This window comes from Paenibacillus sp. MER 180, assembly GCF_023713665.1.
GTDB lineage: Bacteria > Bacillota > Bacilli > Paenibacillales > Paenibacillaceae > Paenibacillus_B > Paenibacillus_B suaedae.
In genome coordinates this window covers 57,672-115,342 of record NZ_JAMAVT010000014.1, presented here as the reverse complement: position 1 = coordinate 115,342, position 57,671 = coordinate 57,672, and the positions used below count along the sequence as shown (strand labels likewise).

General features: G+C 46.3%; 47 protein-coding genes and 6 pseudogenes (2 of these 53 cut by a window edge). 20 read left to right on the top strand and 33 right to left on the bottom strand.

The features are described 5' to 3' along the window. From M3661_RS21585 to M3661_RS21555, 7 genes are all read left to right on the top strand, one after another. Window positions 1–1,397, top strand: the 3' portion of a protein-coding gene (locus M3661_RS21585) for a hypothetical protein (RefSeq protein WP_251488460.1). 1,012 nt of this gene lie to the left of the window's left edge; 1,397 of the gene's 2,409 nt are visible here — the last part of the coding sequence; its start codon lies off the left edge, out of view; it ends in the stop codon at window positions 1,395–1,397. A gap of 5 nt (window positions 1,398–1,402) precedes the next feature. After that, a complete protein-coding gene (locus M3661_RS21580) occupies window positions 1,403–2,275 on the top strand; it encodes an ABC transporter ATP-binding protein (protein WP_251488458.1) in 873 nt (290 codons plus the stop codon). 418 nt (window positions 2,276–2,693) lie between these two features. Then, window positions 2,694–3,956: a threonine synthase gene (locus M3661_RS21575; protein ID WP_251488456.1), complete on the top strand. Its 1,263-nt coding sequence runs from the start codon at window positions 2,694–2,696 to the stop codon at window positions 3,954–3,956. A 1-nt stretch (window position 3,957) separates the two neighbouring features. Next, entirely contained in the window at window positions 3,958–4,623 is a 666-nt protein-coding gene (locus M3661_RS21570) for an amino acid ABC transporter permease (protein ID WP_251488454.1), read from the top strand. Continuing rightward, entirely contained in the window at window positions 4,604–5,260 is a 657-nt protein-coding gene (locus M3661_RS21565; protein WP_021254106.1) for an amino acid ABC transporter permease, read from the top strand. Before M3661_RS21570 ends, M3661_RS21565 begins: the two co-directional genes overlap by 20 nt. A gap of 48 nt (window positions 5,261–5,308) precedes the next feature. Beyond that, the gene (locus M3661_RS21560) at window positions 5,309–6,076 is read left to right on the top strand and encodes an amino acid ABC transporter ATP-binding protein (protein ID WP_285853187.1); all 768 of its coding nucleotides are present in this window, start codon (window positions 5,309–5,311) and stop codon (window positions 6,074–6,076) included. Further along, window positions 6,073–6,993, top strand: coding sequence for a transporter substrate-binding domain-containing protein (locus M3661_RS21555; protein ID WP_251488452.1), 921 nt, complete (start codon window positions 6,073–6,075; stop codon window positions 6,991–6,993). Before M3661_RS21560 ends, M3661_RS21555 begins: the two co-directional genes overlap by 4 nt. Window positions 6,994–7,086: 93 nt before the next feature. On the opposite strand, the gene M3661_RS21550 is transcribed toward M3661_RS21555, so the two are convergent. Then, window positions 7,087–7,833, bottom strand: a complete 747-nt coding sequence (locus tag M3661_RS21550; RefSeq protein ID WP_397376540.1) for a Fic family protein — start codon at window positions 7,831–7,833, stop codon at window positions 7,087–7,089. A gap of 75 nt (window positions 7,834–7,908) precedes the next feature. Beyond that, complete coding sequence (locus M3661_RS21545) at window positions 7,909–8,601, bottom strand: YjjG family noncanonical pyrimidine nucleotidase (RefSeq protein WP_021259664.1); 693 nt, start codon at window positions 8,599–8,601, stop codon at window positions 7,909–7,911. Window positions 8,602–8,964: 363 nt separating this feature from the next. On the opposite strand from M3661_RS21545, the gene M3661_RS21540 reads away from it, so the two are divergent. After that, on the top strand, window positions 8,965–11,550 hold the full coding sequence (locus M3661_RS21540; protein WP_251488449.1) for a TPM domain-containing protein: 2,586 nt from the start codon (window positions 8,965–8,967) through the stop codon (window positions 11,548–11,550). A 333-nt stretch (window positions 11,551–11,883) separates the two neighbouring features. Here the strand turns inward: M3661_RS21540 and M3661_RS21535 are convergent, their stop codons facing one another. The 4 genes from M3661_RS21535 to M3661_RS21520 form a co-directional block, all read right to left on the bottom strand. After that, window positions 11,884–12,333, bottom strand: coding sequence for a DMT family transporter (locus tag M3661_RS21535; protein ID WP_021254100.1), 450 nt, complete (start codon window positions 12,331–12,333; stop codon window positions 11,884–11,886). Between the two features lie 12 nt (window positions 12,334–12,345). Continuing rightward, window positions 12,346–13,047, bottom strand: a complete 702-nt coding sequence (locus M3661_RS21530) for a Crp/Fnr family transcriptional regulator (protein ID WP_251488446.1) — start codon at window positions 13,045–13,047, stop codon at window positions 12,346–12,348. 26 nt (window positions 13,048–13,073) lie between these two features. Then, window positions 13,074–13,499 carry a DMT family transporter gene (locus M3661_RS21525; protein WP_251488551.1) on the bottom strand — a complete coding sequence of 142 codons (426 nt, stop codon included), beginning with the start codon at window positions 13,497–13,499 and terminating at the stop codon, window positions 13,074–13,076. Between the two features lie 166 nt (window positions 13,500–13,665). Then, window positions 13,666–14,322, bottom strand: coding sequence for a DUF2306 domain-containing protein (locus M3661_RS21520; protein ID WP_174807641.1), 657 nt, complete (start codon window positions 14,320–14,322; stop codon window positions 13,666–13,668). A 257-nt stretch (window positions 14,323–14,579) separates the two neighbouring features. Here M3661_RS21520 and M3661_RS21515 point away from each other — a divergent pair, with 257 nt between their 5' ends. Together M3661_RS21515 and M3661_RS21510 are read left to right on the top strand one after the other, a co-directional pair. Then, on the top strand, window positions 14,580–15,293 hold the full coding sequence (locus M3661_RS21515; RefSeq protein ID WP_251488444.1) for a winged helix-turn-helix domain-containing protein: 714 nt from the start codon (window positions 14,580–14,582) through the stop codon (window positions 15,291–15,293). A gap of 31 nt (window positions 15,294–15,324) precedes the next feature. After that, the gene (locus M3661_RS21510) at window positions 15,325–16,158 is read left to right on the top strand and encodes an MBL fold metallo-hydrolase (RefSeq protein ID WP_251488441.1); all 834 of its coding nucleotides are present in this window, start codon (window positions 15,325–15,327) and stop codon (window positions 16,156–16,158) included. Window positions 16,159–16,222: 64 nt separating this feature from the next. On the opposite strand, the gene M3661_RS21505 is transcribed toward M3661_RS21510, so the two are convergent. The 3 genes and pseudogenes from M3661_RS21505 to M3661_RS21495 all read right to left on the bottom strand — a co-directional run bounded on the left by M3661_RS21505 (window position 16,223) and on the right by M3661_RS21495 (window position 17,974). After that, window positions 16,223–16,648 carry a GNAT family N-acetyltransferase gene (locus M3661_RS21505; RefSeq protein WP_065290047.1) on the bottom strand — a complete coding sequence of 142 codons (426 nt, stop codon included), beginning with the start codon at window positions 16,646–16,648 and terminating at the stop codon, window positions 16,223–16,225. A 168-nt stretch (window positions 16,649–16,816) separates the two neighbouring features. After that, window positions 16,817–17,092: pseudogene (locus M3661_RS21500) on the bottom strand (pentapeptide repeat-containing protein); the annotation flags it as partial. 231 nt (window positions 17,093–17,323) lie between these two features. Then, a complete protein-coding gene (locus M3661_RS21495) occupies window positions 17,324–17,974 on the bottom strand; it encodes an MBL fold metallo-hydrolase (RefSeq protein WP_251488438.1) in 651 nt (216 codons plus the stop codon). 358 nt (window positions 17,975–18,332) lie between these two features. Here M3661_RS21495 and M3661_RS21490 point away from each other — a divergent pair, with 358 nt between their 5' ends. Beyond that, window positions 18,333–19,469, top strand: a complete 1,137-nt coding sequence (locus tag M3661_RS21490) for an amidohydrolase family protein (protein ID WP_251488435.1) — start codon at window positions 18,333–18,335, stop codon at window positions 19,467–19,469. A 215-nt stretch (window positions 19,470–19,684) separates the two neighbouring features. Here the strand turns inward: M3661_RS21490 and M3661_RS21485 are convergent. Further along, window positions 19,685–19,975 (bottom strand): annotated as a pseudogene (locus M3661_RS21485) (EamA family transporter); the annotation flags it as partial. A 335-nt stretch (window positions 19,976–20,310) separates the two neighbouring features. Between M3661_RS21485 and M3661_RS21480 the strand changes: the two are divergent. Then, window positions 20,311–21,582: a Kelch repeat-containing protein gene (locus tag M3661_RS21480; RefSeq protein WP_251488432.1), complete on the top strand. Its 1,272-nt coding sequence runs from the start codon at window positions 20,311–20,313 to the stop codon at window positions 21,580–21,582. A gap of 250 nt (window positions 21,583–21,832) precedes the next feature. Here M3661_RS21480 and M3661_RS21475 read toward each other — a convergent pair whose 3' ends face one another. Beyond that, complete coding sequence (locus M3661_RS21475) at window positions 21,833–22,747, bottom strand: DMT family transporter (RefSeq protein WP_251488430.1); 915 nt, start codon at window positions 22,745–22,747, stop codon at window positions 21,833–21,835. A 406-nt stretch (window positions 22,748–23,153) separates the two neighbouring features. On the opposite strand from M3661_RS21475, the gene M3661_RS21470 reads away from it, so the two are divergent. Beyond that, complete coding sequence (locus M3661_RS21470; RefSeq protein ID WP_251488427.1) at window positions 23,154–24,065, top strand: MFS transporter; 912 nt, start codon at window positions 23,154–23,156, stop codon at window positions 24,063–24,065. Between the two features lie 32 nt (window positions 24,066–24,097). After that, complete coding sequence (locus M3661_RS21465; RefSeq protein WP_251488424.1) at window positions 24,098–24,757, top strand: PadR family transcriptional regulator; 660 nt, start codon at window positions 24,098–24,100, stop codon at window positions 24,755–24,757. Window positions 24,758–24,873: 116 nt separating this feature from the next. Here M3661_RS21465 and M3661_RS21460 read toward each other — a convergent pair whose 3' ends face one another. Together M3661_RS21460 and M3661_RS21455 are read right to left on the bottom strand one after the other, a co-directional pair. Beyond that, entirely contained in the window at window positions 24,874–25,320 is a 447-nt protein-coding gene (locus M3661_RS21460) for a hypothetical protein (protein WP_021254086.1), read from the bottom strand. 233 nt (window positions 25,321–25,553) lie between these two features. Beyond that, complete coding sequence (locus M3661_RS21455) at window positions 25,554–25,781, bottom strand: hypothetical protein (RefSeq protein ID WP_021254085.1); 228 nt, start codon at window positions 25,779–25,781, stop codon at window positions 25,554–25,556. Between the two features lie 464 nt (window positions 25,782–26,245). Here M3661_RS21455 and M3661_RS21450 point away from each other — a divergent pair, with 464 nt between their 5' ends. Next, window positions 26,246–26,647, top strand: coding sequence for a RidA family protein (locus M3661_RS21450; RefSeq protein ID WP_251488421.1), 402 nt, complete (start codon window positions 26,246–26,248; stop codon window positions 26,645–26,647). Window positions 26,648–26,812: 165 nt separating this feature from the next. Here the strand turns inward: M3661_RS21450 and M3661_RS21445 are convergent, their stop codons facing one another. From M3661_RS21445 to M3661_RS21405, 10 genes and pseudogenes are all read right to left on the bottom strand, one after another. Beyond that, window positions 26,813–27,436: a response regulator transcription factor gene (locus tag M3661_RS21445; protein ID WP_251488417.1), complete on the bottom strand. Its 624-nt coding sequence runs from the start codon at window positions 27,434–27,436 to the stop codon at window positions 26,813–26,815. Beyond that, on the bottom strand, window positions 27,426–29,372 hold the full coding sequence (locus M3661_RS30545) for a sensor histidine kinase (RefSeq protein ID WP_251488415.1): 1,947 nt from the start codon (window positions 29,370–29,372) through the stop codon (window positions 27,426–27,428). The genes M3661_RS21445 and M3661_RS30545 overlap by 11 nt, the downstream gene beginning before the upstream one ends. 63 nt (window positions 29,373–29,435) lie before the next feature. Then, window positions 29,436–29,690 (bottom strand): annotated as a pseudogene (locus tag M3661_RS30840) (PDZ domain-containing protein); the annotation flags it as partial. Between the two features lie 67 nt (window positions 29,691–29,757). Further along, window positions 29,758–30,558 (bottom strand): CPBP family intramembrane glutamic endopeptidase, encoded by an 801-nt coding sequence (locus M3661_RS21435; protein ID WP_251488412.1) that lies wholly within the window; start codon window positions 30,556–30,558, stop codon window positions 29,758–29,760. Window positions 30,559–30,960: 402 nt separating this feature from the next. Then, a complete protein-coding gene (gene hutI / locus M3661_RS21430) occupies window positions 30,961–32,247 on the bottom strand; it encodes an imidazolonepropionase (protein ID WP_251488409.1) in 1,287 nt (428 codons plus the stop codon). A gap of 163 nt (window positions 32,248–32,410) precedes the next feature. Continuing rightward, window positions 32,411–34,075, bottom strand: a complete 1,665-nt coding sequence (hutU, locus tag M3661_RS21425; RefSeq protein WP_251488406.1) for a urocanate hydratase — start codon at window positions 34,073–34,075, stop codon at window positions 32,411–32,413. Between the two features lie 53 nt (window positions 34,076–34,128). Then, a complete protein-coding gene (hutH, locus tag M3661_RS21420; RefSeq protein ID WP_285853186.1) occupies window positions 34,129–35,697 on the bottom strand; it encodes a histidine ammonia-lyase in 1,569 nt (522 codons plus the stop codon). 220 nt (window positions 35,698–35,917) lie between these two features. Then, the gene (locus M3661_RS21415) at window positions 35,918–36,865 is read right to left on the bottom strand and encodes an alpha/beta hydrolase (protein ID WP_251488400.1); all 948 of its coding nucleotides are present in this window, start codon (window positions 36,863–36,865) and stop codon (window positions 35,918–35,920) included. 84 nt (window positions 36,866–36,949) lie between these two features. Further along, window positions 36,950–37,993, bottom strand: coding sequence for an LLM class flavin-dependent oxidoreductase (locus M3661_RS21410; protein WP_251488396.1), 1,044 nt, complete (start codon window positions 37,991–37,993; stop codon window positions 36,950–36,952). Between the two features lie 171 nt (window positions 37,994–38,164). Next, complete coding sequence (locus M3661_RS21405) at window positions 38,165–39,427, bottom strand: MFS transporter (protein ID WP_251488549.1); 1,263 nt, start codon at window positions 39,425–39,427, stop codon at window positions 38,165–38,167. Between the two features lie 250 nt (window positions 39,428–39,677). On the opposite strand from M3661_RS21405, the gene M3661_RS21400 reads away from it, so the two are divergent. Next, on the top strand, window positions 39,678–40,259 hold the full coding sequence (locus tag M3661_RS21400) for a TetR/AcrR family transcriptional regulator (RefSeq protein WP_251488393.1): 582 nt from the start codon (window positions 39,678–39,680) through the stop codon (window positions 40,257–40,259). 149 nt (window positions 40,260–40,408) lie between these two features. Here M3661_RS21400 and M3661_RS21395 read toward each other — a convergent pair whose 3' ends face one another. The 4 genes from M3661_RS21395 to nadB all read right to left on the bottom strand — a co-directional run bounded on the left by M3661_RS21395 (window position 40,409) and on the right by nadB (window position 44,901). After that, a complete protein-coding gene (locus M3661_RS21395; protein ID WP_021259878.1) occupies window positions 40,409–41,065 on the bottom strand; it encodes a DJ-1/PfpI family protein in 657 nt (218 codons plus the stop codon). A 203-nt stretch (window positions 41,066–41,268) separates the two neighbouring features. Further along, window positions 41,269–42,366: a quinolinate synthase NadA gene (gene nadA / locus M3661_RS21390; RefSeq protein ID WP_251488390.1), complete on the bottom strand. Its 1,098-nt coding sequence runs from the start codon at window positions 42,364–42,366 to the stop codon at window positions 41,269–41,271. Window positions 42,367–42,388: 22 nt separating this feature from the next. Then, on the bottom strand, window positions 42,389–43,222 hold the full coding sequence (gene nadC, locus M3661_RS21385) for a carboxylating nicotinate-nucleotide diphosphorylase (protein WP_065290027.1): 834 nt from the start codon (window positions 43,220–43,222) through the stop codon (window positions 42,389–42,391). Then, entirely contained in the window at window positions 43,204–44,901 is a 1,698-nt protein-coding gene (gene nadB / locus M3661_RS21380) for an L-aspartate oxidase (protein WP_251488387.1), read from the bottom strand. The genes nadC and nadB overlap by 19 nt, the downstream gene beginning before the upstream one ends. Before the next feature lie 235 nt (window positions 44,902–45,136). Here nadB and M3661_RS21375 point away from each other — a divergent pair, with 235 nt between their 5' ends. After that, a complete protein-coding gene (locus M3661_RS21375; RefSeq protein WP_065290025.1) occupies window positions 45,137–46,282 on the top strand; it encodes an IscS subfamily cysteine desulfurase in 1,146 nt (381 codons plus the stop codon). Then, the gene (locus M3661_RS21370; RefSeq protein ID WP_021259883.1) at window positions 46,272–46,814 is read left to right on the top strand and encodes a transcription repressor NadR; all 543 of its coding nucleotides are present in this window, start codon (window positions 46,272–46,274) and stop codon (window positions 46,812–46,814) included. Before M3661_RS21375 ends, M3661_RS21370 begins: the two co-directional genes overlap by 11 nt. A gap of 243 nt (window positions 46,815–47,057) precedes the next feature. Here M3661_RS21370 and M3661_RS21365 read toward each other — a convergent pair whose 3' ends face one another. Continuing rightward, on the bottom strand, window positions 47,058–48,221 hold the full coding sequence (locus M3661_RS21365; protein ID WP_251488383.1) for an Ig-like domain-containing protein: 1,164 nt from the start codon (window positions 48,219–48,221) through the stop codon (window positions 47,058–47,060). Window positions 48,222–48,533: 312 nt separating this feature from the next. Further along, window positions 48,534–49,133 (bottom strand): nitroreductase family protein, encoded by a 600-nt coding sequence (locus tag M3661_RS21360; RefSeq protein WP_251488381.1) that lies wholly within the window; start codon window positions 49,131–49,133, stop codon window positions 48,534–48,536. Between the two features lie 337 nt (window positions 49,134–49,470). Here M3661_RS21360 and M3661_RS21355 point away from each other — a divergent pair, with 337 nt between their 5' ends. Beyond that, window positions 49,471–50,430, top strand: coding sequence for an NADP-dependent oxidoreductase (locus tag M3661_RS21355; RefSeq protein WP_251488378.1), 960 nt, complete (start codon window positions 49,471–49,473; stop codon window positions 50,428–50,430). Window positions 50,431–50,588: 158 nt separating this feature from the next. Here the strand turns inward: M3661_RS21355 and M3661_RS30835 are convergent. Further along, window positions 50,589–51,740: pseudogene (locus tag M3661_RS30835) on the bottom strand (serine hydrolase domain-containing protein); the annotation flags it as partial. Window positions 51,741–51,866: 126 nt separating this feature from the next. Between M3661_RS30835 and M3661_RS21345 the strand changes: the two are divergent. Then, on the top strand, window positions 51,867–56,171 hold the full coding sequence (locus M3661_RS21345; RefSeq protein ID WP_251488375.1) for an S-layer homology domain-containing protein: 4,305 nt from the start codon (window positions 51,867–51,869) through the stop codon (window positions 56,169–56,171). Between the two features lie 223 nt (window positions 56,172–56,394). Here the strand turns inward: M3661_RS21345 and M3661_RS21340 are convergent. From M3661_RS21340 to M3661_RS21330, 3 genes and pseudogenes are all read right to left on the bottom strand, one after another. Next, window positions 56,395–56,785, bottom strand: a pseudogene (locus M3661_RS21340) (alpha/beta hydrolase); the annotation flags it as partial. Window positions 56,786–56,792: 7 nt separating this feature from the next. Continuing rightward, a pseudogene (locus M3661_RS21335) lies at window positions 56,793–56,936 on the bottom strand (DNA-binding response regulator); the annotation flags it as partial. 143 nt (window positions 56,937–57,079) lie between these two features. After that, window positions 57,080–57,671: the end of a helix-turn-helix transcriptional regulator gene (locus tag M3661_RS21330; RefSeq protein ID WP_251488372.1), read on the bottom strand. 1,217 nt of this gene lie beyond the right edge of the window; 592 of the gene's 1,809 nt are visible here — the last part of the coding sequence; its start codon lies beyond the right edge, outside the window — the gene reads right to left on this strand; it ends in the stop codon at window positions 57,080–57,082.

Below are 57,671 nucleotides of genomic sequence, written 5' to 3'. Positions count from 1 at the left end.
TGTTGGCTATGCTTGGCATTAGCTTCATTTGTTATACGCAGATTCATCCTAATTCCTACGTGAACAGCTTGAAGTATCTTAATCCCGTTGCCTTTCTCGATACGTTTAACTTCATTAGCGATTACCGCAATATTTATTGGTTTGGGTATCCTGCTTCCAAAGCAACATTATCTTATATCACGGGCGGATCATTCATTGTTATAGGTACATTAGGTGCTCTCTGGCTGTATACGCTTCAACGCAGCATTGGCATCTATCTTCCATGGAGTAATGTGTGGCAAAACATTCGAATCTGGACATTCCGGATTCGCCGTTCAAACAGCCTATTCCTTCATGAATGCTATAAATTGATGATCACAGGAAGAGGGTGGATCATATTAGGGATTGGACTCTTCCTGACTCTGCAAATGATCCAAACAGAGGCGCGCACATACAATCTGGAGGAAGCTATCTACAATCAGTATCTGATGAAACTGCAGGGGCCGCTGACATCAGACAAAAAAGTGTTTATGGAGACAGAAAGACAACGGTTCAATCAATTGGGCAATGAGCAAGCAGAGTGGGAACAGAGGTATATAAAAGGAGAAATTACACGATCAACGTATCAGGATAAACAATTGGAATGGAAAATATTCCTGGATAAAGAGAAATCGTTCCGCCTTGTAGAAAAGCAATATCAATATTTGTTAGCTATACAAGCGCAAACCGGGCATACCGCCAGCTTTGTTAATAAGCTGACTAGCGATCAACTCTTTGACCGCCCTTCCAGAGATATTGTGCAGGGTATTTTATATCTATCCTTGCTATGTGCATTGGTAAGCCCTATATTCACGCAAGACTATCGCAATAACAGTGTATTTTTGCTGCGAGCAACGCTGCACGGAAGGAGTAGATTATTCACATATAAGCTAGCTATCGCTCTTTGCTTGAGTCTTGTCCTGCTAGCGATGACTTATAGTCCTATGTATATCAATCTCACTCGTCATTATCCTGCAATCGATTGGACGGCATCGATCCAGAGCGTAGAGCAATTTGAGACATTGCCATGGAATCTGTCGATCATCAATTATGTATGTCTTGTGAACGTTCTGCAAGCGCTCGGTTGTATGCTGCTTATTCCTGTTATCCAACTGCTTTCGATCTTTGTTCGCAAGCAGGCGCTTAGCTTAATGCTACTAACGGCGATACTCATCAGTCCGCTTGCGCTCGCATATATCGGATTCAAGCAACTTGCTTCTGTTACATTCAATGGACTGTTCCTATTGACTTCGTTCCTTCGTGATGAGAGCGCCACGATGATGGCAGCCACCTACTTCGGCAGTTTACTTGTCATAAGCGCTGGGGCCGCTGTATTTGGCTGGAGAAAGTATAACGGACAGTTCACGAGAAAGGAGTAAGCAATATGGAACTATCTATACAGCATGTGACCAAGCGTTACCAGCGTGGAAGGAAGACCGCCCTCTGCAATGTTAGCGCGACACTAACACCGGGCATTTATGGCATATTGGGACCGAATGGGGCGGGAAAGTCAACACTGATGAATCTGATCACCGATCAGATTCGTCCGGACGAAGGAGCAATCACCTATAATCAACAGCCTATTCGCAAGCTTGGACGAGCCTATCGAAATGTTCTTGGATATATGCCACAGCAGCAAGGAATATTCGGGGAATTTACAGCAAGACGCTTTCTATGGTACATCGCTGCACTCAAAGGTCTACCCGCCAAGCAAACCAAACAACGGGTGGAGCATTTACTTGACACCGTTAACTTAGCCAGCGAAGCAGACCGACGATTGAGCACGTACTCTGGAGGGATGAAACAGCGCATCCTCATTGCTCAAGCACTGTTGAATGACCCTGAAATCGTCATATTGGATGAGCCAACCGCCGGACTTGATCCAAAGGAACGTATTCGGCTGCGAAACTTTATTTCAACGATCGCCGTAAATAAAATTGTACTTATCGCTACACATGTCGTCTCTGATATTGAGTCTATAGCCAAAGAGATTCTTTTGATGAAGAATGGTCAGCTTATCGCTAAAGATACTCCACAACATATAGTTACAGCGATAGAAGGAAGCGTATATGAAGCCTATATTTCTATCGATCAACTCGATCAGATACAGACAAATTATAAAGTAAGCAACATTATGACGACGCCAGAAGGCTTACAAGTACGCTTCATAAGCGAGAATGGCGTGTTGCCCATGAATATTGAAACGAGGCTTGTTCAGCCAAATCTGGAAGACTTGTATTTGAGTCAATTTGAATAGTTTGGGTGGAAGTTAAGCAAAAGGGAATATGTCGATTAAATACAATAGTTTCATAAGAAGCAGGGGAAGGGATCTAATTTTTATTTTGACCTATTGGCTCCCCTGCTTTTTTGGTAGCATAAAATCTGTATCCTTGTTCGACATGTATATCGCGTATTGCTATGAATCCAACGATAACGGACAACTATCAGAAAAGTATCAGAAGGAGACAGTAAGAGCCATCCCCCTTTATTGCCTAAACGTAATCGGGATGTTTAATTCGTAAATCAGAGTTGACAAATTGGATTAATCGTATTTATGATTGAGGTAATCATTTATTACTTATTTTTGGATGTTAGTCAAAGTTACATCATTCCGCTGACCGTACCGACGGAGGCTCCTACTACCATCACTGCATGCGCAGAAAGGGGAGCGTACCGTGTCATTCAGTTATATCTCTCATTTGCATTGCCCGAAATGCAGAACAAGTTATTCCCCGCACAAGCAGGCGCATCTATGTGCTTGCGGTTCCCCATTACTTGTAGCCTATCGGTTGGATGAACTGAAGGAAACCGTCCAACGCTCCGAACTGGCTGCAAGAGAACCAAGCCTGTGGCGCTATCATGAGCTGCTCCCTATCGAGCTGGAACAGAATGTGATTTCTTTAGGAGAAGGTCTTACTCCTCTCCTCCCCCTGCCCAAGCTTGGACACCGAATTGGTATTCCCCAGTTGTATATGAAGGATGATGGGCTTCTGCCGACCGGCTCTTTCAAGGCCCGTGGCGCAGCTGTTGGTGTATCCAAGGCCAAGGAGCTCGGCGTTCAGGAATTAGCATTGCCCACCAATGGCAATGCAGGAGCGGCCTGGGCACTCTATGCAGCTCGCGCGGGCATACGCTCCACAGTCGTCATGCCTGTGGACGCCCCTGCCATTACCCGTAGTGAATGCGCGATTGCAGGAGCTCGGCTCCATCTGGTCAATGGCTTAATTAGTGACGCTGGCAAAATTGTCTCCCAAGCGATTAGCGACGATGACAGCCTATATGATGCCTCTACACTAAAAGAGCCTTACCGGATCGAGGGCAAGAAGACGATTGGCTTCGAAATAGCCGAGCAATTAGGCTGGAAGCTGCCCGATGTCATCCTGTATCCAACAGGAGGCGGTGTCGGCCTCATCGGCATTTATAAGGCATTGACGGAATTGCTTGCACTAGGCTGGGTTCAAGGCAAACTCCCTCGGTTCGTCGCCGTCCAATCTGCGGGATGTGCCCCCATCGTCGAGGCATGGAAGAACAAGCACACCGAGTCGATACCTTGGCCAAATGCTTCTACCCTTGCGTTCGGCATCAATGTACCGAAGGCACTAGGAGACTTTCTAATATTAGATGCCATCTATCGAACCGAGGGCTGTGCAATTGCGGTGGATGATCGCGCTCTGCTGGGCGAGCAGCGCCTTATTGCTGAGCTTGAAGGAGCCTTCATCTGCCCAGAGGGCGCATCTACATTCGTCGCTGCACGCCGATTGCGGGATAGCGGCTGGATCCAGAACAGCGACACCGTCGTTGCGATCAATACCGGGCTCGGCTTGAAATACCCGCATGTCGTCCAGACCAGCATCCCTGTCTTGGAACCTGATGATTCCTTGAACCGAAGAGGCACTATCTCCAGCAGGCAGTCCACCTCACGGGAGGAAACCGGCTAACATGACACTCGATACCTCCTTCATGCTGGAGCATGTGCTCGACTTCGTACACGCAGCCCTTGTCACGATCGGAATTGCTGGTGCGGCCATCGCTGCTTCTCTGCTCGTTGCCGTGTTCAACTCGATTCTCTTGTATTTCCGAGTACCGATATTAACTGCCATTGTACGTGCCTACATCGAGGTAGCTCGCAATACACCCTTGTTGATTCAATTGTTCTTCCTGTACTTTGCACTGCCGAGTATCGGAATTCGCATGTCCAGCTACACCACAGCCTTACTGTCGATGACGTTTCTCGGCGGCGGTTATTTGACTGAAGTGTTCCGCGCTGGAATCGAAGCCGTCCCCAAGTCTCAGTTGGAGTCAGGATTGGCACTTGGGCTGTCTCGCTGGCAGTTGTTTCGCGATATCGTCCTACCTCAAGCGCTGCGAATTGCTACGCCGTCCTTATTTGCTAACTTTATTTTTCTACTGAAAGAGACGACGGTTGTGTCTGCAGTAGCCGTGCCGGAAATTTTGTACACGGCTACGAACTACATTGCACTATACTACAAAACCTATGAAATGCTGCTCATGATGACGGCCCTGTACTTGCTGTTGTTCCTGCCATTATCCTTTGTGCTTTCTTGGCTGGAAAGGAGGTTCCAGCATGGCCAGTTCGGGACTTGATTTGCTTGTCGTATCGCTTCCCCAGCTTGCCAAGGGGTTGTATCAGACAGGGCTTATCGCCATCTGGAGCATCGCCCTAAGCACGATTGGCGGCCTTCTATTCGGTGCCCTGCGCACCTCTTCTAGTCCGTGGCTGCGGTTGATTACCCGTACTTATCTAGAATTGTTCCGCTCTATCCCGATTTTGGTATGGCTGTTCTTTTTCTTCTTCGGTCTTCCAATCTTCTTCGGTCTGAATGTTCCAAGCTCTGTATGTGCAGTACTGGTGTTGTCACTTTGGGGGATCACTGAAGTTGGCGAGGTTGCACGAGGTGCCCTTATCTCATTGCCGCAAGGTCAACGAGAAGCTGGCATGGCGATTGGACTCAGTACCCTGCAATTGTACGCATACATTCTGCTTCCACTAGCGCTGCGACGCATGATCCCGCCTACGATTAATGTGTACACACGTATCATCAAGACGACATCACTGACTGTTCTTATCGGCGTCACCGATGTGATCAAGACGGGGCAGCAAATTATAGAGCGCACAGGAGAAGCCGTCCTTATTTACGGTGCATTATTCATGCTCTATTTCATACTGTGCTATCCGTTATCTGCCTTATCAAGAAGGCTGGAGCACAAGCTGCTATCCTAATATCCAATGCTAATATCCCACGGATTGATTAGAAAGGAGGAAGCATTCATGCCCGACGCATTGCTTGAGCTATCCAATGTCGGCAAGTCGTTCGGCAAGCATTGGGTGTTGAGGGACATCAACCTGCAAATTGTTCAAGGAGAAGTGACCGTTATACTCGGGCCAAGCGGCTGCGGCAAGAGCACGCTGCTTCGGTGTCTAAATGGACTCGAGACAACGCAGAGCGGCAGCATTCGGTTCCACGGTCAAGAATTGACCAATCCAGCAACGCGCTGGCAGCACATTCGCCAACAGATTGGAATGGTGTTTCAAAGCTATCACCTATTCCCCCATCTGACGGTACTCGATAATATCCTCCTCGGACCAATTAAGGCCCAGCGGCGTCCCCGTGCAGAAGTAATCGCCCAAGCCGAGAAGCTGCTGGAGCGCGTCGGATTGCTAGACAAGAAGGACGCCTATCCTCGTCAGTTGTCGGGCGGCCAGCAGCAGCGAATCGCGATCGTGCGGGCACTATGCATGAATCCCGAGGTCATCCTCTTCGACGAGGTGACGGCTGCACTTGATCCCGAGATGGTGCGCGAGGTGCTGGAAGTCATGCTTGCCTTGGCGGAACAAGGCATGACGATGGTTATCGTGACCCATGAGATGGGGTTCGCCCGTGCTGTAGCCGACCGGATTGTGTTTATGGATGAAGGTCGAATATGCGAGACAGGAGCGCCGGATGCTTTCTTTGCAGATCCCAGAACCGAACGAGCCCGGCGCTTTTTGGATAAATTTCTGGACATGGAAACATGGAAAAGGAGAGAAATTGGATGAAGAACAAATTGGGGTTCACATTATTAATGGTACTGCTCACGGTCGGGTTGTTGTCCGCATGCGGCTCAAGCAGCAGCGGAAGCGATACAGGCAGTGGAGCGAAGAAACAACCAACCACGGCAACGCAACAAGAGAGCGGAAAATCACCGAGTGCAGATACCGGTGCACTGAGCAAAATTAAAGAACGCGGCAAAATTCTCGTAGGTGTGTTCTCCGATAAGCCCCCATTCGGGTTCACGAATGAGAAGGGAGAGTTGGTTGGCTTCGATAATGACTTAGCGAGACGCTTCGCGAAGGATCTGCTTGGGGACGAGAGCAAAATTGAGTTCGTCATCGTGGAGCCAGCAGGTCGTATCCCGTATTTGCAAAGCGACAAGGTAGATCTGATTGTAGCCAACATGACCGTGACCGATGAGCGCAAGGAAATTGTTGATTTTACAAATCCAAATTTGAAGGTGACTACACAGGTACTCGTAAACGATAAGAGCGGCATTAAGACGTTGGATGACTTGAAAGGAAAGAAGGTTATCGTAACGAAGGGAACAACAGCTGATATTTTCTTCACCAAAAACTATCCCGACGTTGAACTGGTCAAATTCGAGAAAAACACCGAATCCCTCCAAGCGTTGAAGGACGGACGCGGCGACGGATACGCACAGGATAATTTCATTCTACTTGCTTGGGCGCGGAAAAATCCTGGCTTCACCCTTATTCCAGAAAAGCTGGAGAAGGAGGCGCCGATTGCGCCAGCTGTCAAGAAAGGCAATACCGAGCTGCGCGATTGGGTGAATCAAGAGCTGGAGGCGCTGGGAAAAGAGAAATTTCTGCTGCAGCTGTACGATAAATACGTGAAAGAAGAACTCGGCCCAGATGTCTCTCCAGACGATATTATCGTGGAAGGCGGACACTGGAAGTAACACAAGCGCCGTACAATACAATAGCATCCGAACATAGAACGAGGCTGTCTTGCGGTCATGATTAACATGACCGCAAGACAGCCTCGTTTTTTATTATTCCACAGCGAATAAATATGCCTGGAGACTATCTGCAACACACTCCATAATCAATTGAATAAGAGGCTCCAATTGACCTTGGACGCTTGCTTCCTCCAACGTCTCATAATATCGCATTCTGACAGCATCCGCCGCCTTCACAATGGCAGGAGGATATCCGTGCTTCATCAGAATTAGATTCATAAGGAGTCTTGCAGTTCGACCGTTTCCATCTGAGAAAGGATGAATAAATACAAATCTAAAATGGAATTCCGCAGCCAGCATCACTGGATGCATCAATCCTTGTTGATTCTCGTACCATTTCATGAGCTCTTCCATCTTCTCAGGAACAACCGTATAATGGGGCGGAACATGCTGTGAACCTGATATGCGGACATTGACCATTCGATATCGTCCTGCGTCGTCCGCAATATTTTTAAGAACAAGATGATGAATTGATTTCACCACATACCCAGTTAGCTCCTGATCCTGACGAATGAGCTCTTGAATGTAGGCAATCGCTTCAGCGTGGTTAATAACTTCAAAGTGCTCCCGAAGCTTTTTCCCACCGATCGTTAACCCCTGTTCGAGCACAAGCTTCGTTTCAAGCAGCGTCAGTGTATTTCCTTCAATCGCATTCGAGTTATACGTCCATTCAACACGGTATACTTCCTCTAAATTCCGAACGGCTTCGGCAGGTAGTGGTCGCAGCGAATCCAATCTATTCTTTAACTCATCTATCAAAGTAAGATCCACACCTATCACCTACCTTTTCCCTCTTTATTACTAGTATTATAACAAGTCTATTGCGTTTCTAGACATTCATTTATTCCAATACCCTCACTTCAATCCTAATAACTGATACAGCTCCTGAAGCGAACGAATTTCATAGGTTGGAACAATATCCGTTTCATTCGCTTTCCCTTCGGGATTGAACCAACAGGTATCCAGACCTGCCAGCTGGCCGCCCTTCATATCTGAGCTTAACGAATCCCCAATAATCAATGCCAGCTGCGGGTCAATATTAGGAATGCGCGCGAACACAAAATCAAAGAATTCCTTCATCGGCTTCTGGTACCCTGTATCCTCCGATACGAAAATACTCGTAAACATCGGATGCAGACCAGAATCACGCAGCCTTCGATCCTGTGTCTTAGACACGCCATTCGTCACAATATGCAGATCATACGCGCCGTGCAGTTTCGTAATTACTTCCATAGCCCCGTCAATGAGCTGATGTCCCTGTTCCAAATAGCCTCGATATTTTTGCTCCAACAGAACACCGTCCACTTCATGCCCATATTCCTTCAAAAGTAGAGAGAATCGAGTGTTCACCACCTCGTCGCGATTGATCTTTCCCTCTTCATACGCCCTCCACAATCCCTGATTCATCTGTTTATAATGGGCTTCCATTTCTTCTGTCAGCTCGATCTGCTGTCCTTCGAACAACAAACGCAGCGCCAGCTTCTCCGCTGCCTTGAAATCAAGCAATGTATCATCAACGTCAAATAATAATGTTCGATATATGCGCATCTTATCTCCACCTATCTATGTTATAGCCTGCTCTACAGGCTGTACTTTCTATTTTATTTTCATATCCATCAACTCTGCAAGCTGCTCTACATCTGCACGACTTGTGTGAAATTCCCTCTATTTTCACGTGCGTGCATCTGTTGTACTGGATATAGGCTACACTCCTAAATGCTCTCATCCAGCCCTGCTGGCTGCACTTTTCCTAGCTGCTCGTCCTTCGTACTTCTACAACTCACCATGACAATCCCTGTAAGAAAAGTTCTTTTCCCGCTTCCGACTGCACCTTATACTGGTATCAAACGTAATACGTAATAGGAAATAGGCACCAATAACATAACACACGACTGGAAACGGAGGATCACCGTGAAGAATGCAATACGATGGCTGTCCGCCATCATGATGATTGTCATGTTGCTTCATCCGGGAATTGTTCAGGCAGACGCTATTCCGAGCAAATCGGGCATAGTGCGCGATATAGCCAAGATGATTCCTAAAGAATCGATTCCCTATATCGAGCGAGCTGCCAAGGGGAAGCCCTATACGTTCTATCTCCTGACTATCAATCGTTTGGATGGCCAGGATGCAGCAGAATATGCAACCGAAGTATATCACAAATGGAAGTTGACAGCGGATGACATCCTCATCCTATTGTCTAAGGAAGATCGGCGCGTAGAGATGAACTTCAACAATCCGGCTTTGCAAGAGAAGATCGACGCACTGCCCAATGATGACTCGTCTCGCTCTAAGCTCAGCGCATTCGTTGACAAACATTTTATTCCGAAGGCGAAAGAGGGCAATTTCGCTAGGGCCACTATAACGCTTATGGAAGCGACCAAACAATTGAAGCCTGTGCCGATTGTACCAACGCCGGAGAAGCCTGCTAAGGATCTCCCATCCGGCAACAAACAATCGAAGCCCGCATCGGAGAACGAAAGTCAGCCCGTAACTGTGCCGAAGGAACCGGAAGGTCCAAGTGCGCTCGTCCTTTTCTGGAATAGCATTCCGTGGCCTAGGGTCGGTATCGCAGCAGGCTTAGCTGCATTGTGCATCATGCTAGTTGCATGGATGTGGCAGCTTCAGCGGTTGCGCAAAATTCGTACCCAAATTCCTGCCGTTATGGCCACTGTCAGTCAAGCGCTCGAGCGTGTGCACCACTACACTGAGCTGTATCAAGGCGCGACGCAGCAGCAAGCTGCGGCTATCGAGCAGCAATTAACGGCATCCATCATTGCGCTGGAGTCCAGCTTGAAGGAAATGAAGCAGATCAGCTTCGCCCACACGCTGCTGCCGAAATTCAAAAGCCAGCTCGATGCGGCAGACAACGTGCGGCAAACGCGAGAAAAAAAAGCAGCAGAGCTAACGAAGCAAATTGAACAAATCGAGGTCACGGAGCGCCAGCTCGTAGACAGCATTCGTGAAGCGCGAGCGCGTCTTCAGCAGCTCGAATACGAATATCGCCAAGAAATCAGTACACGCGGTTGGACGCTTGAAGCAATCGACCAACGCTACCATACGCTCGTCAGCCGTGTGCAAACCGTGGATGATATGGATACCTTCGATCCGATGGGCGCCAATGCCATCATGGACACCTCCAAGGTAGAGATCGAGCAATTGGCGCAGGATATTGCGTCCATCGCTCATTACGCCAATCTGTACCAGCAATTTCCGAATGAGGTAGCCAGCAGTCGCGCCCGCTTCGAAAGCATCGTACAAGAACATAGACTCAAGCTAATCCGCATCGATCCTTACGGTTGTCTGGAGCAAGCTAGAGACACGAATGAACGGATGCTGGAACAACTGCGAAGCGGCAAGATTTCGGAAGCTGTGCAATTGGCAGAACGCAGAGGCCAGCACCTGACGGATGCTGTACATATGACACAGCGGCTGGCAGATTTGAAGCTGAAAAATGCGGAGGACATCCAAGCCATCGCGAATAGATATTCCAACCTGCCAGAAGAAGAGCGGCACATGAATGGGCTGCACCAGCGAATTAGCCATACCTACCGTTCCAACTACTGGGATCATGCTTGGGAACTGTATCATAACGGGCTTTCCGTCATTGCCAACATGCGTTCCAGACTGGACAATGTGCGTTCCCTCTCTTCGGAAGAAGTGCAGGAATACGAGATGGCTCGTCAGGAACTTGATGGCATACTGCAAGCTTGGCAGGATCAAGATCGCAATCAAAGGCAATATGAAGAACTTGTCATGAAATTGGATCAGGCGCTCGAACTAATCAACAGACAGATGAAGAGCGGTGAACAAGCTTACACCCGCGCCCAAGATGTTATTAAGCGCAATCGTCTCGTGCAAGCATGGCGATATGCGGAAGAATCTTTGATGAAGCTGGACTCCGGACTGAAGCAGTTGCTCGCCCAGCCTCCTTATGACATTGACTTACAATCAGAGCTAAGCTCGCAATATGCACGCGAAGCGGAAGCCTACTTGCAAGATGTCGAGCGAACTGCCATTGTGAAGCGCGATGCAGAACGCACGATGAACGACATGGAAGCACGGTATCGTTCCACGTATCATCGTACAAACCGAAAAGTAAGATTATCTCACTTTGACTCCCAATATTCGCAGATCATGTCCTCTGCGAATGACTATATGTACCGCGGCGAATACGAACGCGCCAGTCAGGAAGCTGCTGCGGTGGCAGGCATTATTAGCGCTATGAATGCCGCCTATGATGCTGTGATAGCAGAGGAACGGCGCCGAGAAGAAGCCCGCCGGGCGGAGGAGCGAAGACGCCAAGAGGCTCGCCGAGCAGAGGAACGCAGACGCGAAGAGGAAAGACGCCGAGAGCAAACCAGTAGATCGACCAGCTATAATTCCAACTCGAATAGCAACAACTCGGGCGGATCCAGCTCGAACAACTCCAATAGCTCGGGCGGGTCTAGCTGGGGAGGCGACAATAAGAATTCTTCCGGCGGATCGAATTGGTAGTAGCGAAAGTGAAGGGGTATCCTACCTTCAATCTTCAACCTTCAATCTACAATAACCTTTCACGCACAAAAGGGCCTCACCATCCACGGCAAAGTGGATGGTGAGGCCCTCCTTCCTTTTCAACAAAAATCCAGAACGAACTAGCACTAAGCCAGCCCCTTCATCACCCCAGAGAAACCATCAACCCGCTACTTCAACACAACAAGCGGTTCAGTGACCGTTGCCATCACATTTCCGTCTATCTTCTTATAGAAATCATTCCACTGAAATCCATCTTCTACATCCAGCATCGTATCCAGCGCGTATCTAAAAAAAACGAAGTAGATAGGGAATCTACAGCGGTTCTACTCTTTTCCCCGTCTTAAATACAATAACGCCGCCAATAATGATCAAAACCCCGATTGCTTGTTTTCCCGTAAAAGGAACCTGATCGAGGCCAAGCAACCCCAAAGAGTCGAACAACAGCGCAAAACTAATCTGGGACGCCATCACAATCGAGATGGCAAACGTCGGGCCAAGCCGCTTCACTCCCTGTACCACACTAAGCACGACACCGACCCCGATGATGCCGCTGAACCAGTACCATGTCTTCATATTAGGCAAATCAAATAGCTGCTTTCCTTCCACTAAGAGGCCAATGGTGAGTGACGCTAGGAATCCCATGCCCAGCACGATTGCTGTAGTCGTCCACGTTCCCACGCCTTCATTTACTTTACTGTTGAACACATTCTGCACACCAACAAGCGAGCCAGCGATGAGCGCCAATACTAAGCCTGCAATCATAAGCGTCCCCTCTCACCTTTCATATATATTATGGCCTGCCAGAGTACGCAATCGCTCCCGATCCTTCACGGAAATAAACCCTCGACTGCGCTCGACCAAGCCTTCTTCACAGAACTTATGAATAACTCGATTCAAATGTCTGTAGCTGGTGCCAATAAAGTTGGCTACATCCCGCAAACTCACCGCATTAAGCTGTCCATTAAATCGCGGATCCGATTCATCATACGATATCGACAAGAGATAACTCGCCAAGCGCGCCTCCACCGGATACATCAAATTAAAGCTCAAGGAATCTGATTTCATGCAAAACTTCGTCGTAATCATGTTGAGCATAAATTGAAGCAGAGGCGGATCATGCTTCCCATATTGATGAAGCCATCGATAGTGGACGCCGATCAAATGCACAGGCGATACAGCCTCAACTGAATTCATAAAGTCGATCCCCTGCACATATTCAATATCACCAATCGCCTCTAGCGCCGTTTTAAACGATACAATCAGCGCCTTGCCTTCTGCCGAGGTGTTATATACTTTGACCTTCCCTTTCACAAGAACGTAAAAGTACTCCGCAGGATCGCCCTGCGAACAGATAAGTTCGCCTTGCTCATAGCTGTAAAGCGCCAAATGCGGCATTATGTCCTCATTAAATATCGATGTAATCTGATGAATCTCCAAATAATGAGCGAGTTGTTCACGATCCTTAATCTCTTTCATAGCGCACCTTCACCTCTGCCGCAAAATTACATCTTCAATATAATCACTCCGGCGATCATCATCCCAATGCCGATGAACTGCGCCAGCTTCATCTTCTGCTTCGCTACACCGAACCATCCTCTACTGTCGATGATGAAGGTTACACTTAGCTGGGCAATTAACACCATTGCAATCGTCAGAGTCACTCCAATCTGATGAATGGCTGTGATATTGCTCGATATGATAATTGCTGCCAAGGCACCTCCAGCCAGATATATCGGCTTCACTTGCTTGACTCTTCTCCATTGTCCATCACGGACGAGCAGCAGAAGGATAAAGGCCAGTACTAATCCCGTGAACTGGGTAATCGTTGCTGCTTGCCATGTGCCAATATGTTGACTGATATGGGAGTTCGCCACGCCTTGCAGCGTTATGAACGCTCCGCCTAACAATGCAAATAGGATTCCCGCCATCATTCCCGCTCCTCTAGACATGAATTCAATTTCACTATTATTTAAAATCAGACCCATGGCTTGGGGGAAGGACATATGTCCCAAGTGTATCAAAAAAGCAAAAAACAGCGTAGAGGCGGTATATTGTATCAGCATCCGCGTTCACACTGTTTAGGTAAACAAACCGCTATTGTATGTATGACTTTCTACTACCTACTGATGGACGGCGCGCGACCAAACTCTCTGCAACCAACAGATTTGGCACCCAGCATAGCCAAGCGATCACTGCAAATGTGTCATTGGGATCTGAAAGCCCGAAGAGTATCGCTGCCAGCGGCATATACAGGCGCAGAGTAATTGCCGCACATGTAAGCGCATAGTTGCGAATCATCCAGCGACCATGTCCGGCTAAGTCGCGAGCGACAACAATGCGGACTATCCCTTGATACAGAGTATACATCCATAAAGTAGACAGTACTCCGAAGCCTGTTGCGGCGAGCCAACCGCCATCCGCGTACCAGGATAAATAGAGCCCTGTAATCCCCCCAATCGCAATCAGGCACGCATACACATAGCCGATTGCGCGGTGTAGATTAGGCTTTTGTACTCGTAATCGCTTGATGAATTGAAGCCATCCGATAGTAATAGCAAGTCCTGAAGATATGGCGTGCGCCCACAATACTGGATACCACAACGTCGGCAATTCCCCTTTGCCTTTTACAAGCGGAGCTTCTTGGATATGAGATGGTATAGCATACATCGCTAAAGCATAAATTCCGACCATGATTGCCAGAAATGCCATTATCCCAAAGGCCCATGAGCGAGCCGCACTCTGCACTTTCATCCATCATCCTCCATTCCTCTATACTGGAAGGAGTGTATCATGCACCCTTAGCTACTTCACTCCGTCTGCAGAAGTATTTTGCTTTAGAGCTGATCCTAGTTACGCACCATGTGTCTCAATTCCTCTATTTCTCTATTCCTAAATCATAGTTTCTCACATCCAAAATAGAATGATTGTCCAATTGTGTAATTCGTGTTAATATAAACACACTGAACAGTAAATTATATTTTACCGGTAAATTCTAGTGAGGTGTTTCGATGACTGTGACTAGCGTCTATAAAATTCAGACTCATGAGCAGCTAAAAGCAATTGCCGATCCGCTCCGGACGAAGATGCTTATGAACCTTGTCAAGCAAGAGTATACCGGGCAGCAGCTTGCCGAAATGCTGGGTATTACGCGGAATAATATTTACTTTCATTTGAAGGAACTAGAGAAGCATCAAGTGATCCATGTTGTACGCAAAGAAGAAAAAAACGGCATCGTTCAGAAGTATTATCGAGCCGTTGCAAGCCGCTTCATCCCCGAAGATCATCTTCTTCCGAGCATGGATCTGATCGAGACGTCACGACAAGTGTTCATGGAGACCGTCGAGGTCACTCGGACTAAAGTTGAACGCGCACCAGCGGAATCGTTCGCCTTGGACAGCAGCAATCTGGATCAGCGCAAAAACATTGCCGCCACCTATCAGCTGCAGGCATCCGAGAAGAATTTCCACAACTTCGTTGAGGAGTTCAAACTGCTGCTGGATAAGCATTTTACGAAGCATGAGAAGTATGACGAGCATGAGAAGAGTGTGAAGCAAGAGAAAAATCAGAATAATGGGATAAATGAAGGAAATAAGGATCAAAATTGCAAGCAGGATGAGCGTAAACAACATGCTAAGCAAACAGAAGAAACGCAAGAACAGAAAAGCTACTATTTGTCCTTAATCGCCTTTCAAGATGACAGCGAAGATATTGCCATTCAATGATTACATTCTTCACTTCCTGGAGGGATACCGCATGCAATCTAACACAGCTAATCGTGAGCAGCACGCAACAAAATATCCTATTGTTATAGACGATCCCTGGTTCACCGTCTCGAAGCTTGACGACTCCACGTTTGCAATTAGCGAATACGGCCATTGGGAGAGAGTTCATTCTTATCTGCTCATCGGCAGTGAACGAGCCGCTCTCATCGACACAGGCCTTGGTATCGATGATATTACGCGAATGACTAGACAACTAACTAGTCTGCCCATCACGGTGCTTACCACCCATGTTCACTGGGATCATATTGGCAGCCATGGCAAGTTCGAGCGGATTTACGTCCACGAACTGGAAGAAGATTGGCTCATTAATGGCATTAAGGGATTGCCGATTGAGCAGATTCGCAAAGATGTGTCGCGTGATATTACGAGACCCTTACCGCCTACCTTCGATCCTGTTGCCTATACTCCCTATCAAGGCAAGCCAACTGGTCTGCTGCAAGATGGAGATACCATCGATTTAGGGAATCGTAAACTCTTCGTTTATCATACGCCCGGCCATTCCCCCGGACATATCGCCGTGCACGATACAAGCAGAGGCTACTTATTTACTGGCGATCTGCTGTACGATGAAACACCGATCTATGCATTCTATCCTACGACGAGTCCAGAAGACCTTGTGGCCTCCTGGCAGAAAATTTCGGGGATTGAGGGTATTGTACAAGTATTCGGCTCCCATAATCGGCTTGGGCTGGAGCCCGAATTATTAGGTGCGTTGAAAGAAGCGGCTGCAGAGCTGCTTGAGAAGGATCTTGTCCGCTTCGGAACTGGCGTTCACCAATTCCGTGGCTTTTCAGTTCAGTTCTAAGGCGCTGGTAGACCTTCTTATGCAAAAAACGCTTGGGCATCTGCCCAAGCGTTAGCGTTTTTATTTACCTCGCCTCTATTTCCTTCTGCTTCCCAGCTTGCATGCGATAATTTCGGAATATCATTCCGTTCGCCTTCATCATGCCGAAATGTTCATAATAGGGAACCAGGTCATCGTCGCAGCATAAATCAATCATATAGATGTCATCCAACGCTTTCATCATTTGACTGACTAATTCTTTGCCGATCCCCTTGCCTTTATATGCTGGCAGCACTTCAAGCAGTGGAATATAGGCAGACAGTACACCGTCACTTATCGCCGTGATAAATCCTACGACCTGACCCGTTTGTTCATCCATCGCCAGAACCACTTTGCTGCTGTTCTTCAATAACCGCAGGTGAGTTTCCGGGCTTGGCGGATTCGGCCAATCTACAAAAAAGCCTTCCAGCATTTCATCTGTAATCCCGTCGACTGAGTGCTTGTATATCATATTCGATCATCTCCTCATGTAATTGTTCTGAGGTAGATCGACAATATCAATAGTAAAGTAACAAACCAATACCCTCCGTATCATCAAAAGAAGCACTATACACCATAATACGGAAGATTCATATATTCCACAACCATAATTTTCTTTCTCCAGCCTGCCTTCTGCTGGCTATGCTGTCCAATGGGCCGGTCGAGACAGCCTTCCCGGCAGTTGAGTATGCGAATCTCCCTTCGCTGCGTTAATCTGTACCTGAGTCAGAAAAATACTGTCTCTCAAATCCGCGCCGCGAATATCTGCATCGCGCAAGTCCGCTCCGATGAGGTCGACTGCGCGCAAATTCGCATGCTGCAAGTCAGCCGCGATCAGATAGGCTCCTCTTAAATCAGCCCCTCTGAGATCAGCTGCTTTTAATTTCGCACCCATGAGATCGGCTCCGCGGTAATTCTTCCGTCTCTCCTTCGAATTTGCAAGCAATTCTCGCAATCCGCCCGCAGGTCGGCCCAATGTATATTCTTACGTACATGAGAGTGATCTCGGTTTTCCTCTAGCAAGTAGAGCACCTCCGATGTGCTAATAATCTGAGACGATTATAACGGATGTGCTTGGTACTTTCTAGCAAAATGATAATTGTGTCATTTCTACATTACCGTCAATTTCGTTCATACTCCACTGCCCTCAATATTGCATGATGGCTACGCCCGCGGCTTGAGACAAACTGTCTTGTGTAATATCCAGCTCTTTATAGCTTCTAACCTGCTGACCGGATGCTGCGAGAAATTTATCTACCTTATCAAAAATCAGAAATCCTAGCGGACGGAGCGCCTTCGTACGGTAATGCATCGGAATGGTTATCGTTGCCCGCAATTGATGCATCAGTTGAGCCGCTTCATCTCCGTTAATGGTCATTCTTCCGCCTACCGGAGCCATAAGAATGTCTACCTTGCCGATTGCTTGGCTTTGCTCTTCAGACAATAGATGACCCAGATCCCCACAATGACAGATAGTCAGGCCATCGACTTGGATGCGGAAAACAATATTATCACCCTTTTTCGCACCGTTCACTTTATCATGAAAGGTCTTAAAGCCGCTGATCAGCACCTCACCGTCACCATAGTTGTATTCCTTCGGCTCATTCACAAGCAAGTAATCGCCAACCGCTACCTGAATCTGATTATGATCGCGATGTTCATGCGTAACCAGAACAATATCCGCTTCTACCTCAGGCATTCGATAACGAAGCAGACGTCCGTATGGATCAATCAAAATCCTTGTTCCTGCCTGCGAAGTCAATAAAAAAGCCGATTGCCCGAACCATTTGATTCGCATAAACATACCACCTTTCATTTATAAAAACCGCTTCCGTCCATAATGATCTGTTATATTCTTAAGATATTTCCCTACCCTGTTAAAGTCAACTGGACCCTCTCATATGCGATCCCTTCCATTGCGTGATAGCCCAATATCAATATACATGCGCGTCTCCCCTTCGGCACAAACCGATTGAACATCTTCCTTTCCTGCTAAGTGTGATAAGCTGAACACTAAAGACAAAGTACAAAGTGTTATCCTAGAGTCAAGTGAGTCGCCATCCAGATAGCAAGCAATAAAAAAGTAACTTTCTCATAGGCACTGTTCTACAAAAGAGAGCTATTAGATAAGGGATCAACGTACAGGGAGGATCAGCATGACCAAGCAAACCAAAATTCGCATGGCATTACTTTTTGCAATACTCGTTCTGATCTTAGCAGCTTTATTCATGTATGGGTCTACACAGCAGGAAAAACCAGCCACCATTTCAAGTGCCCCTCAAGACGATATAAAAGAGGCAGCTTCTGTACCACCGACCAAGACATTAGAAGATTGGGCGCAACAATATAAAGATATAAAACTAATAGACGCTCACAATCATAGCGCATCAAATCGGGCATACGATTGGAAGCTAGATATGATGTGGGATAAATACGGCGTGGATCGTATCGTACTATTTGGAAACGTATCCGAACCAAGTGCTGTCGGAACAGATAAAATCACATGGAAGGCCTATCAGCAGCATCCTGAACGGTTCATCCCTTTCGCCTCAGGCATTCATTTATTAGAGCCATCTGGGTTGAAGGCGGCAAAAGATTATCTAGAGCAGGGCTTTTTCGGATTAGGAGAGCTTGCGATCGCATCTACATACTCGGAAGCACTCGCACATTCCATATGGAAGACAGAGCATCCAATGGATGGAATTTTGCCTGCCCTCTATGCATTATGTGCCGAGTACAAGGCTCCTATATTAATGCATATTGATCCTCCCGAAGGCATCCCTATGCTGAAACTGGAGGAAGCGGCCAAGAAATACCCAGATACTATATTTATCTTTGGGCATGCAAATGCCTACAATTCTCCCGAAAATATACGCTCACTGCTAAGCGAACACCCGAATGTCTACGCGGATTTTTTTGCGGGCTTTACGGCATTTAACCCGTCCAGTGCCTATAAGCTGGAGGATTTCGTTCCTATCATCAAGGAGTTTCCGGATCGCTTTTTGCTAAGCACGGATTCAGGTTACGGCCTCACGAGCGAAGAAAACGCAATTCAAGCCATGTACATGCTGCTTAACGCATTAGATGATCCGGTGCTGGCAAAAAAGATCGCTTCAGGCAATATCGAACGCCTCATCAGTGAACAGCCGGCTACACATACTCAGCTTGCCGCAATTCGGCAACTGGAAAACAAGACAGGCAAGAAATACGACATTACGAATCTATCCAAAGAAGATGCCAGCAAGCTATTGCTCCAAGCAGGTCAACCGTTACCAGGCACTGAAGATGAGTAGACGCTTTTGAGCATTCCTTTGCTCCCGTACCCCCGTGACGGCAGGTAAGGGAGCATCCATTATTCTCAGATAAATCAAACTTTAGCCATGCATCATAGTCTGATATAGTACCACTATAAAAAACTGCATCCCTTTGTTAGACATTATCTAACATGGGAGATGCAGTTTTTTTGTCCCTACAGCATTTACAATTGATAATTCACACTCCATTCTATCTATGCCCCAATTTCCTTACGATTTGTCTGCTGCTCGGTTACCTGCCGTTGCTGCAATAAGAACACAGCAAGTCCAATCAAAATGAGTGCAATGCCAATGCCTTGCTGTACCGTGATAACCTCATCCAAAATGAAATAAGCAAGGATGCACGTTCCGACCGTCTCCCCGAGTATACTCATGGAAATGACCGACGTACTGAGCCATTTCAACAGCCAATTGAATAACGTCTGACCTAAAATCGTTGCGATGAAGGCTAGTCCAGTAAAGGATCACCACGTTTGAGCGGAATAAAGATCCCCATTACTTGCTTCTTTAACAGTAAACGTGATTCTCTTCTAGATGGCTAATTGGGCAACGGAGATCTCAACGAAATTGAGTCGGCATCAAGACTGCGATGTTTGAAGCAAGTAACTCCACTGTCACCATATTATGTATATTTTTACAACAAGGTAGATGAACTCCACTCGAAGCACAGCCAATGGAATTAATCACCTTATATGTAATGTTTCCACTTTTCTAGTATATACTTAGCATTTTTTTGCATTTTTTCATATGTACATATATATAGACAATCATATTCCAACTTTATATAATCGTTAACAGACTGAATTTAAAGGAGAAGATTATGAAGAAACCTGTCTTATCGGCTTTATTGTCGCTACTTTTACTATTATGTTTCATTCCAAGCGCATACGCCTCCACTGGCGTGGAAAAATGGGAACAAAAAAATGATTTTCCAGTGTCGAGAAGCTATCCCCATGTAGCGTTAGCCAATAACACCATTTATGTAATCGGGGGTTCTCCCTCCGGATACTCCAGTTTTGCCAACAATGTATATGCCTATGATCCAACTAATGACTCATGGATCGAAAAAGCCCCCATGCCTACAGCAAGAGTCGGAGCGGCAATAGCTGTCGTGAACGATATCATTTACGTAATGGGAGGAAAGGATCGAAGCGGATACTCTAATGTAGTTGAAGCATATGACCCAAAAACGGACAAATGGTCCAGCAAAACAAGATTGCCCGAAACAAGAAGTTACACTTCAGGAATTGCAATTAATAATAAAGTTTATGTTATAGGGGGATATAACCCTAGTGGTTCAAACTCCAACACCGTGTATGAATACAATCCGGAAACCAACAGTTGGGCTGCGAAGGCGAAAATGCCTTCTTCTAGATCCGGTATTGGCCTCACTACATTAAACGGAAAAATTTATGCAATCGGTGGGGAAAATTCAGCTAATTCAAATTCCCAAAGTATAGTTGAAATCTACGATCCTCAAACAGATACCTGGGAAAATGGAGTACCTTATCCGGAAACCGCCATATATATTGGGACGACAGAGCTTAACGGAAAGATTTATGGGGTTGGAGGCGGCAAACCTGATGGTAGAACAAAAATAAACTCTGTCTATGAATTTGACCCGGTAAAAAATGAATGGACAAAAAAATTAGACATGCCGACTACAAGAAGAGCAGGTGTAGTATCCTTTAATAATGCGATTTTTGCAATAGCCGGCGAAACCACTACTTCCATTAATAAAGTTGAAGTTTATTATCCTGGAACTAGTGAAGAACCAACAGAACCAACAGAACCTACTGAACCTACTGAACCTACTGAACCTACTGAGCCGACTAATCCAGAACAACCTAAAGGTAATCGTGCCATCCTTACAGTTACAATGACGACTGGACTAGAAAAAGAATTCGATCTTTCTATGGGAGAAGTCAACTCCTTTATCTCCTGGTATGAGAACAAAAACGCCGGCGTAGGCACAACATCTTATGCCATCAATAAACATAACAATAATAAAGGCCCTTTTACCAGCCGTAAGGATTATGTAATCTACGATAAGATTTTATCGTTTGAAGTAAATGAATATACTGTGAAGTAAAAAATAAGGAGCTGCTTAACCGCAGCTCCTTATTAATATGCTCTTAGTTAAGAAATCCCTCGTTGACCGCCTCGCCTTAATATGTACTACGAGTAAAGCTGTTTTTAGCTTCAAACGGAAGTCCGATTCCAATAAGAAGTGTCATCTCGTTTGCAAACAATGTCTGACTTGTTTTTTATTTTGTGTTCACCTGACAGAGTTGTGAACACTCTACAGCAGTTTTTAATTCATATTTGTAATGCCAATCTATCTATGTCCCAATTTCCTTACGATTTATCTGCTGCTCGGTCACCTGTCGTTGCTGCAGTAAGAACATGGCAAGTCCAATCAAAATGAGTGCAATACCAATGCCTTGCTGTACCGTAATAACCTCATCCAAAATGAAATAAGCAAGGATGCACGTCCCGACCGTCTCCCCGAGTATACTCATAGAAATGACTGACGTACTGAGCCATTTCAACAGCCAATTGAATAACGTCTGACCTAAAATCGTGGCGATGAAGGCGAGTCCGATAAAGGACCACCATGTGTTAGCAGAATAATCGAAGAAGGATGTTTGCTGACTGAAGGAAAAGAGACTTAACAAGAGCGCACTACTTGCATAGCCGATAATGGAATAAGGAACGAGCGACAACTGTTTGCGAACATGCTGGCCAACAAAGAAGTAAGCCGTAATGACTCCTGCCGCAATAAAGGCTAGAATATCGCCGAACAGCGCCTGCCCGCTAATCTGGAAGTCCTGCCACCCGATGACGAAGCTTCCTGCAATCGCTACGATACAACCGAGTATGGCCCCCATACGGAAGCGTTCTTTAAACAAAAAGTAGCCTCCCGCCATGGAAAAGAGCGGCTGCAAGGTCACGATCACCGTTGAGCTTGCGACTGACGTGTAATTCAATGACTCAAACCAGAGCACATAGTGCGTGGCTAGAAATAAGCCCGACAGCAGTCCATACCCCCATTGCTTCTTCGACAATGAACGTATTTCTCGCATGCGCTCTTTGTCCGCGAGAAGAAACGGCAGCAGCATAACCGCTGCAAAAAACATCCGATAAAACGCCGTAATGCCAGCCGGCGCATCTGCTAACTTCACGAAGATAGCTGAAGTCGATAATGCCAAAACCCCGAGAAATAAAGTCGCATAAGACATAAGCGGTGATTTCAATACTGCTCCCCCTAAACAATGTGTTAATCAACTATACAGCGTTCGTTACCATGTACACATGTAAGTATAATTAGAAAGGCACACAAAAAATAGTAGGGAATGCAAGCCTATTGAAGACCGCAATTATTTGCTGGAAGAGTCCTGAGCGTTTTTGCGGACTCCATACTCTTTTTCTCGCTACTCAAATGGATTGAAATCAAGTCGAGCGGAACAGAATCCTTTACGTTTTTCTATGTGGCATACTATCTCCCTATTGTGCTGCTAGCCCTACCTGCCGGAGCCTGGATATCCGGAAAAACGCTGCAGCATGTGATGGTATGGTCAAATGTCGTCCGCATGAGCGGTATGATCCTGTTCTTTTTACTCTCAAACATGATCCCGATGCCGTGGGTATATGCGCTCCTAATTGCAGAAAGCATTGTCGGTTTATTTTTCATGCCAGCCAGTCAGTCTCTCCTCCCTCAAATCGTTAGCGAAAAAGAACGTCCATCAGCGAATAGCTGGCTTCAGAGGCTATACGGTCGTCAAAATAACAGGTCAGATCTTTACCGCCTTTATGCTCAAAAACGGATCCTCGCCTGCTTCGTTGCTGCTGTTTTCAGCCTTTCTTCTCCTATGTTCGCTGATGTGCATTATGCGTATGAAGCCAAAGGTGAAACAGGAAATGCCGGAACGCCGTGGCCAATGGACTTTGATGAAAGAAGGTGTCCTTTATATTGCTCGTCACCGCCAGCTCGGCACGTTGTTTGTTTTTTTGACGATTGCCATGTTCATTGCTTCCTCAGTGGATTTGATTCTGCTCTCCTTTTTAAGGGATGTGCTAAGTTCAGGCGTTGAAAATCTAAGCTTTATCGGAACAGCTTCCCTTTCCGGCATGATTGTGGGTACGGCTCTCGTTCCAAAATGGTATAAAAAGATAGAGAGAAAATGGCTGATTGTCCCTCCACTTTTCACCCTTTGTATCAGCATCGGCAGCTTATATGCAATCCAAAATTGGCTGGTGATATTGCCCCTCTTTTTCGTGCAGGGAATTGCACTGGGATGCTTTAACATTACATTTGTGACCTACGTTCAGGATATTGTGGAGAAGGATAACTACACTCGCGTTTTCAGCATGTACCATATGATTTCAACCAGTGCGGCTCTGCCAGGTATATTGCTGACCGGAGTGTTGCTTTCGATATGGGGAGTAACAACGACGGTTCTCGTGATCAGCGGAATGTTGCTTGTACTCGGAATTGCCGGAATTTTGGCTATACCATCTCTTGGTAAAGGGAACTCCGCAGAGCAAACGAATATTGAAACAGTGGCGGTTTAATATATGAAAATGTCAGAAAGGAAGTAGAAACGATGTCGTTGAAGTTTGGAATTTTGGGCTTTCTTAGTAAATGGGAAGCGACTGGTTATGATCTCAAAAAGGAATTTGATGATTTTATGAGCATCTTTTGGCATTCACATTTATCACAAATCTATCCGGAACTTGGACGTTTAGAACAGGAGGATTACATTACAAGCCGCATGCAGCCGCAGACGGGCAAACCCGACAAAAAGATCTACGCCATCACGGAAAAAGGCAAGCAGGAGCTGATCTCCTGGCTGCTTTCGCCTCCGGAAACGCCGAAGCTTAAGGACTCCTTTCTGATGCAAGTCTTCTTTATGGACAACATTCCCGCAGAGGAGGTTATTTTCCAGCTAAAGGCCTATCAAAAGGAGCGGGAACAGCGGTTAGCCAAGATGAAACGCATTCTTCATGAGCGCTGGGAAAGCATCCGAGAGCGTAATGTCATGAATTCACGGATTTTAATGAGCTCAGCGGTCATAAGAAGAGGTTTGGAACAAGAAATCCATTATATAAGCTGGTGTAAAGACACGATCGAACTAGTGGAGTCCTGTTCCGCACTTTGGTCGCAGGATATCGAAAAATCAGATTTGCCTGTTGAAGCGTATATTCGATTTTCGGACGTCGAACCTTTATTCAAGAAGTATTATGGCAATTTAACGAAAGATTAACACATAGATAATCATTTTCCGTTATCTGGTTAATCAATGGGCGTGACCTAAAAGAAAAATCCCGATGAATAAATCATTCATCGGGAAAACGAGTCGACATTTTGATGTTGTTGCTATCAGTTTCTTTTATAAACTTCTAAAATATAATCATAAAATCTGCTGGAATTGTTCTCTACTCGAATAAAATATTCCTGATCCTTTATCAACTTTTCAGAAAATTTCAATTCGTTGCGCGAGTCCACTTCTCCGCTCGTGATTTTCTTTCTATTGGCATCATACAGGGTCACTTCGGCTCCCTCAACAGGAAGCTCAATGTTAGCAGCGCCAAAGTCAAATGTATAGAATGTAGTCTCAGGAGCCTTAAACTTAAAATAGTCGTAATCGTCATCGCGGGATGCTTTACCATTGATCATGGTATGTGTTTTTAGAGGAAACTCATTAGCACGCTTAAACGTATCGTTATTTTCAATCTCATTAAAAAAATCAATTGCTGCAAACGCTGGCGTGGATAGGCCAGCTACCATAGTAAGCCCCAAAATACCTGCTATGATCTGTTTTTTCATCAATTAATGACCTCCTAAAATAGTTTGAAGCGCAAGGAATCTGAGGTGTCGTTCTATCTATCATTTTACGATTCAAATATGCTGCCCACTAGGGTAGCGATATGACATGATTCAATGAATAAATTTACTTTTTTATGAAATGAGTAGACTCAAACAAAACAAAGAATATGTAAGCCCGAAGCTCGTCATGAGACGAAATCGACCGGCAAATGCCGAGCTCCGGATCCATCAAGTTATATCAATGCAATAGCGAGTAATGTGAATAAGCTTAAGGTTATGATATCGTTATTAACGAAAGGAAAAAAGCCTGACGTTCTTACAGCTCCATAATTCGCTTCGGGACGCAAATAGACATTTTGATAATCTACCTTAACAACCGTCCCTCGGTATTCTTGGCGGTCCATTGTCAGGATACGAACTTTTTTGTTCATACAGTACAAGCAATTCTGATAGGCTTCCAATTTTGTTCCCCTCCTCCCTATTCACCATATGACACAAATCCAGTTGGGACACGGCGAATATACATCGTAGCGAGGGGATTTTGTCTGCCTAGCAGCATCTACTTACCACTTTCATCCATGAATAAAGTCATTGTCCCTTCATTTTCTTCTTAAAGCCCATCACCGCGATAGCAAAAATGAAGACTGATGACGTATTGCGGCGCTATTCGAAAGTATGTCATCCAACCAAGTGAACATTCCCTAGTATTGAAGCAGATTCGATGCTATAATTTAGGTGTTTTACATTAAATGATTAACTTTTAAATGGGAAGGAGTGAGTACCTGATGAAAAAGAGAGCTTTGAAGAACCTATCCTCCGGTATCGGGTATTCTACTGCTGTTTTCTTCTAGAATTTAATGTGACGGGATAAGTCTGTCCATTTTGAAGGAAATAACCGAAACCATTTAAAAGGAGATATTACTTAATGACACAAACCAATCCTATCGTTTCCAGATATAATCCTAAATCAATTGCCAAGCCGGTTGGACACTACAGCCATGTAACCAAAATTAGCAGAGATGCGGAGCTGTATGTTTTTTCTGGTCAAATTGGAATCGATCCAAACAATCACATTCCCACTGACTTCAACGAACAAGTAACGAACACGATGAGCAACATTGTTGCCCTCCTTGCTTCTCAGAAGCTAACGCCTGATCATGTCGTGAAAGTGAATATTTGGGCGACGGAAGAAATTGACTGGGATCATTTCGATGCGGAGTGGAATCACTTATTCGGCGCTCCCTCTCCTTCCATGACGATTGCCTATGTTGCTGGATTAGGTCTTCCTGAATTGAAAATTGAATTGGATGTATGGGCCGCAGGCTAATAGACGGCTCACATCATGTTGATATGAAAGTCCCCCTCATTGAGGGGGACTTTCTTTTGATAAGGCTGGATAGTTCTCGTAGAGATTTTGCCTTCTATATAATTACCCTCGCGCTCATGGGGATTACAGGGGATTCCAAATGGATCACGAGCCTTATCCGCCATTCTACTTGGTTTGATTTATTAGCAAACCGGATTCGTAGCCCTTTACAACAGCACCAATGCGCGTCTTAACTCCAAGCTTATCAATAATAGATGCAATGTGATATTCAACGGTTCGCTTGCTCATCGCAAGAATAACAGCGATCTCTTGATTGCTCTTTTCTTGGGCAATCAGTTTAAGCACTTCCCGCTCCATAGCGGACAATTGATCTTGCTTTAGACCGCTTAGAACTTTCTCCGGTATTAGGATATGGCCTAATACACTTTGCCTAATCGCATTAATGATTTCCTGGTAAGTCGCCTGTTTGGATAAATAAGCATGGACACCAATATCGTACGCTTTTTGGTAGAACTCCTCATAGGTGTAGCCGGACAACATAATAATTTTCATAGCTAGTCCGAATTTTTCTTTGCATAGCTTTGCCACTTCGAAACCATCCATATGCGGCATTGAAATATCCATAACGAATACATCTGGCTTTACATGATCCAGCTCTTGAACACCCTCGCGTGGATCCGTGAAAGTTCCGATTACATGAATATCATTCTCTTCGTTTATTCGGTTTTTCAATCCTTCCATGACTAAAGGATGGTCATCCAGCAGCATCACTTTAATTTTATCCAACATGGCAATGATCCTCCATTACTGGCACACAAATATGAACATCTACGCCTGTACCTATTGAAGAATGAATATTCATTACACCGCCCAAATAAGTGACCTGATGATGAATGGATACAAGACCAAAGTGACGTTGATCAGAGTTATGTCGGCCCAGTTCCGCGACGTCAAATCCTGCTCCATTATCCTGCACCCTACATTGAAGTACACGCCCAGTATTCCAAATCGCTAGGACTACCTTTGAAGCATTGGCATGTTTGACTGCGTTCGTAAGCAATTCCCGGATGATTCTAAAAATATTGGTTTTCACTAACGGTTGCAGCACCAGATCGGGCGAAAGCTTGTATTGAAATTCGATTTCAAGCTCCGCTCTCTCCTTCGTTGAACGAATCAGCCATTGCACAGCGTCCTTTAAATCGGTTTTATCAACAATATGCGGATGAAGGCGGTCACATAACAGGCGAATCTCACTCTGTGAGTCATAGATACAATGAAGCCAGAGCTTCACTTTCTGTTTATTGATCACTTTGGAATCATACAGCTCTTCTAAATCACGGGAAAGAAAAATGAGGTTTTGCAAGATTTGATCATGTAAAAAGTAAGAGGTCTGTATTCGCTCGGATTCCTGTGCCTCCAATATTACATAATTCATCTTGTTGTTAGGATTGGCTGCCTCTTTGGTATCATCATCTTGAACTTTTGCCGATAAATAGTTTTTTTGCATGTTGGAGAGTAATTGGGCATTCCTTAACAGCCGAAACACTTCCATATGTATTTTTTCTAAAAACTGAAGTTCCTCTGCCGAGAAAAACGTATCATTGCTCTTATGCCCAAGGCATAAATAATCCTTCTCCCCTACACGTAACACTTCACTAAAATGATATTTTTGCCTTAAATCCAGCTCGCTACAATCCTCCATGATTAACTGTTCTTCCAGCTCTTCGAATACACCTACGCAATAGGCATGTTGTTGAACGCCGTCTCTCCATATGACACAGATGCCTTCTACGTCGATTACTTCTTGGATCATCTCCACCAGCATCATCATTAAATCACGGTTATTCTTCTTCTCCGTAAGTTGAATCGAGAGTTTAAGTTTTTCTTTCTCTAGCCATAGCTTTCTACCGTTCACTTTGTCGTTAGCCCATTTCAAAGCCCACTGATAACTTCCTGTATAGGCGAATAAGAAAAAAATATAAATCATAGGTGACCACTTAAATGAAATCGAGCATAAATAAACAAAGAACAGTCCGGCAACAAACAACGTATGGATAGATAGCCGGGAAATATAAAGTTGCATATCAACCATTCTCTGTTTAATCAAAATGTACATAATCGTGGAGGAGAAAGGAATAAGCCCAATCATCGCATATTCTGGTGCTAACATGTACCGTAATCCCACTACATTCGGGATCGCATATAAAAATAAAAAGGGGAGAAAGCTGAGAGAAATTCCAGTGACAAGGATCAACAAATAGTTCTTTCTTATTCGATCAAAACGACTCCAATGAAGTCTCCCCAAAACTAATATAATCCCAATAACAATCATAAATTGAATAAGTGTAATATCCCTGATCCAATCGGGAATTCTGCCAATCGTGATGGTGAATGAGGCATAGAGGGCAAAAACAACGAGCACAGCTTTAGCGCAGGTAAATAAACTTTGCACCACAAGTCTTACCTTTGTAAAAATCAATTGAAGGAACATGTCGAGCATCATGTAAGGAATCCAGATCGAGCATGCGGCCAAGATTACATTCGCTATGATCAATTCAGTCGCATAAATCGTCAAAATGATGAACGCCAACACAATATTCATTTTGAAAAAATCGCGTATCAGATGTGATTCAGGCTTCCTGAAGTAAGTAAAGCTTCCGATTCCGACGAGTATCAATTCAACTCCAATCGCAAAGATCTGTTTAAAAAAATCCCGCTGATCCACCTTGCCTTGTATTTCTGTGCCGTGATGGAGGAACGTATACGTCTTCACTTGTTTCATATCGATAATCTTGCTGTGTGGCCAATCGGTCAATCTCTTTCCATCCAAGGCTATGAGCTCGTCGCCTGGTTCGATTCCTATTTCTTCTGCTTTCCCGCCAGGATCAATCCCTGTCACGAACCATTTTTCATTCTTATTCTCCAATTTAACGCCTATATATGGGTATTCAAAAGACTGCCAATGAATATAGAATGCAGCGAATAAAAAAAGAAACAAAGATAGAAATACGAAATACTGATGTTTGCCCCTTACATTTTTCATTACATTCACCTTGGTTGACATTTAATATTAGTAATATTAGTCGTGTAGCATAGATTCTTTACTCATTTTACACTCCAACTAGTTTAAAAGTAATGATACCCCAAATCGTATTCACAAAAAGATGAAGCAAAATGGCACCATAAATATTTTTCCGGAGTTTGACTAATATCTCTTCGGGAATAAATATGGATAGAGGAATGAACGCCCAGTTCTGCGGCGCTTGCCACATATGATAAATTTGAAATAACACTGCAATAATTAACCAATCAAACTTAAGCGAGCCCACTTTTCTGAGCAAGTAACCACGAAAATAGATTTCTTCTCCCACAAAATTCCCGAACACCCCAATCACCAACAAGTACCACGGAAAATCATAATATCCTTGCTGCCAAATATGCCACTCTCCCATGTGGAAATACGGGAGGCTATTTAAATATTCATGCAAAGGCGGAAAAATGAACCTCATATAGGGAAGGGAGATCAATGTAAATAGAATCACAATTACTGGAAACACAATAATAAGCCCTTTTATATCCAGTCTTGTAAAGCCTAAATATCGAAGGGATTCTTTAAAGGAGAGCTTATCAGCATATCGTAACATTGCAAATGGAAAAAATACATGCCAGACCGATGCCATAATAGCCAAGATGAAAAACTGCGTGTTGTGACTAGATAAACCCGTCAATTCCATAAACGGTTCACGGAAAAAATAGATAAGAATATAAGTCAGTACCCCTGGAATGAGAGCAAGCATTAAATAGAATGTAATTTGCTTCTTCCCTTTTGCTTCATATTTTCGCAGAAAATCAACATAGTCTGGATCCTGTAAATTAAAGAAATTTTTCAGCCTCTGATAAAATACCGTCATCTGTATTCACTCCAATCTATTGAACTTCAATGCTTTTTAAAAATATCATGAAGCCATAGATTGGCGAATCTGTATGTAGCGCATGATTTGCATGCAACGACGCAATTATTTTTGCGTGATCTCGCAAAAATGGGGCTCGTTTCTTCTATTCCATTCAACTTCATGTCAGGCAGCGAAATGGAAATAAAAAAGACACTGCCCCGCTTTTGCGTCAGGCAGCATCCATCTTGTTGACGATTTTTAGATGATTTGTAGATATGGAAGGTCGGCAATTACAGTATTACGGTCGCTTCACCCTACCGCGTCCCGAATAGGCTGCCTTCATTTCCGGTTAATCACGGAAGGCAGCTTCTTCCGCTACACGCAGATGAGGAATGCAAGTATTCATCGCACACCTCCTCCTTACACTACTTGCGTCTTCAGGGTACGATTCCACACGACCTGCGTTCCGTTCTTGATTACACCGAATGTATGATTAATGCCGAAATGATATGGCAAGTAAGCTAGGTTAGGCGCATCAAAAATGGTCAAGTCCGCCCGCTTGCCGACTTCGATAGAGCCGATGTCTGCTGCGCGTCCGATCGCAGCAGCTGCATTCAACGTGCATGCTGTCAAAATCTCTTCAGGCTGCATTTTCAGATTCAAGGATGCCAGCATGATGATGAGCTGGATCGATTCCGTTGGACAAGATCCAGGATTGTAATCGGTGGAGAGTGCGACAGGCAGCCGGAACTTGTCGATCATATCGCGGGCGCGGGCATGCTGGGACAGACCAAGGTTGAAGGTCGTTCCCGGAAGCAAGACCGGAATCACGTTACCTGCGGCCAGACTGGACAATCCTTGATCAGTCGTCATCACCAAATGCTCGGCTGAGACCGCTCCTACCTCTTGGGCCAACTCAGAACCGCCTAAGGCTACAATTTCATCCGCATGAATTTTCGGAATGAGCCCATGGTGTCTGCCCTCCATCAAGATAACGCGGGATTGCTCCACGTCAAATACGCCTTCTTCGCAGAAGATGTCGCAAAATTCCGCTAATCCTTCTGCTGCAACGGCCGGGAGCATTTCCTCAATGATTACGGCCACGAATTCCTCTGTCCGTCCTTTATACTCTTCGGGTACAGCGTGTGCACCCATAAAGGTAGAGGCGATGTCCACCGGATGCGTATCATGAAGTCGACGCGATACTCGCAACTGCTTCAGCTCTGTCTCCAGATTCAGGCCATAGCCGCTCTTCGCCTCTATCGTCGTCACCCCTTGGAGCAGCATTTCATTTAGGCTTCGATAAGCCTTGTCGTATAGCTCTTGCTCGCTCCATTGCCGAGTTGATTTGACCGTGCTTAGAATTCCGCCGCCCTTCGCCAGGATGTCTAGATACGGCACGCCCAAACGCTTCATTGATAGCTCGTGCTCACGGGAACCGCCATGAACGAGATGCGTATGCGGATCGACTAATCCGGGAGTCACGATGCGGCCTCCGGCGTCAAGCGTCTCGCGAATAGCTGCTCCTGCCAAGGCAGCCATCACTTCATCCTTATGTCCTACCAATACGATCTTTCCTTTATTTATGGCAACAGCTGCATCCTTAATTTCCCGAATCTGTCCCATCTCATCCCCATATCTGGGCCCGTTACCTTCGGGGGTGTATAAGCATCCTATGCCTATTAGAAGCAAATCAATCTGTTCCAAATAAAAGCAACCTCCCTCGCTGTGTATTAAGATAAGGAAATATTCCGTTGGTACTTCGCCGTACTATCGGCAATTTCCCGTGCTGTCAGGACTGCTGGCGCATTGCAATGTTGATTCCGTGCTCTCAGGACTGTTGACGCATTGGAATACAGATTCCGTGCTCTCAGGACTGCTGCCGCATTGGAATACAGATTCCATGCTGCTCCGCGGTCGCAACCGCTTCATCATATCCTGCGTCTACGTGGCGGATGACTCCCATCCCCGGATCGGTCGTCAAGACGCTGCGCAGACGTTCCGCAGCTTCATCCGTGCCGTCGGCAACGACAACCATACCGGCATGCAAGGAATATCCCATGCCAACGCCGCCGCCATGATGGACAGATACCCAAGATGCTCCTGCCGATGTATTAATAAGTGCATTCAAGATTGCCCAGTCTCCTACAGCGTCGGAGCCATCCTTCATTGCCTCCGTCTCGCGGTTCGGGGAAGCAACGGAGCCGCAGTCGAGATGATCGCGGCCAATAACAATCGGAGCGCTTAGCTCGCCTGACTTCACCATCTCATTAATCGCTAAGCCGAACTTGGCGCGATCTCCATATCCGAGCCAGCAAATACGGGCCGGTAGACCTTGGAAGGACACCCTCTCTTGGGCCATCGTAATCCAGCGGCGCAAATGATCATTATCCGGGAACAGCTTCAATACGAGTTCATCTGTCTTGCGAATATCTTCTGGATCGCCCGATAAGGCAGCCCAGCGGAATGGCCCTTTGCCCTCGCAGAAGAGCGGACGAATATAAGCCGGAACAAAGCCTGGAAATGCGAACGCATCTTGTACACCTTGATCGAATGCCACTTGGCGAATGTTGTTGCCGTAATCGAACACAACAGATCCGAGCTTCTGCAAGTCCAACATCGCCTGCACGTGAACCGCCATACTGGCCTTCGCCAGCTCGATATAATGCTTCGGATCACGGACGCGAAGAGCAGCCGCATCCTCTAAGCTGTAACCAGCTGGGATGTAACCGTTGAGCGGATCATGAGCAGAAGTCTGATCGGTTACGAAGTCGGGCTTGATGCCGCGGCACACAAATTCAGGGAACAGCTCGGCCGCGTTGCCGAGCAGTCCGATCGATAACGCCCTCTGCTCATTGATTGCTTGCTGTGCGAGTTCCAATGCTTCATCTAGGGTCTCGGCCAATACATCACAGTAACGCGTTTCAATTCGGCGTTCAATCCGAGAACGATCTGCCTCGACTGCAATCACAACGCCATCGTTCATCGTCACAGCAAGAGGCTGGGCACCACCCATGCCGCCAAGACCGGCCGTTAATGTAAGCGTGCCGCGAAGCGACCCTCCTGCATGCTGACGAGCAGCTTCAGCGAACGTTTCATATGTGCCTTGGAGAATGCCTTGCGTCCCAATATAAATCCAGCTTCCCGCAGTCATCTGGCCATACATCATCAGCCCTTTGCGTTCGAGCTCACGGAAGTGATCCCAGTTCGCCCAATTCGGTACGAGCACAGAGTTCGACAAGAGCACGCGGGGTGCCCGCTCGTGTGTGCGGAATACACCGACCGGCTTGCCGGATTGAATAAGCAGCGTCTCGTCGCTCTCCAGCCGCTGCAGTTCACGGACAATGGCCTCGTAGGAAGGCCAGTTGCGTGCCGCCTTGCCAATCCCGCCATAGACCACCAAGTCTTCCGGTCGTTCCGCCACTTCTGGATCCAAATTGTTCATCAGCATGCGCATGGCTGCTTCCTGAACCCACCCCTTGCATGTCAATTCATTACCGCGCGGTGCACGAATGCTTCTCTTTACCTGATTCATCTTGTTACGCCTCCTTTTCATATGAAACCTGATGTTCTCTTCTTGTAGTCGACTTAATATAATCGGCCTGCTACTTCCTCTACGGCATGAAGGAACTCCCCTCTGCTAAGCGCAGATGCAACGGCTTCAATCTCCTTGCTTAAAGAGCGATCCGTCGTTACCGGCGGTACAAGCTTGCGCACCAAGTCGAAGAGCGCACGCGTCGAAGGAGCCAGCTTCTCTGCGCCTCGGAACTCGGCGGCTTCTGCCGCACAGATCAGTTCAATGGCCAGCACCTTGGACACATTGTCTACCACTTGTGCCGCATGGCGAGCAGCCGTCGTGCCCATCGATACATGATCCTCCTGATTGGCGGAGGAAGGGATCGAGTCGACGCTCGCCGGATGAGCCAGTACTTTGTTCTCCGAGACGAGCGATGCGCTCACGTACTGCGGAATCATCATGCCAGACGCCATACCAGGCTGATGGCTAAGGAAAGCGGGCAGCCCGCCTGACAATGCCGGATTGACTAGCCGCTCCGTGCGCCGCTCCGCTATGTTGGCTAGCTCGCTCATCCCTATTTTCAAGAAATCCATCGCAAACGCCATCGGCTGTCCATGGAAATTCCCGCCTGAGATGACTGTGCCCTGTTCCAAAAACAAGAGTGGATTATCGGTTGCTGCGTTCATCTCCACATTCAACTTATCCTCCACATAAGCAAGCACCTGTCGCGATGCGCCATGAACCTGAGGCAAGCAGCGCAGGGAATAGGCATCCTGCACACGAATGTCGCCTTGCTTCGTTGTCAACTGACTGCCGCTCAGCAGTGTTCTCAGATTGGCAGCGACGCCAATCTGCTCTGGATACGGCCGGACGCGCTGAAGCTCATCCGCGAACGCATCCGTAATCCCAAGCAAGCACTCCACCGTCAGAGCCGCGATCGCATCCGCCGTCTTGGCAAGCCGCAGTGCATGCACATAAGTCAGTGCACCGATTGCTGTCATAATCTGTGTGCCATTGATGAGCGACAGTCCTTCCTTGGCCTGCAGCTGCACGGGCTTCAGACCTGCCGATGCCAATGCATCATGACCGGACATGCGCGTCCCATGATAGACAGCTTCCCCTTCACCCATAAGAACCAGCGCCAAGTGCGACAATGGGGCCAAATCTCCGCTCGCGCCAAGTGATCCCTGCTCAGGGATCACCGGATGAACGCCCCGGTTGAGGCAATCGATGAGCAATTGAAGCGTTTCCAGACGAATGCCGGAGAAGCCCTTCGCGAGGGCGTTCGCCCGCAGCAGCATGATCGTGCGCACCGCTGCCTCTGGCAAGGAAGAACCAACGGCACAGGCATGGCTCCGAATTAAGTTGGCTTGTAATTCTGCCGAATCCTCCGGCGAAATCATGACATCGCTGAACTTGCCGAACCCAGTCGTCACCCCGTATACCACTTTATTCGCATCCACGAATTCCTCGACCATTTCACGGCATCGCGTGACGCGCTGCACGGCGTCGGACGCGAGGACCACTGGAGCGTAACCATAGGCAATCGCAGTCAGTTGACCTAGTGTCAATTGTCCTCCGTCCAGCGTGATTGGCCCCGTATGCTCTTTCTGTTGCAAATGTTTAACTGCCACAACCATCCCTCTCCTTTCTTGCTTTACCAAAAGAAAGAGGCTGTGCGGAAGTCGTTAGCTTCCACACAGCCTCTTGTTCAAAAGGGCCGACCTATGAAATTGCTCATCCCAGTAACAATGATGAACGCGCATCACTCTGCATCGCCCTTTCATTTGAATTAGATAGGCAAATATATCCATTTCATTTACTATTACATGTGTATTCATTTCTGTCAAGTATGGTGCATCAGCAGACTGAAGGATTAAGCGCCTTGGCCATCGCATCCACATAGCCCTGGCTTGCGCGTCGGCTCACTTCCGCGTCGGGGACGAACACTTCGAAGCCATGATAGCTTCCAGGATACAGATGGAACTCAACATCTACACCCGCTTCCGCAAGTCGAGTCACATAATCAATCGTCTCATCTCGGAACAGATCGAGCTGGCCAATACACGTATAGGTCGGCGGCAGCCCCGCCAAACTTTCTGCGCTCGACGGCACCGCATATGGGGATACTTCGCGAGTGTCGCTAGCATCTTCCAAATACATGTTCCAGGCTGCTACGTTATTCGTCCGGTTCCAGGTTGCGTTGTCGGCCATAACTTCATAGCTTGATGCCGACTTATTTCGGTTGTCGAGCATCGGATACAGCGGCATTTGGAAGATAAGGGCCGGACCGCCTTTGTCGCGAGCCATTAAGGCAAGCGCTGCGGTTAGACCGCCGCCTCCACTCGCACCAGCTATCGCGACTCGATCTACATCAATGCCTAACGATTCGGCTTTATTCGTCATCCATATCAGGCCGGCATAACAATCATCGATTGCAGCTGGGTAGGGATGCTCGGGAGCAAGTCGGTAATCGACCGATACAACGATGCAATTCGCTGCCTGCACGAAGCGTTCGCACAAGGTATCGTCCATATCCGGATGTCCCATTACATAGCCTCCTCCATGAATCCACAGCATGGCTGGAAGCTTGGCGCCCGTTCGCGAGGCAGGTTCGTATACTTTGGCCAACATCTCGCCTGCTGCCCCCGGAATCATCTGGCTTGTCGTATGTACATGCTCTGACTTCTCAATCGGAGGATTCGACAACAAGCTTCTGCTCCACGCTAATTTCTCCTCTAGTTGAAAACCTGGAAATTGTGCTAATGCCGCTCTTAATTCCGGCAATACCCGACTTTCAAAATTCATGTAAGCTCCTCCCATACTGAGATGTAGTTTCGAAGCACTTGTTCTATTATCTATAACAACTTTGCATTACGCTTGAATTCCCGCTTAAGCTTCCCACTTGCTAATTTCTTCCCGAACTCGTGGCGCAACCTCCGTCCCTAACAGCTCAATCGCTCTCATTACTTGGTCATGCGGCATCGTACTTAAGGGCACATACATCATAAAGCGTGTAATGCCTATGTGCTTGCGAAGGTGTATGATCTTGTGAGCAACCGTGTCCGGATCGCCAACATATAGCGCTCCTTCAAAGCTGCGGGCGGCGTCGAAGCTGGAACGGTCATAATACGCCCAGCCCCGCTCCTTGCCGAGTTTATTCATGCCTGCCTGGGTAGACGGGAAATACATATCAGCTGCTGATACCGTATCCTCTGCAACAAATCCTATCGAATGTGAACCGACCTGCAGCCTTGATTCATCATGACCAGCATGCGCGGCCGCTTTCTTATACAGCTGCACAAGCGGTGCAAAGTTCATCGGACTTCCACCAATGATCGCCAGCATCAGCGGCAGCCCTAGCAGACCTGCACGGATAGCGGACTCCTGATTCCCCCCGCTCCCAATCCATACCGGCAATGGATCTTGAACCGAACGCGGATACACGCCCTGATTGCGAATCGCTGGCCGATGACGCCCTGACCAGGTAACCCTCTCAGACTCTCTTATGTGGAGAAGCAATTCCAAATGTTCTTCAAATAACTCATCATAATCGTTCAAATCATAGCCAAACAGGGGAAAAGATTCGACAAAGGAACCCCGGCCCGCCATAATTTCAGCACGTCCATTTGAAATCCCATCAAGCGCAGCAAAATCCTGATATACGCGCACTGGATCTGCTGAAGAAAGTACCGTCACCGCACTCGTCAGCCGAATGCCCGACGTTCGTGATGCAGCCGCTGCCAACACGATTGCAGGTGAAGATGCCGCATAGTCCTCGCGATGATGCTCCCCTATGCCGAACACATCAAGTCCCACCTGATCAGCAAGTACAATTTCCTCTACGACTTCGCGCAGTCGCTGTGCGTGACTGATCACTTCACCAGTCTGAATATCCGGCTTTGTTTCTACAAACGAAGTAATACCAATCTCCACGGACAATCTCTCCTTATCGTATCGTTCACAGCATATCGAGTAGGCTTGAGAACATTTATTTAACGTCGTATACATCTTTATTTCGAGTGATTATTCAATTCTGTTGAGTGAGGTGATAAGCAATCCGATTCATGATGCTGAATCTGTAGATCATAGGACGCCAGCTTACCTTCATGCAGCAGCACCAACGCGTCTGGTTATTGTCCAAAAAAGGAGAGCTGCTGCACTGACAGAGGCTCCGAGCAAGCATACGCCTCCCCAGCCATAATGTGCATAGACATGGGTTGAAGCAATTGAGCCGCTTGCGCTGCCGATCGAATAGAACACCATGTATCCGGCAGTTAGTCGACTTCGCGCCTCTGCGCGCAAAGGAAGAATCATCGTCTGATTCGTGACGTGTACGGCTTGCACCGCCAAGTCCAGTAGAACTATGCCAATCATTAATGCGAATAAGGACTGCTCCGTATAGCGGATGAACAACCATGAGAGCAGCAGTAGAACCAGAGAAAAGCCCGTCGTTCTCTGTCCATAGCCTCGATCAGCCAGCTTCCCCGCTCGTGCTGCCGCTAAAGCTCCGGCAACACCCGCTAGTCCAAACGCCCCGATAGCACTGTGTGAAAGCGATAGCGGCGGCGCACTAAGCGGCAGTACGAGTGAAGTCCACAAAATGCTGAAATCAGCAAAAATCAGCAGCGCCAGGACAGAGCGGATACGCAGCATCCGTTCTTGTACAAACAACGTAATCACGGATCCGAGCAGCTGAGGATAGGACAGTGATTTGACTTCACGCTCCATATGGGACAGCACTCTAGCAAACATACAAACGATAAATAGCAGCAGCGCGGCGGAGACTAGATATACGGCACGCCAACCTGCAAGATCCGTTACAATACCAGCAATGGATCGGGCAAGCAGAATGCCTATGACAATTCCGCTTGTGACAATGCCAACGACGCGTCCTCGTTCAGCGGGAGCAGCCATCGTTGCCGCAAGCGCCACAAGCGTCTGCGTCACTACGGCAAGCAGTCCCACCAATGCCATGCCAACAAATAGAACGGTACTGGTAGGAGCAGTTCCCACAATAACGAGAGCAATCATGGACAATAGCATCTGTCCAATAATTAACCGGCGTTGGTTCAACATATCCCCAAGCGGTACCAGCAGAAGCAATCCCAGCCCATAAAAGATCTGAGTGATCGTAATAACGATGCCGATAATCGAATGCTCAATACCAAACTCAACCGACAGCTGATCGAGCAGTGGCTGGGCGAAGTAGATATTGGCGACAGACATGCCGCAAGCAGCCGCAAACAACAGAATCACATAACGAGACATCGTCGTGCGCTGATCAGAATCAAGCGTAAGCTGTGATTCCTGTGCGGAATTCCCCTTGGAATGGGCATGAATCGCTGCCTTTTCTAGAACCTCCTCCATGTTGGACACACTTTACCTCCATTCGCTTAACTTAGTGATTATCATACTGTACCGATCGGTATGTTATAATTCCCAGTTAATATAGCTCACGCCAACTCCTATTGTCAACAAGTATATTTGACTTCATTAGCGTTTATTGAAATGTCCATCCTCTCTCAATTAGGGTAGTCCGATCTATATTTGACAAAAAGAACAGCAAATCATAAAATAATAACATACTGGTCAGTACGTAAAAAGAGAGGTATGTATTGTGGCAAGAACTCGCGAATTTAACGAAGATAAAGTATTAGATGCAGCCATGCAGCTATTTTGGGAGAAGGGATATGAGGCTACCTCGTTGAGCGATTTAACCTCCCGAATGGGTATTCAGCGCCCTAGCATATACGCTGCCTTTGGAGACAAAAAGGAATTGTTCGAAACTGCGCTGCGCAAATACATGATGTCCCGGGCTTCTGAGACACGTGACAAGCTTCAAAGCCACTCTTCTGTCAAAGAAGCATTTGCTGCGTTTTTTGCAGATGTGGTTGCTGAGGAATATGCAGGTGATTGCAGTCGGGGGTGTTTTTGCATTAATACCATGGTCGAACTTGCGCCTCATGATGAGAAATTCGAAATTCTAACAAGAGAACATCAAATGTACTTGTCTGTCATTTTTCAAGAAACGATAGAACGCGGGATTCAATCAGGCGAGCTCGATGCTCATATAGAAGCGAAGGCTTTGTCCCAAGCGCTCATCATCTCGCTAATTGGACTGACTGTTATGTTGAAGTCTCGTCCTCAGCAATCATTTATTGATAATGCGATCAGAGCGACGCTTGCGTTGCTGAAGTAATGTAATGTAGGTCGTCTAGGAAATGAAAAAGCAGCAGTCTAGCATCCGAATAAAGTCCTAGACTGCTGCTTTCTATTTTCAGCTGCTGATATATCTCTCTGTTCTAATCCTCGCCTGTCTGTATCCAGACCTGATAGACGTATTACGATTTATAAATTCGGCTCCTGCTGTGAGAACTGTTGAAGCATTCCTCTTATCTGTTCTACCAATGGGGCCGGCGCTTTATGGGGCGAACCTGCATCAAACGGAGGCTGAGGATCATATTCCAAGATCAACTGCACTCCTTTGCTCATCTCTTCACCCATTTCCCAGGCTACCAATTGGAGTGCCATGTCGATACCGGAAGAGATGCCTGCCGCTGTGACGATTTTGCCATGGCGAACCACTCTCTCATCTGTTGGAATGGCTCCAAGCGAACGAAGAAGTTCGAAGGATCCCCAATGACTTGTCGCCTTGGCACCATTCAACAAGCCAGCAGCACTCAAAATCAAGGAACCGTTGCACACCGATGTCGTCCAAGTCGTGGTCTCATGCAATTGGCGTATCCAATTCAACGTCGCTTCATCATTCATCGGAGCTTTATAGTTTGGCGGGCTGCAGCCAGGCACGACAAGAATATCAGCTGAAGTAATCTCCGAAAAGCTGTAATCGGCATGCATATAGCCCATTTTCGAATCTAATTTAATCAACCCTTTTTCTTTGGCGACAAACTTCACTTTGCATTTCATTGTAGCCGCAAATACTTCATAGGGCCCAATTGCGTCTAAGGCTGTGATTCCATCGTATAGCATGATTGCGATTTCCATCCAAGACCTCTCCCTTACGCATGGTGTTTGATTCGTATTCACACACAGTATACCATACCCCCCTATAGTATATTGGTGTCGATACTGTGAAACCATTGCTGGGTATAATGGAAAATAGCGTGTACATTCTCTATGCACCTGCGGCTCTCAATCAGCAATATATAGTTATCTCCAAAAATGCGCTCGCCTCTAATAGCTCTTACCTAAATCTGCAGCATTCGATCCAGCGCCTTAACAGCATCGACCTTGATCGATTCCGGCACCGTAATAATGCCTACCGGCTTGCCTTGGTCAATCTGCTCCAATGACCAGAGCAAATGAGGCAGGTCGATCCGATTCATCGTTAAGCATGGGCACATATTCGGATTGAGCGATTCAATCTGCTTATCCGGGTGAGTATGGATGATGCGGTTCACGAGATTCATTTCCGTTCCGACGGCCCATTTCGTTCCGGGTTCCGCGGCATTGATCGTATCAATGATATACTTCGTGGATCCTGCATAATCCGATAACGCAACGACTTCACGCGAGCATTCAGGATGAACGATAATCTGAATCTCTGGATCTCGCTCCCGAACACTGCGAATATTGTCTACCGTGAACTTCTCATGTACTGAACAATGCCCCTTCCATAAGATAACCTGAATGGCTTGCACATCCTCACGATCTGTCACCAGTTCGCCCAGCTCCGGATCCCACAACGCCATGTCGTGCAGCGAAATGCCCAGATCATAAGCCGTATTCCGCCCTAGATGCTGATCCGGCAGGAAGAGGATTCGTTCCTTCTGCTTGAACGCCCATGCCAATACTTCCTTCGCGTTAGATGAAGTTACTGTCGCGCCTCCATGTCGGCCAACGAAGGCTTTAATCTCAGCCGATGAATTGACATAGGTTAACGGAATAATGGTGTCTCCATACACTGCCTGCAGACGTTCCCACGCCACCTCGGTCTGCTGCATATTGGCCATATCCGCCATCGAACAGCCAGCACGCATATCTGGGAGCACAACGACTTGACTCGGAGATGACAGCATGTCAGCCGTCTCTGCCATGAAGTGAACACCACAAAAGACAATAAACTCTGCATCTGTAATTCGCTGAGCAAGCTGCAGCGAGTCCCCTGTAATGTCGGCAAACTGAATGACCTCATCCTTCTGATAATGGTGGCCGGGAATCAACAATCTCGAGCCGAATCGCTGCTTGATATCACGCACCCGCTGCTCCATCTCTTCCACACTCAGCCGCTTATAGTGCTCAGGCATCATGCCATGTTCGCCTCTCATCACTTCCAATATGGACATCGTCTCTCTCCTCCTCTGTTCCTTAACGAAGTTCTACATCCATGCTAATGTCTAAACTGTGTACCGAATGAGTCAAAAATCCGAGCGATATATAATTCACACCTGTTCCCCGATACTGGTGAAGAGTATTAAACGTAATGCCGCCTGATGCCTCAGTTATGATGCTTCCTGGTGTTAATGACGCGAAGTGCTTCACTTCTTCCGGTGAGCGGTTATCGAACATAATGACATCTGCCTGCGCGGCAATAGCCTCCAACAGCTGTGCCTCCGATTCAATCTCTACCTCAATCCGAATCATGTGGCCGGCATAAGATCGCGCTCGTCTAACCGCCTCTGTGATCGAGCCGCAAGCCGCAATATGATTGTCCTTGATCATAATGCCGTCATATAGACCGAAGCGATGATTATAGCCGCCGCCTACACGCACCGCATACTTGTCGAGCATGCGCAGACCCGGCATCGTCTTGCGCGTATCACAAATTCGGGTATGCTCGTCATCGAGCAGCCGAATCGCTTGTCGCGTCTGAGTCGCAATCGCAGACATGCGCTGCAGCAAGTTCAGGACAACGCGCTCTCCAGTCAGCATTGCTCCCGCAGGTCCCTGTAAGACTGCTATTGGTTCTCCCTTAGATAGAGAGTCCCCATCTCGCTTCTGTAAGGAAATCTGAATCCCCTCTGACATCAGCCGAAAGCCCTCTGTAATGACATCCGTCCCTGCAAGCAATCCAGCAGCCTTACTTTTAATAACCGCTTCGCACTGTTCGCCGTCAAATAGAAATGACGATGTCTGATCCCCGCTTCCGATATCCTCCGCATAGAAGGATTCCAGCAGCCGTCTTAACTGAAAACGTTCCATGATGGCACAATCCTTTCGTTACGCACAATTTGAATTCCTGTCAGGGAATGGACAATTTGTCTACTTCCCCAATTATGATAATCACGATTCGGACAATCGCTCCGGTAATGAGCCCCGCGGCTCTCCTCCCGCAGCAAAGCAGACTCGGTAACAAGCTGTGCCAGCTGCCACAAGTTCGCAAGCTCCAGCTGTTCCCTTGTGATTTTTTGCACTTTCAAGGCCTGTGTCGGCATCTCCATTAACCACTGCTTCATGCCCTGCAATTGTTCCCGATTCCGTTCAATTGCTGCTGCCGCCGTCATTCTACGCTGAAGCTCAGCAAGCGACGTCTGCGGAACCTGTATCGAAATGGAGTGCTGCACATTACCATCAACTATTTCAGCCTCGACTTCTTTAGCCCTGCCTACTTCGCCAGTAATTGCTGCTTCACCCGTGAATGCTTCAGTCGCTCTGGCTCCTCTGACAACGTTTGCTTCAGACTTGTCGGCCCATGATCCCAGTTTCCCGAGTTCACTCGCACGAATTCGCATTGCCGCCCTGCGCCCTGTAACTAGTGCTTCCAGCAATGAATTGCTCGCTAGGCGATTAGCTCCATGGAGTCCGTTGCAGCCGGCTTCCCCAATCGCAAATAATCCGTGAATACTGCTCTCTGCCCATTCATTAACTTGAATGCCCCCCATGAGGAAGTGCATGCCCGGGGCTACTGGAATCCGTCCCTTCTCCAGATCTACACCAGCTTCTTCACAAAGTCGTGTAATACTCGGGAAGCGACTTCGAAACTCTAGACATGCTTGAATATCTATATACACCGCATGCCCTTGCTGCATCTCTTCATGAATTACACGAGCTACGACATCACGTGGAGCCAAATCCTTAAGTTCATGTCTGCCTTCCATAATCCGGCGGCCATGCTCGTCAATTAACACACCGCCTTCCCCGCGCACCGCTTCGGACACTAGTCCATAGCTGCGGTCATCCTTCACAAGCAGCGTCGGATGGAACTGCATGAATTCTAGATCCGTTAGATGCGCTCCTGCACGATAGGCCAGCATCAGCCCATCGCCGGTTGCAATCTGATGATTGCTGTGATGGCGATACAGGCTGCCACATCCACCTGTGGCTAACACGACATGATCAGCATGAAGCATCTCGATCTGCCCTTCCTTGCTTCGGAGAACAACACCATTACAGTGTCCTTTCTCCACAAGAAGATCTATTACAGTAACAAATTCACGTATATGAACATGTCTTGGGATCTGTTGCAGCAAATACTCCACCAGCATCCTGCCAGATGCATCGCCACCAGCATGAAAGATCCGATTCGCACGATGAGCACCTTCACGTCCCAGCATTAGCCTGCCATCGCGATCACGGTCAAAAGGAAACTGAGCCTCTACAAGCTCAAGCATAATTTCCTTGCCCTCCCGAATGACCATCTGCACCATGTTCAGGTCGTTATGCCCCGCTCCGGCTTCAAGTGTATCTGCGATATGACTAAGCATCGTATCATCGGGCAAGTAAGAGGTAGCAATCCCCCCTTGTGCCAGAATTGAGTTGCTGTCTGACACCTTTCCCTTGGTTAATACAGTTGCGTGTATATGTGGAGGCAGCGAGGATAATAACGACAATGCCGCGACTCCAGAACCCACAACAATAACGGAGTGTTCTCCCTTTTCCATATCTCTTCACTTCTTTATTTCGAAAATAAGTGCATGAACTTTACAGACGAACAATCATATAATATATATGTGTCTTTACACCTGTATTGACAGTAAATCTGATACAACATTACAATAAGCTCAGTCACTTTGCAAGCAAGGATTTTGATAAAGGCAACTCATTCCTGGATAGACATAGGAAAAGTGACTGCATGATGAGTAACAAATAACAAGAATATAAAGGGGACTTTCACCGTTGATATATTTGGATTACGCCGCTGCTGCACCTATGGATGAACGGGCGCTGCACCTACTAACCGAATTGAGCCGCGAAGCATACGGCAATAGTCACAGCCTTCATGACACAGGCGGCCGTGCAGCAAATGTGCTGGAATACTGCCGAGAGAAGCTTGCAAGTATGATAGGTGGAGTTAAGGAAGGCATGTATTTTACGAGCGGAGGATCAGAGTCAAATCTATTGACGATTCAATCCATTCTGAACGGGTTGCCAGAGGGGAGAAAGCATCTTGTCACAACGGTAATGGAGCACGCCTCCATCCGTAATGCCATTCCCTATCTGGAACGGCTAGGATACCGGGTGACGCTCATTGAGCCAAATACGAGAGGTATCATTACGAAGGAAATTCTTAAACAAGCACTTGAACCGGACACAGGCTTAGTATCCATTCAGCATGCCAATTCCGAGACAGGAATTGTGCAGCCGTTGGCAGAGCTGTCGCCTCTACTCAGAGCACGAGGCATTTTCCTGCATAGTGATATGGTTCAGACATTTGGCAAGCTCCCGATTGATATCCGCCAGCTGGGAGTGGATGCCTGCTCGTTGTCCAGCCACAAAGTGTATGGCCCCAAAGGGGTGGGAGCCGCCTTCCTTCACCCACGCGTCCCTTGGCAGCCTGTCCTTCCAGGAACCAATCATGAACGCGGATTTCGTGCGGGCACAGTCAATGTTCCCGGTATTGGCGCCTTCGTGACCGCAGCCGAACATTGCGTAGAGAATCAAGCCGAGCTGTTCTCACACTTCCGGCAGCTTCATACTTATTTGTTCACCCAAGCTGGGCGGCTTGGAATTCCACTTACCCCTGCTGTTAGCGAACAAAACGCCGAAGTTGCTCCACATATTGCCGGGTGCCTCTTTGACGGGATGGAGGGCCAATATGTTATGCTAGAATGTAATCGCAACGGAATCTGCATTTCGACCGGAACGGCCTGTGCAGCAGGCCATCAGGAGCATTCCCCCTCTCTTGCCGCTATTGGACTTTGCAAGGAGGAAGCGCTTCGGTTTATCCGCATTTCCTTCGGCAGATCCACAACTACTGAGCATCTGGACAGCCTATTAACATTGCTGGCGTCCTTGAAAGGAGCAAATCCAATTGGCGACTAACATCAAGCTGACAGGCGAAGAGCGCCGAACGAAGCTGCTGGATTGGCTGAAGTCCTCCTCCCCACTCACGGGAACCGAGTTGGCCCAACGAGCCAATGTATCACGCCAAGTAATCGTGCAAGATATGACCTTGCTAAAGGCGCGCAATGAACCCATTCTCGCGACTAGCCAAGGATACGTATACATGGATCAAAGCACAAAAGAAAACGCCTCGTTGTTCGAGCGAGTAATTGCTGTTCAGCACGCACCCGAGCAAAGTGAGGAAGAACTGCTGCTTATCGTCGATTATGGCGTAGGCGTCAAGGATGTTATCGTGGAACACCCCATATACGGGCAAATCTCGGCACAAATCCGCGTCAATACCCGCAAAGAGGTATATGATTTCATGAACAATATCCGCAGCAGCGGAGCAGCCTTCATCTCAGAGCTTACGAACGGAATTCATCTCCATACCTTGACCTCCCCAAGCGAAGAGCGATTGGATGAAGTATGCGAAGCACTCAAAAAGGTCGGGTTCCTTATTACGGACTAAGCACGGGCACATTCTTACGGATAGAGGTCTAATTGACGTCTACATAGTTCCTGTGAAATGAAGAGATTCTCGATAATGGCAAATGAAAAGCGGCAGTATCAGGAATGACGAATCCTGAGCTGCCGCTTTCCGATATATACATCTTCATGACGCTAACATCACGAGCAACACGAACATCATGCTTTACTTCTACAGGTCATCAACCTGTGAAGGCCTTGTATAGAACTAGAACTCAAGATCATCCTACTCTACTGTGATACGCAGAGATACTTGTTTGCCGCCATATGAAAAGGTAAGGACAGCCTTCCCTTTACTTACTGCAGTGATCATCCCTTGATTGGCGGTCGCCTTGCCATTCGACTTCGACTTGGCAAGTGACGTGACATCGGAAGTGTTACCACTGCTGTATACGGCCTGTACTCGATAGCTCGTCGATTGATGAGGCGCAAGCTTCGCCGTCGATGCCACAACGGTCAGCTTTTTCAACTTTGGTGTGACTTGAACCGGGATTTCAAACGTACGATCACCGTACACGCCCACAATTCTCGTCGTTCCCTCCGTAAGTCCTTTTACGCCGGAAACGGTTACTTTGGCAATTTGATCATTGCCGGACTTCCATGCTATCTTGCCAGCAAGAGACACCTTTTTGCCGCTCGATAAAGTGCCGATTACTTTAATGGGCTTCGCAGCTCCCGCTTCCACCACGAGAGATGTAGGCTGAACATCAATACTCACCAAGTTTTCCTGTAGTACAACGGGAAGAGTTACACCTTTCCCTCCATAATACAGTTTTACACTGACGCTTCCCTTTGGCTGCCCCACCGCCGTAACGACACCGCTGCCAACATCGATGCCCTGACCTGACGCTTTCGCCGTCACCAGTGAAGTTACATCTCTTGTGCTCCCGCCCGCATAGACCGCTTGAACGGAAAAAGCCGCAGACTTCCCGGGAGACAGTACCACCTTCGTAGGAGTTACAATTAGTTTTTTAATCGTAGCAGTGACGTGTACGAAAATATCGAACCTTTGTTGACCATATACGCCTGTAACGGTCGTACTTCCTTCCGCCACGCCCTTGATCGTTGCGCCGCTCATTTTCACAACTTGCTCGTTGCCTGACTGCCATTGCACCTTCGATCCAAGCGATACTTTTTTGCCATTAGATTCATATCCGTATACTTTAATCGACTTGGAGGAACCCGCACCTAATGTGACAGAATTAGATGGACTCACGTCATATTTCACAAACTCCTTAACGGAACCTGGCTGATTGCCGTATGTCACCGATACCGCGTCGCTCTGGGCATATAAACTTGTTGGGCATGATAAGGCCAGGATAAGCATCGAACAAACGATGAGCCACCCAATGCCGATGCGGCCTTTTCTAACTTCAATTACTGACTTCATAATTTCTCCTCTCTCGACAATTAGGTTCTCTGTGTATAGTTAACGATTAGACTATGGTGGAATCAAAAAAGTTCACCTGTCCAATTATTTACTATATTATTTATTAACGGCTTATCGTGAGAAAAAGTGAACATCTCGCACGCGGTATAAGGTTTCCTTCTCAATCCTCCAGCTAGGTTATGTAAGAAACTACTGCAAAGAAAATCAATCTTGATGAAGATTACTCATTGGCACAAAAAAAGAATCCATTTTGAATAATGACAAATCAAAATGGATTCTTTGTATTGAATGTTCCGTTTACATAGTACTTAATTATTTATGAAACTTTACACGCTCTTCTAACGGTTTGAATTGCTTTTCACCTGGTGCAGCTGTTGGATTACCAAATGGCATTTGCGCAATAAGTTTCCAATTAGCAGGGATATTCCATTCTTTTTTCACTTCATCATCAATCAGTGGATTGTAATGCTGCAAAGATGCTCCCAATCCTTCTGCTTCCAATCCTGTCCATACCACTAATTGGTGCATACCTGATGCTTGGTTTGACCAAATTGGGAAGTTGTCAGCATATGCAGTAAATTGTTCTTGAAGTGATTTCACTACAGCCTCATCTTCAAAGAATAATACAGTACCATAACCTGCTTTGAAGGAATCCATTTTTTGTTGTGTTCCAGAAAAGTCTCCATCACCAACTACTTTTCTCAATGTTTCCGTTGTAATGTCCCATAATTTATTATGTGCCTCACCAGACAATACAACCAAACGCGAAGATTGTGAATTGAACGCTGACGGAGTGTGTTTCACAGCAAATTCGACGATTTCTTTGATTCTTTCATCTGATACTTTGACCTCTTTATTGATTCCGTAGTAAGTACGTCTTTCTTTAAGTGCAGTATAGAAATCTTTTGCCATCGTTTTCTTCCTCCTAAATTCGATTATCCTTTAAATCGATATATGTTGTGGAAACATGTGTAAATAAATTAATTGCATCATTTTCAATACTTTTTCATCCATCCTCAATTAATGTATCCTGCGTGTTTCGCATTTATACAAATATGAACAACAGCTATTTGGGATGGCACCACTTTATCTTGGACTAGAGTATCTCTAATTCGAGATAATTATATAAAATAAAATGAATATAGTCAACAAGAAAGAAAAATGACTTTTGAATTTGAATTATCTATACTAAATGAAATAACAAGTAAATAACCTACCGCACTTCCAATATAGAAGGAGAGATTTTGATATGAAAGGGATTGGCATTGAAACATACGGAGATGAAACGACGCTTATGTTGGTTCACGTTCCGACAGAACCAGTAGGCCCAAACGACCTGCTCATTACGATAAAAGCTAGTGGGGTGAACCCTGTAGACTGGAAAGTACGGGAAGGATACTTGAAAGAAAGCTTTCCGTATCAACTTCCTCTGATCTTGGGGTGGGATGCGGCAGGTAAAGTGGCGGCTGTCGGAACGGATGTAACCAAATTTCAAGTAGGAGACAATGTGTTCTTCAGTCCAGAAATGGAGAAGCAAGGCACGTACGCCGATGAGATTGTTGTTCCTGCAAATCTTGTTGCTCCAATGCCTCGTTATATGACGTATGTTGAGGCAGCATCCCTTCCACTCGTGGGCCTTACCGTATGGCAGGCTCTCGTAGAAGTGGGAAATGTTCAGGCAGGGGATCGCGTGCTTATTTTAGCTGGAAGTGGTGGAATTGGATCCTTTGCCATTCAATTGGCGAAAGCGCTGGGAGCTCATGTGACCACGACAACAAGCGCTAAAAACATCGATTTTGTAAAAGAGTTAGGCGCAGATCAAGTGATTGCATACGATCAGGAAAGCATCCGAGATTCAGGACTAGAGTTTGATTTCATGCTCGATACGCTCGGTGGTTCTTCATTCGAAGAGGCATTATATTGCATGAAGTTGAACGCAACGGTGGCTACCATATTCGGTGGGCCAGATGAAGTTCGACCTGATTCCATAAATAAAATAGAAGCAGAGCGTCAATTAAACATTAAGTACGTGTTCACGCGTCCCGATGGCGAAAACATGAATCATATTCGCAAACTGGTTGAATCACAAAAAATTAGACCAATCGTAGGGGAAGTCTACCCGATGACGGTTGATGGAGTAAGAAGAGCACATCTGTCTAATCAAACAGGACGAACACGAGGTAAGATCGTTCTAAGCAGAGAGGATTGAACATCTTTTTTACTAGATGTAAGTTGTATCCGTATTTGTTCTATAAAAGATGTAATAAATGAATAAATGGCCCATAAAAAAGTAAAAAAGTGCTGTCTCCAAGGTCGATAATGATCTTAGAGACAGCACTTTGAACTTTTATCTTTGGACAAGCCTCCCTACTCCTTTTTCAATGAAATCTCAAATATAGAGCCGACCTCTCCAGCAAATACAACCCTTCCGTTATCCGGCAGCACAACTTGATTGTTACCGCTGACCACGGTGTGATTGATACATATCCCCGCCTAAGTTCCAGCGAATCTCGGCCAGCCATCGTTGGAATTTGCAGTTTGTTGACTGCTTTGTTTGCATCAATGATTGTAATATTCAACACATAACCAGAAACATCCTTCACGCTATTCAATTGTAGAATCGGCTTTGCATTAAAATAAGTCATCGACGAATATTTCTCACTTAACACGTAATATTTTTTATTTTCATGCTCTTTCCATGCAGCTGCAGTATCGGGCGATAATTCGTTGGCCTCTAGCCTCTCTGCCTTATACTCTGAAATAGCGATCTGTCCAAGCTTAGGTATCGAAATATAGGAACGCGCCGCCCAGAGGAAAGTACGTCCATTTTTCTCAACAACGAATTTGTATTTTTGCGAGCCATCCTCATTTACAAACGAAACATCATTGCTTTTACCGATTTGGGAGATAGAATTCCAACGACTTCTCCTGTGAATATCCGCGAGAATGTAACCAGATCTTCAGCAGTGGAGTAAATCCCTCCGCTTGCAATGACATTATAATTTTCTGTGGGAAGCTGTCCCTCATAATTAGGATGATAGACCCCCGCCAATATCGCTGGATTTACAATATCCTGCGGAGTTTTTGTATTGTTCATTTGCAGAGGCATGGTGAAATACTTGTGTATAAATGCTGTAAAGTCCATGCCGCTAACTCGCTCTACCACTATTTCAGCTAACGAAAACCAACGTTATTATATATTGAGTATGCACCCGGATCTGCTTGTAAGTCCTGAACCGCCAATTCTTTCAACAAGGTATCATGTGCATACGTGTCATGATCATCGAACAAGGTTGAATTTGGACCAATGTATCCGTGAAGACCGGAAGAATGATTCAGCAGCATGCGGGGTGTAATCTGTGTATAACGGCTGTCTCTCATTGTAAAGTCGGGTATATAGGTGACAACGGGCACATCTAAATCTAGTTTTCCATCGTCTACTAGCTTCATAACAGCCGCTGTGAGTATCATCTTGCTCGTTGAACCGATGCCATATATGGTATTGGAAGTGAGCGATACAACAAATGTCGATATTATGACTCTCTTAATTTGCCAGCTACAAATGTCGATATTTAAAGGATGAGTTCAATTCTGTCAAACATACATGATAGAACTTAAACATAATTACGAGAGGCGATGTAGTAAATGAAACCCGAATTACGCATGCGAAAAACAATCGCTGTACTGATGGCATTCCTGCTCATCTTTACAGCAGTCCTTCCTCTGTCGTCTGGCATTACCAAGGCCATGGCTGCAACTGGCTGGCAGCCAATTGGAAACAGCACAATTGGTTTAAATGTGGACGCCACCAAAGAAACGTCACACCCTAACATGGTCAATTATAATAACGAGCTGTACATGGCATGGTCTGAGAGAGCAGGCCAGAATAATAATCTCACGATCCAAATCAAGAAATATAATGGTAGTAGCTGGGAGTATGTTGACGGCGGCACTAGTTTCAGCGCAGATCCATTGGCTACTGCAACTAATCCTGTCATGGCCGTATTCCAGAATGAGCTATATGTGACATGGTATGAATCATCGAATAACGGCAATCAGATAAGGGTCAAGAAATATGACGGCTCAAGCTGGTCTTTCGTAGACGGTGGAGGCAGCAAGGGACTGAATATGAATTCCCCTGCTATTGCATACATCCCTCATTTGATAGTCTATAATAATAATCTCTTTATCGTATGGGTAGAGAATACCAATGGCACATATCAAATCCGAGTCAAAAAACACAATGGTTCAAGTTGGGAATGGGTAGATGGCGGCAGCAACGATGGATTAAATGCAAGCCCTTCTTCATTGGCGAATAGCCCTGAGTCTGCTATTTACAACGGAAATTTATACATATCCTGGGATGAAAAAAGCGGAGGAAAGTCACAGCTGCGAGTTAAAAAGTTCGACGGCACTACTTGGTCTTTTATCGACGGACCTAATGGCTTAGGTAGTGATTCATCCGATATTTCAAACGGTAATTTAACTGTTTTTAACAACGAGTTGTTTGCTGTATTTTCCGAAAAAAATGGAGTTCACACCCATCTCCGAGTCAAAAAGTATGATGGATTAAGCTGGACGTCCGTTGATGGTGCTAACAATGCCGGATTAAAAGTAGATGTTTCAAAAAACGCGAAGCATTCAAGATCTGCAGTTTACGACAATGCATTATACGTAATCTGGACCGAGGCAGCCGGCCGTGATTGGGGTGGAACAATACATATTAAAAGATACGATGGAACAAACTGGAGTGGAACTAGTGAAACCATTCTAAATGTAGATCCATTATCGCCTACAGCAATGAATCCTACTTTGTGCTCATATAACGGCAAGCTGTTCGCTGCGTGGATTGAATCTAACAATTATCAGACTCAAATTAGGGTCAAACAATATGATGGTGTCGCTTGGACGTCTGCTCATAATGAAATTAACGTCGGGTTAAATGGAAATTTGATTTACTCGTATCATCCTGATTTGAAGCAATTTAACGATGCGCTTTATGCAATCTGGGTCGAAAATGGAAAAATTGTAGTTAAAAGCTATTCAAATGGAGTCTTATCTGGCTCGGAAGACTTAAACGTTGATCCTACAAAAGTGGCTGATACTCCGAAATTAGCTGTTTTCAATAACGAATTATACGCACTATGGGTAGAACGCGACAATGCAAACGTCAGAATATTAAGAGTGAAAAAATGGGATGGAGTGTTTTGGGTTGACGACAAAAACGGACTAAATGCCAATTCTCAGGAACAAGCTTTGCATCCTAATCTGTTATCCACGAATGATGCAATTTATGTAGCTTGGTCTGAGTCGGCGAATGTTGGGTATGACGTCCATGTTAAGAAATTTAATGGAAGTTGGGAATCGCTTGGGCGCGCTGCATCACACACTGTTGGCAAACCAAGCTTGGCTATGTTCCAAAATGAATTGTATGGAACTTGGCTAGAGTTGAATAGCGCAAAAAATTACCAACCAAGAATTAAGAAATATAACGGCCAAGATTGGGTGTACGTGGATAATGGAGGCGTTAATGAATCTGTAGATATCGACAACACCAACAGCTCTATAATTGAATTCAACAATGAGTTGTATGTTGTATGGGTCGAGAATGGCACTAATGGTGTTCTGTTGAGAGTAAAACGTTTTGATGGAGCAAGTTGGGAGGCGGTAGAAAATATTGCAACTGATATCGCGCTCGACAGCCCTCCTGCTTTGAAAGTGTTCAGAAATACACTATTTGCAACCTGGACGGAAACAACCAACGGAAAAGCCCCGCAAGTGCGTGTCAAACAGTTTAATGGCACAAGTTGGTCTTCTGCAGATGGTGACGGAGTTGACGGGCTGAATGTCGATGCAACTAAACGGGCGTTTGCTTCTGTTCTAGAAGAGTATAATGGCGAGCTTTTCGCTGCATGGACTGAACATAACGGGGTGTCAAATCAAATTCGAATGGCCCGCTACACAGGGAACATTATTCCACCTGTAACTCCAACGGATCCAAATACACCAGGGCCAGGATCTACAATTACGTTGGATGCACCGACAGGATTTATCGCTACGCCAGAAGATGGGCAAGTGAACTTACGTTGGAATAGTGTAACAGGGGCCACTTATTATCAGGTTTACCAAGGCATATCCTCTGGTAGCTATGGAACCGCACCTGTAGCAAGGGTAAGTGGAGCAGCGAATTCAGCTCTTATTACGGGACTTTCAAACGACTTACCTTATTATTTTGCAGTTCAGGCAGGCAATGAGAATGGTGTGGGTGCACTCTCTCCAGAGGTAAGCGTCGTACCACAAGTGAATCGCAAGACGGATTTGCAAGCCTTAGCCTTGTCTCAAGGGGCGCTTAATCCAGCCTTCGATTCTAGAATTCTGGATTACACAGCGATTGTTCCGAACAGTGTCTCATCGTTAACAGTGACTGCCTCGGTATATGATCAGCAGTCTCCATTAACAGTGACTGCCTCGGTATATGATCAACCGTCTTCGTTAAAAGTGAACGGAGCACTAGTTACTAGTGGTCAAGAAAGTAGTCCAATTCAACTTGCTGTAGGTCAAAACATCATTTCAGTGGAAGTGACAGCAGCAAATGGATTGAAAAAAATCTATTCCATCAACGTAACTAGGGAATCGGCATCCCCGTCATCAGGAACGCGCCCTTCCGATTCTAGCAATTGGATAAGCGATCCAAACAGCGGTAAGTCTACCCGCAATCAATTGGCTTCAAGTATCGTAACGCAAGAAAACGGGCAAACCGTTGTGAACGTATCTCTTGATTCAGCCATTATGGCCTCACAGCTGACAAACGGTGGAGACAAGCAAACATTGTCTATTCCTGTGAGTCAAGAAGCAGATAAAGTGTCAGTGAACCTAATTGGAGAAGTATTAAAAACATTGGATCGATTCAAGCACACCGTGCTTGCAATTTCAACGCCTATCGGTAATATCAAGCTGCCAGCAGCACAGATTAACCTCAATGATTTGTCTGCCAAATTTGGTGGGCCAGCGAAGGCAAGCGACCTATCTGTTCAGGTCGTTATCAACAAGAGTGATTCATCTAAGGAAAAATCAGTTAGGGATGCAGCGAATAAAAGTCATTTTACTGTAATGACTGCACCTGTTGATTTTTCGGTTATGGTCTCTTACAAGGATATAACGGAAAAAATAGGGCGGTTCAGCAACTTTGTCGAGCGTGAAATTCCGATTCCTAGCGGCATCGACCCTAACACAGTCAAGACAGCAGTCGCTCTAAACGACGATGGATCAATTCGTCATGTGCCGACGCAAATTATAGCTCGTAACGGAAGCAGTTACGCCGTTATTAAGAGCTTGACGAACAGCACTTATTTGCTGATCTCACATCAGAAATCTTTCGATGATTTGAAGGGACATTGGGCACAGGGTATCGTTTCCAACATGCTGTCGAGAATGGTGATTAACGGAGTCGACGATACCCATTATGCGCCTGACGCAGCAATTACTCGGGCTGAGTTCGCTGCAATTATTGTTCAAGCGCTTGGCATGGACAATAAAGGACAAACCGTGACCTTCAAAGATGTTGCTGCATCGGATTGGTTTAATGCTGCAGTTGTGACAGCACAGGAATACGGTATTATTAAGGGTTATGAAGATGGAACATTCCGCCCTGGGAAGACAGTTACCCGTGAGGAAGCCATGGTTATGATAGCCAAAGCCATGCAACTGACTGATTTGAAAGCTTATGTTAACAATGCCGATGCGGACTCCGTATTATCCGCATTTATCGATGGTGCATCTGTTGGAGCATGGGCTAAACAAGGCGTCAGCGCAGTAGTTAGCAGTAAACTGATCAACGGAGCCGGCAATGGATTGCTGCCAAAGAAAGACATTACGAGAGCCGAAGCTGCCGTGCTCGTTCATCGTATGCTAGAAAAGGCAGATCTGATTGACGTAGTTCAGACTAAATAATCTTCCGTATCTCAACGAACCTAGTTCGCAAATAAAAAAACCTGGAATGGCTGACTCCTTATGTAGACAGCCACTCCAGGTTTTTCGTTATGAATCGTTCAGCGGTCGTGTGACAGAAAACCAGGAACGCGCGCCGAAAGTAAAATAATCCCCCGTCCCATCACCTTTGGCAGGATTGAAACGGAGTACCCGGCAAAGCTTGGTCTTCATCCAAATAGTACACTTACTTTACTTCTTTCATATATGCTCTAACATTCTCAGCGATTTCTTTGAATTTGGTGTGGTGCAAATAATGCGATCCCACCATGGTGATTATTTTTCCATGTACCGAGTCTTTAACCTGCTCTTCATGCAGAGGTACCCATTCCTTTCTCCCTTCATTATTCGCTTGTACAAAGTATCAAACTCATTTGCTCTACGGTTTTTCCATCGAATGCCAGACCCTTATAGGGGTCTGCACTAAATATAAGAGCAAATCGTAAGAGACCTGATTTTTTGAGGAATTCTAATCTTTTTAATGGGAATTCAACATCCATACCTGGTTGTGTTGGAACACTGCTATCGATTCCGACAAATGCAGTCACCTCGTTTGGATATTTGTCCACATAATCCAATGCCGTAAATGTCGACATGCGTTGAAGCATAGACGGCCAGTGCTTCCTTACCGTCTGCAGCTTCAACTGTTGTGAACCCATCTTTGCGTAAAAACAAACATACAAGTTCGCGAATGTTCGCATCATCATCAGCAACTAGTATAGTAGGCATCCGTTCCCTCTTTTCCCCGTTTTCCATCTATGCTGTAATAATCCATTATACTATAAATGGATTTGAGGCATAAAAACAGCCCGTGAATTTCACGGGCTTATTTGGAGAAGTTGATTATTGCCACTAATCTATCAAAGCTCCCTCTAACTAATCAATCCTTCCTCTTTCGCCTTGTCCACTGCATCTTGCCTGTTATTTACGCCTAGCTTGGAATAGAGAATAGATATATAATTGCGGATCGTTCCTTCCGAAAGATTCATGCTAGCGGCGATAGCTTTGTAACGTGATCCACGGTGCAGCAGATCCAACAACTCGAACTCGCGTTTAATTAATCCATATGGATTATCCCAAATGATATTTCCACGTTCCTTGAGCTGCACCCGCTGCTGCTTCATTTCTTCGAATACTTGCTCCGCGATCTCCTGGGTGATGGACATGCCTCCAGCATGAATGAGGCGAATCGTGTCGATTAACTCCTTGGGCTGTATGGATTTCAACAAATATCCCACTGCCCCGTACTGAAGTGCGGTCACCGCTTGTTCTACATCACTGAAGGTACTCATTACGATCACTTGTAGATCAGGCCACTTTTCCTTAATCACTTGTAAAGCTTCGATTCCATCCATTTCAGGCATACGGACATCCATCAAGATAACATCTGGATGAACCTGCTCGCACAACTCAACAGCTAATTTTCCATTTCCGGCCGTTCCTACTACCTGCAGATCCTCTTGA

Excerpts from the sequence above, each read along its gene's own strand:
- M3661_RS21535 (WP_021254100.1), bottom strand. The coding sequence starts at position 12,333 with ATGATTGCAGGCTTAGTATTGGCGCTCATCGCTGGCTCGCTTGTTGGT.
- M3661_RS21490 (WP_251488435.1), top strand. The coding sequence starts at position 18,333 with ATGACCAAGCAAACCAAAATTCGCATGGCATTACTTTTTGCAATACTC.
- M3661_RS21560 (WP_285853187.1), top strand. The coding sequence starts at position 5,309 with ATGCCCGACGCATTGCTTGAGCTATCCAATGTCGGCAAGTCGTTCGGC.
- M3661_RS21435 (WP_251488412.1), bottom strand. The coding sequence starts at position 30,558 with ATGACGGTATTTTATCAGAGGCTGAAAAATTTCTTTAATTTACAGGAT.
- M3661_RS21415 (WP_251488400.1), bottom strand. The coding sequence starts at position 36,865 with ATGAATTTTGAAAGTCGGGTATTGCCGGAATTAAGAGCGGCATTAGCA.
- hutH (WP_285853186.1), bottom strand. The coding sequence starts at position 35,697 with ATGGTTGTGGCAGTTAAACATTTGCAACAGAAAGAGCATACGGGGCCA.
- nadA (WP_251488390.1), bottom strand. The coding sequence starts at position 42,366 with ATGTCCATATTGGAAGTGATGAGAGGCGAACATGGCATGATGCCTGAG.
- hutU (WP_251488406.1), bottom strand. The coding sequence starts at position 34,075 with ATGAATCAGGTAAAGAGAAGCATTCGTGCACCGCGCGGTAATGAATTG.
- M3661_RS21445 (WP_251488417.1), bottom strand. The coding sequence starts at position 27,436 with ATGTTGGATAAAATTAAAGTGATGCTGCTGGATGACCATCCTTTAGTC.
- nadC (WP_065290027.1), bottom strand. The coding sequence starts at position 43,222 with ATGGAACGTTTTCAGTTAAGACGGCTGCTGGAATCCTTCTATGCGGAG.
- M3661_RS21460 (WP_021254086.1), bottom strand. The coding sequence starts at position 25,320 with ATGAAAAAACAGATCATAGCAGGTATTTTGGGGCTTACTATGGTAGCT.
- M3661_RS21480 (WP_251488432.1), top strand. The coding sequence starts at position 20,311 with ATGAAGAAACCTGTCTTATCGGCTTTATTGTCGCTACTTTTACTATTA.
- M3661_RS21520 (WP_174807641.1), bottom strand. The coding sequence starts at position 14,322 with ATGAAAGTGCAGAGTGCGGCTCGCTCATGGGCCTTTGGGATAATGGCA.
- M3661_RS21365 (WP_251488383.1), bottom strand. The coding sequence starts at position 48,221 with ATGAAGTCAGTAATTGAAGTTAGAAAAGGCCGCATCGGCATTGGGTGG.
- M3661_RS21555 (WP_251488452.1), top strand. The coding sequence starts at position 6,073 with ATGAAGAACAAATTGGGGTTCACATTATTAATGGTACTGCTCACGGTC.
- M3661_RS21580 (WP_251488458.1), top strand. The coding sequence starts at position 1,403 with ATGGAACTATCTATACAGCATGTGACCAAGCGTTACCAGCGTGGAAGG.
- M3661_RS21530 (WP_251488446.1), bottom strand. The coding sequence starts at position 13,047 with ATGAAAGAGATTAAGGATCGTGAACAACTCGCTCATTATTTGGAGATT.
- M3661_RS21450 (WP_251488421.1), top strand. The coding sequence starts at position 26,246 with ATGACACAAACCAATCCTATCGTTTCCAGATATAATCCTAAATCAATT.
- M3661_RS21495 (WP_251488438.1), bottom strand. The coding sequence starts at position 17,974 with ATGCGAATCAAATGGTTCGGGCAATCGGCTTTTTTATTGACTTCGCAG.
- M3661_RS21515 (WP_251488444.1), top strand. The coding sequence starts at position 14,580 with ATGACTGTGACTAGCGTCTATAAAATTCAGACTCATGAGCAGCTAAAA.
- M3661_RS21405 (WP_251488549.1), bottom strand. The coding sequence starts at position 39,427 with ATGGAGGAGGTTCTAGAAAAGGCAGCGATTCATGCCCATTCCAAGGGG.
- M3661_RS21565 (WP_021254106.1), top strand. The coding sequence starts at position 4,604 with ATGGCCAGTTCGGGACTTGATTTGCTTGTCGTATCGCTTCCCCAGCTT.
- M3661_RS21510 (WP_251488441.1), top strand. The coding sequence starts at position 15,325 with ATGCAATCTAACACAGCTAATCGTGAGCAGCACGCAACAAAATATCCT.
- M3661_RS21355 (WP_251488378.1), top strand. The coding sequence starts at position 49,471 with ATGAAAGGGATTGGCATTGAAACATACGGAGATGAAACGACGCTTATG.
- M3661_RS21345 (WP_251488375.1), top strand. The coding sequence starts at position 51,867 with ATGAAACCCGAATTACGCATGCGAAAAACAATCGCTGTACTGATGGCA.
- M3661_RS21570 (WP_251488454.1), top strand. The coding sequence starts at position 3,958 with ATGACACTCGATACCTCCTTCATGCTGGAGCATGTGCTCGACTTCGTA.
- M3661_RS21505 (WP_065290047.1), bottom strand. The coding sequence starts at position 16,648 with ATGATATACAAGCACTCAGTCGACGGGATTACAGATGAAATGCTGGAA.
- M3661_RS21395 (WP_021259878.1), bottom strand. The coding sequence starts at position 41,065 with ATGGAAATCGCAATCATGCTATACGATGGAATCACAGCCTTAGACGCA.
- M3661_RS21525 (WP_251488551.1), bottom strand. The coding sequence starts at position 13,499 with ATGGCGGGAATCCTATTTGCATTGTTAGGCGGAGCGTTCATAACGCTG.
- M3661_RS21360 (WP_251488381.1), bottom strand. The coding sequence starts at position 49,133 with ATGGCAAAAGATTTCTATACTGCACTTAAAGAAAGACGTACTTACTAC.
- nadB (WP_251488387.1), bottom strand. The coding sequence starts at position 44,901 with ATGGAAAAGGGAGAACACTCCGTTATTGTTGTGGGTTCTGGAGTCGCG.
- M3661_RS21545 (WP_021259664.1), bottom strand. The coding sequence starts at position 8,601 with ATGCGCATATATCGAACATTATTATTTGACGTTGATGATACATTGCTT.
- M3661_RS21465 (WP_251488424.1), top strand. The coding sequence starts at position 24,098 with ATGTCGTTGAAGTTTGGAATTTTGGGCTTTCTTAGTAAATGGGAAGCG.